The 52,728-nt window shown below is 71.0% G+C and carries 65 protein-coding genes (2 of these 65 cut by a window edge); 37 read left to right on the top strand and 28 right to left on the bottom strand.

The features are described from left to right. A protein-coding gene (locus KBA23_RS01060; protein ID WP_290735662.1) for a hypothetical protein crosses the window boundary here: on the bottom strand, positions 1-13 show its 5' end (the start). Its footprint begins 128 nt before the window's first position; 13 of the gene's 141 nt are visible here — the first part of the coding sequence; the start codon lies at positions 11-13; its stop codon lies off the left edge, out of view. Here KBA23_RS01060 and KBA23_RS01055 point away from each other — a divergent pair. The 4 genes in view from KBA23_RS01055 to dnaQ are tightly spaced (at most 3 nt apart) and all read left to right on the top strand, a layout consistent with a single transcriptional unit that may run on beyond the window. Then, positions 1-596: the 3' portion of a Maf family protein gene (locus KBA23_RS01055; protein ID WP_290735659.1), read on the top strand. Its footprint begins 4 nt before the window's first position; the window shows 596 of its 600 coding nt (coding positions 5-600); the start codon falls outside the window, past its left edge; it ends in the stop codon at positions 594-596. The genes KBA23_RS01060 and KBA23_RS01055 overlap by 17 nt on opposite strands. After that, complete coding sequence (locus tag KBA23_RS01050; RefSeq protein WP_290735656.1) at positions 593-1,426, top strand: shikimate dehydrogenase; 834 nt, start codon at positions 593-595, stop codon at positions 1,424-1,426. Before KBA23_RS01055 ends, KBA23_RS01050 begins: the two co-directional genes overlap by 4 nt. Then, entirely contained in the window at positions 1,423-2,031 is a 609-nt protein-coding gene (gene coaE / locus KBA23_RS01045; protein WP_290735653.1) for a dephospho-CoA kinase, read from the top strand. The genes KBA23_RS01050 and coaE overlap by 4 nt, the downstream gene beginning before the upstream one ends. 3 nt (positions 2,032-2,034) lie before the next feature. Further along, the gene (dnaQ, locus tag KBA23_RS01040; protein WP_290735650.1) at positions 2,035-2,721 is read left to right on the top strand and encodes a DNA polymerase III subunit epsilon; all 687 of its coding nucleotides are present in this window, start codon (positions 2,035-2,037) and stop codon (positions 2,719-2,721) included. A 79-nt stretch (positions 2,722-2,800) separates the two neighbouring features. On the opposite strand, the gene secB is transcribed toward dnaQ, so the two are convergent. Beyond that, a complete protein-coding gene (gene secB / locus KBA23_RS01035) occupies positions 2,801-3,289 on the bottom strand; it encodes a protein-export chaperone SecB (protein ID WP_290735648.1) in 489 nt (162 codons plus the stop codon). Positions 3,290-3,396: 107 nt separating this feature from the next. Next, the gene (locus KBA23_RS01030; RefSeq protein ID WP_290735646.1) at positions 3,397-3,882 is read right to left on the bottom strand and encodes an FxsA family protein; all 486 of its coding nucleotides are present in this window, start codon (positions 3,880-3,882) and stop codon (positions 3,397-3,399) included. Between the two features lie 126 nt (positions 3,883-4,008). On the opposite strand from KBA23_RS01030, the gene KBA23_RS01025 reads away from it, so the two are divergent. Further along, positions 4,009-4,671 carry a Tim44/TimA family putative adaptor protein gene (locus tag KBA23_RS01025; RefSeq protein ID WP_290735644.1) on the top strand — a complete coding sequence of 221 codons (663 nt, stop codon included), beginning with the start codon at positions 4,009-4,011 and terminating at the stop codon, positions 4,669-4,671. 51 nt (positions 4,672-4,722) lie between these two features. Further along, complete coding sequence (locus KBA23_RS01020; RefSeq protein WP_366935286.1) at positions 4,723-5,265, top strand: Smr/MutS family protein; 543 nt, start codon at positions 4,723-4,725, stop codon at positions 5,263-5,265. A gap of 195 nt (positions 5,266-5,460) precedes the next feature. Here the strand turns inward: KBA23_RS01020 and KBA23_RS01015 are convergent, their stop codons facing one another. Then, a complete protein-coding gene (locus KBA23_RS01015; RefSeq protein ID WP_290735639.1) occupies positions 5,461-7,092 on the bottom strand; it encodes a DNA polymerase Y family protein in 1,632 nt (543 codons plus the stop codon). Positions 7,093-7,240: 148 nt separating this feature from the next. Here KBA23_RS01015 and KBA23_RS01010 point away from each other — a divergent pair, with 148 nt between their 5' ends. Beyond that, the gene (locus tag KBA23_RS01010; protein WP_290735638.1) at positions 7,241-8,353 is read left to right on the top strand and encodes an MFS transporter; all 1,113 of its coding nucleotides are present in this window, start codon (positions 7,241-7,243) and stop codon (positions 8,351-8,353) included. A gap of 1 nt (position 8,354) precedes the next feature. Here KBA23_RS01010 and KBA23_RS01005 read toward each other — a convergent pair whose 3' ends face one another. Beyond that, on the bottom strand, positions 8,355-8,645 hold the full coding sequence (locus KBA23_RS01005) for an I78 family peptidase inhibitor (protein WP_290735635.1): 291 nt from the start codon (positions 8,643-8,645) through the stop codon (positions 8,355-8,357). Between the two features lie 291 nt (positions 8,646-8,936). Here KBA23_RS01005 and yajC point away from each other — a divergent pair, with 291 nt between their 5' ends. The 5 genes from yajC to KBA23_RS00980 are packed head-to-tail and all read left to right on the top strand — an operon-like array spanning position 8,937 to position 13,507. Further along, on the top strand, positions 8,937-9,260 hold the full coding sequence (gene yajC, locus KBA23_RS01000; RefSeq protein WP_290735632.1) for a preprotein translocase subunit YajC: 324 nt from the start codon (positions 8,937-8,939) through the stop codon (positions 9,258-9,260). A 46-nt stretch (positions 9,261-9,306) separates the two neighbouring features. Beyond that, the gene (secD, locus tag KBA23_RS00995) at positions 9,307-10,974 is read left to right on the top strand and encodes a protein translocase subunit SecD (RefSeq protein WP_290735629.1); all 1,668 of its coding nucleotides are present in this window, start codon (positions 9,307-9,309) and stop codon (positions 10,972-10,974) included. Between the two features lie 12 nt (positions 10,975-10,986). Continuing rightward, on the top strand, positions 10,987-11,949 hold the full coding sequence (secF, locus tag KBA23_RS00990; RefSeq protein WP_290735626.1) for a protein translocase subunit SecF: 963 nt from the start codon (positions 10,987-10,989) through the stop codon (positions 11,947-11,949). A gap of 5 nt (positions 11,950-11,954) precedes the next feature. Beyond that, positions 11,955-12,308 carry an Mth938-like domain-containing protein gene (locus KBA23_RS00985; RefSeq protein ID WP_290735623.1) on the top strand — a complete coding sequence of 118 codons (354 nt, stop codon included), beginning with the start codon at positions 11,955-11,957 and terminating at the stop codon, positions 12,306-12,308. Positions 12,309-12,310: 2 nt separating this feature from the next. Continuing rightward, a complete protein-coding gene (locus KBA23_RS00980) occupies positions 12,311-13,507 on the top strand; it encodes a hypothetical protein (protein WP_290735620.1) in 1,197 nt (398 codons plus the stop codon). Here the strand turns inward: KBA23_RS00980 and KBA23_RS00975 are convergent. Next, a complete protein-coding gene (locus KBA23_RS00975) occupies positions 13,504-13,869 on the bottom strand; it encodes a metalloregulator ArsR/SmtB family transcription factor (RefSeq protein ID WP_290735722.1) in 366 nt (121 codons plus the stop codon). The two genes, KBA23_RS00980 and KBA23_RS00975, sit on opposite strands and share 4 nt — an antisense overlap. A 238-nt stretch (positions 13,870-14,107) precedes the next feature. Between KBA23_RS00975 and KBA23_RS00970 the strand changes: the two genes are divergently transcribed. The 6 genes from KBA23_RS00970 (at position 14,108) to KBA23_RS00945 (ending at position 17,121) form a co-directional block, all read left to right on the top strand. Next, complete coding sequence (locus KBA23_RS00970; protein ID WP_290735616.1) at positions 14,108-14,503, top strand: AtpZ/AtpI family protein; 396 nt, start codon at positions 14,108-14,110, stop codon at positions 14,501-14,503. Continuing rightward, a complete protein-coding gene (locus KBA23_RS00965) occupies positions 14,496-15,254 on the top strand; it encodes a F0F1 ATP synthase subunit A (protein ID WP_290735612.1) in 759 nt (252 codons plus the stop codon). Before KBA23_RS00970 ends, KBA23_RS00965 begins: the two co-directional genes overlap by 8 nt. A gap of 55 nt (positions 15,255-15,309) precedes the next feature. After that, on the top strand, positions 15,310-15,546 hold the full coding sequence (locus KBA23_RS00960; protein WP_290735609.1) for a F0F1 ATP synthase subunit C: 237 nt from the start codon (positions 15,310-15,312) through the stop codon (positions 15,544-15,546). A 61-nt stretch (positions 15,547-15,607) separates the two neighbouring features. Next, complete coding sequence (locus KBA23_RS00955) at positions 15,608-16,216, top strand: F0F1 ATP synthase subunit B' (RefSeq protein ID WP_290735605.1); 609 nt, start codon at positions 15,608-15,610, stop codon at positions 16,214-16,216. 4 nt (positions 16,217-16,220) lie between these two features. Further along, on the top strand, positions 16,221-16,712 hold the full coding sequence (locus KBA23_RS00950) for an ATP F0F1 synthase subunit B (protein WP_290735602.1): 492 nt from the start codon (positions 16,221-16,223) through the stop codon (positions 16,710-16,712). A 91-nt stretch (positions 16,713-16,803) separates the two neighbouring features. Further along, positions 16,804-17,121, top strand: a complete 318-nt coding sequence (locus tag KBA23_RS00945) for a TraR/DksA C4-type zinc finger protein (RefSeq protein WP_290735599.1) — start codon at positions 16,804-16,806, stop codon at positions 17,119-17,121. A 48-nt stretch (positions 17,122-17,169) separates the two neighbouring features. Here KBA23_RS00945 and KBA23_RS00940 read toward each other — a convergent pair whose 3' ends face one another. Together KBA23_RS00940 and KBA23_RS00935 are read right to left on the bottom strand one after the other, a co-directional pair. Further along, on the bottom strand, positions 17,170-17,391 hold the full coding sequence (locus tag KBA23_RS00940) for a bacteriocin (RefSeq protein ID WP_290735597.1): 222 nt from the start codon (positions 17,389-17,391) through the stop codon (positions 17,170-17,172). Between the two features lie 78 nt (positions 17,392-17,469). Further along, positions 17,470-17,721 (bottom strand): glycine zipper domain-containing protein, encoded by a 252-nt coding sequence (locus KBA23_RS00935; protein WP_290735594.1) that lies wholly within the window; start codon positions 17,719-17,721, stop codon positions 17,470-17,472. A gap of 159 nt (positions 17,722-17,880) precedes the next feature. On the opposite strand from KBA23_RS00935, the gene nth reads away from it, so the two are divergent. Both nth and KBA23_RS00925 read left to right on the top strand, forming a co-directional pair. Next, positions 17,881-18,525: an endonuclease III gene (nth, locus tag KBA23_RS00930; RefSeq protein ID WP_290735592.1), complete on the top strand. Its 645-nt coding sequence runs from the start codon at positions 17,881-17,883 to the stop codon at positions 18,523-18,525. Further along, positions 18,522-19,517 carry an adenosine kinase gene (locus KBA23_RS00925; protein WP_290735590.1) on the top strand — a complete coding sequence of 332 codons (996 nt, stop codon included), beginning with the start codon at positions 18,522-18,524 and terminating at the stop codon, positions 19,515-19,517. Before nth ends, KBA23_RS00925 begins: the two co-directional genes overlap by 4 nt. Before the next feature lie 94 nt (positions 19,518-19,611). On the opposite strand, the gene KBA23_RS00920 is transcribed toward KBA23_RS00925, so the two are convergent. Next, positions 19,612-20,274, bottom strand: coding sequence for a J domain-containing protein (locus KBA23_RS00920; protein WP_290735587.1), 663 nt, complete (start codon positions 20,272-20,274; stop codon positions 19,612-19,614). A 97-nt stretch (positions 20,275-20,371) separates the two neighbouring features. Between KBA23_RS00920 and KBA23_RS00915 the strand changes: the two genes are divergently transcribed. Next, positions 20,372-20,653 carry a BolA family transcriptional regulator gene (locus KBA23_RS00915; protein ID WP_290735584.1) on the top strand — a complete coding sequence of 94 codons (282 nt, stop codon included), beginning with the start codon at positions 20,372-20,374 and terminating at the stop codon, positions 20,651-20,653. Positions 20,654-20,662: 9 nt separating this feature from the next. Here the strand turns inward: KBA23_RS00915 and KBA23_RS00910 are convergent, their stop codons facing one another. The 4 genes from KBA23_RS00910 to rsfS all read right to left on the bottom strand — a co-directional run bounded on the left by KBA23_RS00910 (position 20,663) and on the right by rsfS (position 23,572). Continuing rightward, the gene (locus KBA23_RS00910) at positions 20,663-21,097 is read right to left on the bottom strand and encodes a DUF4177 domain-containing protein (protein ID WP_290735581.1); all 435 of its coding nucleotides are present in this window, start codon (positions 21,095-21,097) and stop codon (positions 20,663-20,665) included. 17 nt (positions 21,098-21,114) lie between these two features. Then, entirely contained in the window at positions 21,115-22,599 is a 1,485-nt protein-coding gene (gene gatB, locus KBA23_RS00905; protein ID WP_290735577.1) for an Asp-tRNA(Asn)/Glu-tRNA(Gln) amidotransferase subunit GatB, read from the bottom strand. A gap of 66 nt (positions 22,600-22,665) precedes the next feature. Continuing rightward, positions 22,666-23,136 carry a 23S rRNA (pseudouridine(1915)-N(3))-methyltransferase RlmH gene (gene rlmH / locus KBA23_RS00900; protein WP_290735573.1) on the bottom strand — a complete coding sequence of 157 codons (471 nt, stop codon included), beginning with the start codon at positions 23,134-23,136 and terminating at the stop codon, positions 22,666-22,668. 22 nt (positions 23,137-23,158) lie between these two features. Next, positions 23,159-23,572: a ribosome silencing factor gene (gene rsfS, locus KBA23_RS00895; protein WP_290735570.1), complete on the bottom strand. Its 414-nt coding sequence runs from the start codon at positions 23,570-23,572 to the stop codon at positions 23,159-23,161. A gap of 271 nt (positions 23,573-23,843) precedes the next feature. Between rsfS and KBA23_RS00890 the strand changes: the two genes are divergently transcribed. From KBA23_RS00890 to KBA23_RS00870, 5 genes are all read left to right on the top strand, one after another. Then, the gene (locus KBA23_RS00890) at positions 23,844-25,055 is read left to right on the top strand and encodes an alpha/beta fold hydrolase (protein ID WP_290735567.1); all 1,212 of its coding nucleotides are present in this window, start codon (positions 23,844-23,846) and stop codon (positions 25,053-25,055) included. A 69-nt stretch (positions 25,056-25,124) separates the two neighbouring features. After that, positions 25,125-25,739, top strand: coding sequence for a 3-isopropylmalate dehydratase small subunit (gene leuD / locus KBA23_RS00885; protein WP_290735564.1), 615 nt, complete (start codon positions 25,125-25,127; stop codon positions 25,737-25,739). A 47-nt stretch (positions 25,740-25,786) separates the two neighbouring features. Further along, the gene (locus KBA23_RS00880) at positions 25,787-26,923 is read left to right on the top strand and encodes an endonuclease/exonuclease/phosphatase family protein (RefSeq protein ID WP_290735560.1); all 1,137 of its coding nucleotides are present in this window, start codon (positions 25,787-25,789) and stop codon (positions 26,921-26,923) included. Between the two features lie 96 nt (positions 26,924-27,019). Continuing rightward, entirely contained in the window at positions 27,020-28,132 is a 1,113-nt protein-coding gene (gene leuB / locus KBA23_RS00875; RefSeq protein ID WP_290735557.1) for a 3-isopropylmalate dehydrogenase, read from the top strand. Between the two features lie 10 nt (positions 28,133-28,142). Further along, positions 28,143-29,177: a DMT family transporter gene (locus tag KBA23_RS00870; protein ID WP_290735554.1), complete on the top strand. Its 1,035-nt coding sequence runs from the start codon at positions 28,143-28,145 to the stop codon at positions 29,175-29,177. 175 nt (positions 29,178-29,352) lie between these two features. On the opposite strand, the gene KBA23_RS00865 is transcribed toward KBA23_RS00870, so the two are convergent. The 3 genes from KBA23_RS00865 to KBA23_RS00855 all read right to left on the bottom strand — a co-directional run bounded on the left by KBA23_RS00865 (position 29,353) and on the right by KBA23_RS00855 (position 30,862). Further along, positions 29,353-29,835, bottom strand: coding sequence for a hypothetical protein (locus KBA23_RS00865; RefSeq protein ID WP_290735551.1), 483 nt, complete (start codon positions 29,833-29,835; stop codon positions 29,353-29,355). Continuing rightward, positions 29,835-30,065, bottom strand: coding sequence for a hypothetical protein (locus KBA23_RS00860; RefSeq protein WP_290735548.1), 231 nt, complete (start codon positions 30,063-30,065; stop codon positions 29,835-29,837). The genes KBA23_RS00865 and KBA23_RS00860 overlap by 1 nt, the downstream gene beginning before the upstream one ends. A 125-nt stretch (positions 30,066-30,190) precedes the next feature. After that, a complete protein-coding gene (locus tag KBA23_RS00855) occupies positions 30,191-30,862 on the bottom strand; it encodes a TMEM175 family protein (protein WP_290735544.1) in 672 nt (223 codons plus the stop codon). Between the two features lie 170 nt (positions 30,863-31,032). Here KBA23_RS00855 and gshB point away from each other — a divergent pair, with 170 nt between their 5' ends. Then, positions 31,033-31,977: a glutathione synthase gene (gshB, locus tag KBA23_RS00850; protein WP_290735539.1), complete on the top strand. Its 945-nt coding sequence runs from the start codon at positions 31,033-31,035 to the stop codon at positions 31,975-31,977. Further along, positions 31,974-32,867: an alpha/beta hydrolase fold domain-containing protein gene (locus KBA23_RS00845; RefSeq protein ID WP_290735535.1), complete on the top strand. Its 894-nt coding sequence runs from the start codon at positions 31,974-31,976 to the stop codon at positions 32,865-32,867. The genes gshB and KBA23_RS00845 overlap by 4 nt, the downstream gene beginning before the upstream one ends. A gap of 108 nt (positions 32,868-32,975) precedes the next feature. Here KBA23_RS00845 and KBA23_RS00840 read toward each other — a convergent pair whose 3' ends face one another. Next, positions 32,976-34,478, bottom strand: a complete 1,503-nt coding sequence (locus KBA23_RS00840) for a YifB family Mg chelatase-like AAA ATPase (protein WP_290735532.1) — start codon at positions 34,476-34,478, stop codon at positions 32,976-32,978. A 236-nt stretch (positions 34,479-34,714) separates the two neighbouring features. Here KBA23_RS00840 and KBA23_RS00835 point away from each other — a divergent pair, with 236 nt between their 5' ends. From KBA23_RS00835 to KBA23_RS00825, 3 genes are all read left to right on the top strand, one after another. Then, positions 34,715-35,596 (top strand): RNA polymerase factor sigma-32, encoded by an 882-nt coding sequence (locus KBA23_RS00835; RefSeq protein ID WP_290735529.1) that lies wholly within the window; start codon positions 34,715-34,717, stop codon positions 35,594-35,596. A gap of 81 nt (positions 35,597-35,677) precedes the next feature. Next, positions 35,678-36,544 (top strand): ChaN family lipoprotein, encoded by an 867-nt coding sequence (locus KBA23_RS00830; RefSeq protein ID WP_290735528.1) that lies wholly within the window; start codon positions 35,678-35,680, stop codon positions 36,542-36,544. Continuing rightward, complete coding sequence (locus KBA23_RS00825) at positions 36,541-37,737, top strand: TIGR03862 family flavoprotein (RefSeq protein ID WP_290735525.1); 1,197 nt, start codon at positions 36,541-36,543, stop codon at positions 37,735-37,737. The genes KBA23_RS00830 and KBA23_RS00825 overlap by 4 nt, the downstream gene beginning before the upstream one ends. Here KBA23_RS00825 and KBA23_RS00820 read toward each other — a convergent pair. Continuing rightward, positions 37,734-38,165, bottom strand: coding sequence for a PaaI family thioesterase (locus tag KBA23_RS00820; protein WP_290735523.1), 432 nt, complete (start codon positions 38,163-38,165; stop codon positions 37,734-37,736). The genes KBA23_RS00825 and KBA23_RS00820 overlap by 4 nt on opposite strands. A gap of 85 nt (positions 38,166-38,250) precedes the next feature. On the opposite strand from KBA23_RS00820, the gene KBA23_RS00815 reads away from it, so the two are divergent. Continuing rightward, a complete protein-coding gene (locus KBA23_RS00815; RefSeq protein WP_290735520.1) occupies positions 38,251-39,042 on the top strand; it encodes an enoyl-CoA hydratase in 792 nt (263 codons plus the stop codon). Between the two features lie 278 nt (positions 39,043-39,320). On the opposite strand, the gene rpmG is transcribed toward KBA23_RS00815, so the two are convergent. From rpmG to serS, 6 genes are all read right to left on the bottom strand, one after another. Next, positions 39,321-39,488, bottom strand: coding sequence for a 50S ribosomal protein L33 (rpmG, locus tag KBA23_RS00810; RefSeq protein ID WP_009572866.1), 168 nt, complete (start codon positions 39,486-39,488; stop codon positions 39,321-39,323). A gap of 125 nt (positions 39,489-39,613) precedes the next feature. Then, positions 39,614-40,072, bottom strand: a complete 459-nt coding sequence (locus KBA23_RS00805) for a universal stress protein (protein WP_290735501.1) — start codon at positions 40,070-40,072, stop codon at positions 39,614-39,616. Positions 40,073-40,292: 220 nt separating this feature from the next. Then, on the bottom strand, positions 40,293-40,751 hold the full coding sequence (locus tag KBA23_RS00800) for a DUF6644 family protein (protein ID WP_290735497.1): 459 nt from the start codon (positions 40,749-40,751) through the stop codon (positions 40,293-40,295). A 15-nt stretch (positions 40,752-40,766) separates the two neighbouring features. Then, positions 40,767-41,135 carry a DUF6152 family protein gene (locus KBA23_RS00795; RefSeq protein ID WP_290735494.1) on the bottom strand — a complete coding sequence of 123 codons (369 nt, stop codon included), beginning with the start codon at positions 41,133-41,135 and terminating at the stop codon, positions 40,767-40,769. 38 nt (positions 41,136-41,173) lie between these two features. Then, positions 41,174-41,914, bottom strand: coding sequence for a VIT1/CCC1 transporter family protein (locus tag KBA23_RS00790; RefSeq protein WP_290735491.1), 741 nt, complete (start codon positions 41,912-41,914; stop codon positions 41,174-41,176). A 33-nt stretch (positions 41,915-41,947) separates the two neighbouring features. After that, positions 41,948-43,240, bottom strand: coding sequence for a serine--tRNA ligase (gene serS / locus KBA23_RS00785; protein WP_290735488.1), 1,293 nt, complete (start codon positions 43,238-43,240; stop codon positions 41,948-41,950). A gap of 207 nt (positions 43,241-43,447) precedes the next feature. Between serS and KBA23_RS00780 the strand changes: the two genes are divergently transcribed. Beyond that, positions 43,448-45,004 carry a trimethylamine methyltransferase family protein gene (locus KBA23_RS00780; RefSeq protein WP_290735485.1) on the top strand — a complete coding sequence of 519 codons (1,557 nt, stop codon included), beginning with the start codon at positions 43,448-43,450 and terminating at the stop codon, positions 45,002-45,004. Between the two features lie 24 nt (positions 45,005-45,028). On the opposite strand, the gene KBA23_RS00775 is transcribed toward KBA23_RS00780, so the two are convergent. Continuing rightward, positions 45,029-45,304, bottom strand: a complete 276-nt coding sequence (locus KBA23_RS00775; protein ID WP_290735481.1) for a DUF6477 family protein — start codon at positions 45,302-45,304, stop codon at positions 45,029-45,031. Positions 45,305-45,574: 270 nt separating this feature from the next. Here KBA23_RS00775 and KBA23_RS00770 point away from each other — a divergent pair, with 270 nt between their 5' ends. From KBA23_RS00770 to KBA23_RS00755, 4 genes are all read left to right on the top strand, one after another. Next, entirely contained in the window at positions 45,575-46,708 is a 1,134-nt protein-coding gene (locus tag KBA23_RS00770; RefSeq protein WP_290735478.1) for a DUF6456 domain-containing protein, read from the top strand. Between the two features lie 125 nt (positions 46,709-46,833). Beyond that, the gene (ychF, locus tag KBA23_RS00765; RefSeq protein WP_290735475.1) at positions 46,834-47,931 is read left to right on the top strand and encodes a redox-regulated ATPase YchF; all 1,098 of its coding nucleotides are present in this window, start codon (positions 46,834-46,836) and stop codon (positions 47,929-47,931) included. 243 nt (positions 47,932-48,174) lie between these two features. Further along, the gene (locus KBA23_RS00760) at positions 48,175-48,807 is read left to right on the top strand and encodes an acyl-homoserine-lactone synthase (protein ID WP_290735472.1); all 633 of its coding nucleotides are present in this window, start codon (positions 48,175-48,177) and stop codon (positions 48,805-48,807) included. 67 nt (positions 48,808-48,874) lie between these two features. Beyond that, on the top strand, positions 48,875-50,386 hold the full coding sequence (locus tag KBA23_RS00755) for an AAA family ATPase (RefSeq protein WP_290735469.1): 1,512 nt from the start codon (positions 48,875-48,877) through the stop codon (positions 50,384-50,386). A gap of 102 nt (positions 50,387-50,488) precedes the next feature. Here the strand turns inward: KBA23_RS00755 and KBA23_RS00750 are convergent, their stop codons facing one another. From KBA23_RS00750 to KBA23_RS00740, 3 genes are all read right to left on the bottom strand, one after another. Beyond that, positions 50,489-51,430, bottom strand: a complete 942-nt coding sequence (locus KBA23_RS00750) for a glutaminase (RefSeq protein WP_290735466.1) — start codon at positions 51,428-51,430, stop codon at positions 50,489-50,491. Between the two features lie 81 nt (positions 51,431-51,511). Then, positions 51,512-52,276: a TIGR02186 family protein gene (locus tag KBA23_RS00745; RefSeq protein ID WP_290735463.1), complete on the bottom strand. Its 765-nt coding sequence runs from the start codon at positions 52,274-52,276 to the stop codon at positions 51,512-51,514. Further along, positions 52,273-52,728: sulfite exporter TauE/SafE family protein (locus KBA23_RS00740; protein ID WP_290735460.1), on the bottom strand; the 456-nt coding region annotated here is incomplete at its 5' end. The genes KBA23_RS00740 and KBA23_RS00745, both read right to left, overlap by 4 nt.

The raw sequence follows: 52,728 nt of genomic DNA, 5'->3' as shown, positions 1-52,728 counted from the left end.
CCGGCTGCCTCATCCTGGCCTCGCGTTCGGCGGCCCGTGCGGCAATGCTCGCCGGCGCTGGCGTGCCGTTCGAGGTCGTGCCGGCGGCCGTCGACGAGGCGGCGGTCAAGGCCACGCTCGTCGCCGAAGGCGCGCGCGGGCCAGACATCGCGGCCGCCTTGGCCGAACTGAAGGCGCGTCGCATCAGCGGACGGAACCCCGACCGCATCGTCCTCGGCGCCGACCAGGTCCTCGTGATCGGCGACCGGCTCCTCGACAAGCCTGTTGACCGTCGCGAAGCGGCGGCGCAGCTGCGCCTGCTGCGCGGCGCAACGCACCAGCTCTATTCCGCCGCCGTCGCCTTCGAAGGCGGCGCGCCCGTGTGGCGGCATGTCGGGCGGGCCCGTCTCGCCATGCGGCCCTTCACCGACGACTTCCTCGAAGCCTATCTCGACGCCCACGGCGAAACGCTGCACGAGACGGTGGGCGCCTACCGGCTCGAGGCCGAGGGGGCGCAGCTCTTCTCGCGGGTGGAAGGCGACTTCTTCACCGTCCTCGGCCTGCCCCTGCTGGAACTGCTGGGCTTCCTCAGAACCAGAAGGATCATGCCCGAATGACCGAGGCTCCGCCGCTCGCCGGCGTCATGGGCTGGCCGGTCGGCCACTCCCTCTCGCCGCGCCTGCACGGCCACTGGCTCGCCCGCTATGGAATCGCCGGATACTACGTGCCGCTTACCGTCCGCCCCGAGGATGTCGCGACCGCGCTGGCGACGCTGCCCCGGCTCGGCTTTCGCGGCGTCAACGTCACCATCCCGCACAAGGAGGCGGCGCTGGCACTGGCCGCCCGGGCCACCCCGACGGCGGAGTTGATCGGGGCTGCGAACACGCTGGTGTTCGACGACGAGGGCGGGTTCACCGCCGACAACACCGACGCCTCTGGCTTCATCCGCAACCTGCGCCAGTCCGCGCCCGACTGGCGGGCCGCCGACGGACCGGCGCTTGTCCTCGGCGCCGGCGGCGCCTCGCGGGCGGTGATCGCCGCGCTTCTCGGGGACGGCGCGCCGGAGATCCGGCTCGCCAACCGCACCCGCAGCCGCGCCGACAGCCTGCGCGATCATTTCGGCGAGCGGATCGTCGTGATTGACTGGCAGGAAGCCGGCGATGCCGCCGCCGGGACGGCGACGATCGCCAACACCTCCGCCCTCGGCATGGGCGAAGACAAAGGCTCGCCGATCCGTCTCGGCGCCGCGCCCGCCGCCGCCCTCGTCACTGACATCGTCTATACGCCGCTCCTGACGCCCTTCCTCGTCGAGGCGCGCGCCCGCGGGCTGCGAGTCGTCGACGGGCTCGGCATGCTGCTGCACCAGGCTGCGCCCGGCTTCGAACAATGGTTCGGCCGCGCCCCGGAGGTCGACGAGGCGCTGCGTCAGGCGGTGCTCGCGCCGTGACGACACGACCCTTTCTCCTCGGACTCACCGGCTCGATCGGCATGGGCAAGTCCACCACCGCCGCCGCCTTCGCGGAAGCCGGCGTGCCGGTCTGGGACGCCGATGCCGCCGTCCATCGCCTGTATGGCCCGGGCGGGGACGGCGGCGCGGCGCTGGCGGATCTCGTGCCGGACGCCGTCGGCGCCGACGGCGCCGTCGACCGCGACCGGCTCCGCGCCGCCGTCCTCGCCGATCCGGGTCTTCTCGGCGCCGTGGAGACCCGGATTCACCCGCTTGTCGCCGCCGATCGGGAGGCCTTCGTCGCGCGCCACGCCGACGCGGCCCTCGTCGTGCTCGACGTGCCGCTCCTCTACGAGACTGGCGCCGGCGATGCGTTCGACGCGGTTCTGGTGGTGAGCGCCCACCCCGAAATCCAGCGCGCCCGCGTGCTGCAACGACCCGGCATGACCGCAGAGGCCTTCGCGGCGATCCTCGCCCGGCAGGTTCCCGACGCCGAGAAGCGTCGACGCGCCGATTTCGTGATCGAGACCGACAAGGGGATTGATGCCGCCCGCGCCGAAGTCATAGATCTGGTGGAACGCCTGACAGGTTCACCCAAGGGATAGCGAATGCGCGAGATCGTCCTCGACACCGAGACCACCGGGCTCGATCCCGCCGCCGGCGACCGCATCGTCGAGATCGGCGCCGTCGAACTGGTCAACCACATGCCGACCGGCAGGATCTACCACGCCCACGTCAACCCGCAGCGCGCGGTGCCGGAGGAGGCGGTCGCGGTCCACGGGCTCACCACGGCGTTCCTCGCGGGCAAGCCGGTCTTCGCCGACGTCGCCGACGAGTTTCTCGACTTCCTCGGCGAGGGGCGGCTGGTGATCCACAACGCCGCCTTCGACATGAAGTTCCTGAACGCGGAATTCGGCTGGTGCGGTCGCCCGCTCCTCGCCCCGGGCCGCGCCCTCGACACGCTGGACCTCGCCAGGCGGCGCTTTCCGGGTGCTGCGAACACGCTCGATGCGCTCTGCCGTCGCTTCGGCATCGACAATTCCGGTCGGGTGAAGCACGGCGCGCTGCTCGATTCCGAGCTGCTCGCCGAGGTCTATCTCGAACTGATCGGCGGCCGGCAGCCGGACCTGACGCTGACCGTCACCGCCGGATCCAGCGGCGGAGCGGCGACGGTCGCCTGGGTCGCTCCGCCACGCCCGCGGCCCTTGCCGCCCCGCATTGCCGCAGCGGAGGCCGAAGCCCATGCCCGCCTTGTCGCCGAACTGGGCGAGGCCGCGCTCTGGGCGAGGCTCTAGAAAACGACCGCGACAGGCGCACGCCGTCCGCCGACGGGGCGATCCCGGCGACCATGCGCTGCCGGGATCGCGTCGCAGGTCAGGCGTTGGCGGTCTTCGGCGTCGCCTCGGCTTGCCGCTTGGCGACCTCCTGACGATAGAGCGTCATGAAATCGATCATCTCGAGGTTCAGCGGCGGATAGCCGCCGTCGCGGGTGATGTCCGACACCAGCCGGCGCAGGAACGGGAAGATCAGCCGCGGGCACTCGATCATCAGCAGCGGATGCATCTGCTCCTGCGGGACGCCCTGGATCACGAAGCGGCCGGCATAGTCGATCTCGAGAATGAACAGCGGAATGCCCTGGACGTGGCTGTCGACCTTCAGCTTCAGCGCCACGTCGTACTGGTCCGAACCGCGGTTGGCTGCGTCGAGGTTGATCGCCACCTTGACCTCGGGCTTGCCGTCCGGGACGCCGCCCTTCTGCACGCCGATGTTCTCGAAGGACAGGTCGCGGATGAACTGGGTGATGATCTGAAGCCGCGCCGGCGGCTGCTCGGGGGCGGACGCCCCGTTCTCGTGTTCGGCCATGGGGTCGCTTCCTCGCGGTTCAATCCTGTTTCGCTGGCGGCTCTAGCACGCGCCCGGCGCCGCGACAACGCGGGCGGCCCGACAAGGCTAACGCGCCCCGCACGCCGTCAGTTGGGCGAGCGGGTCCAGCCCGAAGCGCCGCGCTGCTCCGGCGGCACGTCGTCGAGCACCTCGTAATCCGCCTCGATCGCCTCTCCGTCCCGCGGCCGCCTCGATCCGGTCCCGGTCGTGAACACCACCGTCCGTCGCGAGACCTTGCCGGCGAACCGCCGTATCGCCGCCTGTCGGACCTGCGGCACGAGCAGGAGCAGCCCGAGCGCATCGGTGAAGAACCCCGGCACGATCAGCAGCAGCCCGGCCAGGACCAGCAGCGCGCTGTGCGCCATCGGCCCGCTCGGATCGCTGTCGGTCGCCGCCGCGACGCGCAGCCGCTCGAAGGCCTGTGCCCCCTGCGCGCGGATCACCGCGACGCCGGCCAGCCCGGCGAGGACGACCAGTCCCAGCGTCGGCCACAGGCCGATCCAGCCGCCGACCAGGATGAAAAGCGCGATCTCGACGATCGGTAGCGCCAGCAGGGCAAGCGTGATCCACATCGGTTCGGTCCGTCGTCCTCCCATTCGCGCCGCCCGCATGGACTTGCGGCGTCCTGGATCCTACATAAGTGGCGTCACCGGCTGGCGCCATCGTTTCGGCCGCGGAATATGGAGAAGAGGCGGGCGATGGGCTCACAGATGATCCAGATCATCATTCTGGCCGGGATCGCGCTGTTCCTGATTCTCCGGCTGCGCAACGTGCTCGGGACGCGCAGCGGCTACGAGAAGCCTCGCGGCGTTCCGGCGCCCGCGCAACCGTCGCGCGATCGTTCCTTCGAGGTGATCGAGGGCGGCGGGCCCGACCCCGACATCGCCGATTTCGTCGATGCCGCGGGCGAGGCCGGCAAGGCCTTTGCCGCGATGAAGCGGGCAGACCCGAGCTTCAGCGTCCACGAGTTCACCCACGGGGCGCGGCAGGCCTACGAGATGATCGTGATCGCCTTCGAGAACGGCGATCTCGACACGCTCCGCGAGTTCCTGTCGCCGGAGGTCTACCAGTCCTTCGCCGAGGCGATCGAGGCGCGCCGCGCCAAGGGCTACTCCGTCCAGGCCGATTTCGTCGGCATCCGCGAGGTGAGCGTCGTCGACGCGCATTTCGACGCGACCACCGGCGAGGGCGACGTCTCCGTGCGCTTCCTCGGCGAGTTGACCTCGGTCGTGCGCGACCCCTCCGGCGCAATCGTCGAGGGCGACCCCAAGGAGATCAAGCAGCAACGCGACGTGTGGACGTTCACGCGCACGATGACCTCCGACAACCCGAACTGGCTGCTGACCGGCACCGGCGCCTGAACCATGCGCCGGCGCCGGCTCTCCCCCGAGGAGTCGGAGCTTTGGCGGCGCGTGACCGAGACCGCGGTTCCGCTGCACCCCGCGCCGCCGGCCGAAGCCGCCATCCCCGCTCCACCGGAGCCGCCGCGGCCGCCTGTCTCGCCGCCGACGGCCAGGCCGCTTCTGCCGGCGCGTCGTCCGCGACCGCCCGCGCAGCCTTCGGTGCGGGTCGATCTCGCGCCGGATCCGCACGCGGCGCTTGCCTCGACGAGCCCGCAGATGGACCGGCGCCGGTTCGAGCGGCTGCGGCGGGGCCGCCTCGATCCGGAGGCGCGGCTGGACCTCCACGGCATGACGCTCGAGCGCGCGCACGGGGCGCTGACCGGGTTCGTGCTCGGCGCCCAGGCGAGCGGATTGCGGCTCGTTCTCGTCATCACCGGCAAGGGCAGGGAGGGCGACCCGCTGACGCCGCACCGCCGCGGAGCCCTGCGTCACGCCGTCCCGCACTGGCTCGCCGCTCCGCCCCTCGCGGGCCGGGTGCTCCAGGTGGCGCCCGCCCATTTCCGCCACGGCGGCGGCGGCGCCTACTATATCTATCTGCGCCGGAACCGCTGATACCGGCGGGCTCATGAAGCGACTCGCGGACCTTTTTTGACCTTTGACCTTTTTTATCGTGTGTATTCAGATAGTTATCCTAATATCACGCGTGTTAGCCCGTATTGCGCCGGGTGGCCCGGCAGACTCGCCGGCATGAGTTGCCTGCGGCCGGCGCCAGTTCAGGATTCCGGAACGGACGGCCCGGCCTCCGCTCTAGACGAAGATGCCTTGGGCGAACCAGCCGCCCTCGCCCTTTGTCTCGAAGAGCCAGAGCCGCTCGCCCTCCTCGGTCTCGATCCGCCAGTAGTCGCGCGGGCCGGAGCGCCAGGCCGGATCGTCAAGCCACCATTCCGGCGCGATCCGTTCCGGACCGAAGGCCGCGACACGCCGCCGCGGCTTTCGCCGCCATACGAACCGCTCGGGGGGCGTGGAGTCATCGACGGGACGGACCGGCTCGGGGCGCAGGATCACCGCCGGCCGCGGCGTCCGCCGGGCCGGCCAGGGGCCGGCGGGCGCCGCGAAGGCGGCGGCCATCACCGTCGCGCCCTTCTCCGGAATGTGGCTGTCGGCCGGATGAAGTCGCGTCAACCCTTCCAGGCCCAGCCGCGTGCCCAGCCGGCCGATCAGGTCGGCCAGCGCGTCGGGGTCGGGGGCTCCCGGCCCCGTCCCGCCAGCGGACCGCTGGCGCGCGACCATCGGTTCGGTCTCGAGCGCCTCGAGCCGCAGCGCCTCGATGCCGAAACCCGCGTCGAACCCACCGATCCTCAGCGCCAGAAGACTGCGGATCGTCGCGGGCGTGTCGGCGGCGCGGGCGAGCCCGACCTCGACGAACTGCGTTGCGCGGTCGATCCGCAGCAGCGTCAGCCGCACCCGCCGCGCACCCCGGCCGGCGGCGCGCAGCCGATCGCAGAGCGGCGGCGCCAGCCGGTCGAGCGCGGCGAGCACGTCCGCCTCGAGCCCGATCGGCTCGGGCAGGGTGAGCCGGACCGCGAGCGTCGGCTCGGGCCGGTTCGGCGAGATCGGCTCCGGGACGCGGCCGATCGCCTGGTCGAGCCGCAGCAACGCCTCCGGCCCGAAGCGGCGCGCGAGCTGGGCCCGGGGCAGGCCGGCGATGTCGCCGATGCGTCCGAGCCCGAGTTCGCGCAGCGTTTCGACCGCCTCCGGCGCGAGCCGCAGCGCCGCCACCGGCAGCCCCGCGACATGGGCGAAGGTCTCCCCCGGCGACGCGATCCGGGACGCGGCCGGTCCGGGCGGGATCCGCGCGGGCGGCGGCTGGCCGCCGCGCTCCCAGCGCCGCCGGGAGGCCCGCGACCGCGTGGCGCGGGCCTCTTGGTCGATCGCGTCGCCGGCATGGCGCTCGCCCGGCGTGGTTCCGGCGAAACGGGCGAGCGCCCAGGCCGCCCCCAGGGTATCGGAGACGCCGGCGCGCAGGCTCAGGCCGAGATCGCCGGCTGCTTCCTCCACGGCGGCGACGAGGCCCGCCTCGCCGCCGAAGAGATGGGCGCAGCCGGTGATGTCGAGCGCGAGCGAATCCGGCGGTTCGGTCGCCGTCCATGGCGAGAACCGCCCGGCCCAGCGTCCGAGGGCGGCGAGAAAGGCGCGCTGGCCCACCGGATCCTCCGGCCGGGTCACGAGGTCGGGTCGAATCGCCCGCGCGTCCCCGAGCGCCATGCCCCGCCGCAGTCCCGCCGCCTCGGCCGCAGCCGAGAGGCTGTCAAGGCGAAGCGCACCCTGCCGCTCGCCGACCACCGCCAGCGGGACCGGGGCGAGAAGCGGCGCGCCGCGCAGGACACGCTCGGCGGCGAGGCGGGGAAACCAGACAGACAGGATGCGACGTGGCGGCAAGATCGAACGACTCGCTGGATGTTCCCTAGATGTTCTTAAACACCCGACGAAGAGTCGAGTCCGGCCGGGCGCCGAGGTGCTGGACCCAGATCGGCGGGCAGGATACGCATCGTCGCCGATGCCTTCGCCTTCAACGCGACTCCTTGCCTTGCAGCTCGTCTTTGCGCTGAACGCCCTCGGGCTGTCGGTGTGGTTCCCGCGTATTCCGGACGTGAAGGCGGCGCTGGGGCTCGACGTCCTGACGCTCGCCTTCTGCCTGTTCGGGATGCCGGTCGGGACGATGCTCGGCTTCCTCGGCGTCGGCCGGATTGTCCGCCATTTCGGGCTCAAGGCGACGGCGACATGGGGAGGCGCGACGTTCCTCCTCAGCTTCATCGGCCCTGCGCTGGCGCCCAATGCGCTCGCGCTGGGGCTGACGCTCTTCGTCTGTGGCCTGACCATCGCCACGATCGAAGTGGCGATGAACGCCAAGGCCAGCCAGATGGAAGCCGCGCTGTCGCGCCGGCTGATGACGCGCTGTCACGCCTTCTGGAGCCTCGGCACCGTCACCGGCGCGCTGATCGGCGGCCTCTTCGCCGAGGCGGACATTTCCTTCCTGCGCCAGCAGCTGCTGCTGCAACCGCTGTTCGCGGCGGGCACGATCGCCTTCGGCTGGCTGCTGATCCCCGACGCTCCCCGCGCCGAGACGCCCGAGCGCGGCGTCGGCATGCCGTCGGCCGCGCTCGTGCTGCTCTGCCTCGTGCCGATCGGCGCGCTGCTGATCGAGGGCGCGATGATGGAATGGTCGGCGCTGCTGTTGCGCGAGCACGTGGGGGCGAGCCCGTTCGTGACGGCCGCGACCTTCGCGACCTTCGCGCTGGCGATGGCGATCGGACGCCTCGCCGGCGACACGCTGGCGGAGGCGCTTGGCGCCGGGCCGGTCATCGTCGTCTCGACGCTGGTGATGTCGGCGGCGATGCTCGGCTTCGCGCTCTCGCCTTCGGTCCGGGCGTCGATGCCGCTCGCGGCCCTGCTGGGCCTCGGTTGCGCCAACATCTATCCGTTGACGATGTCCATGGTCGCGCCGCTGCCGGGGCAACCGCCGGAGCGCAACGTCGCCACTCTGGCGCTGACGGCCTTCACCGCCTTCCTGATCGGCCCGCCCTTCGTCGGAATGATGGCGAGCCTCGTCGGCCTGCCCGCGGCGCTCGCGCTGCTCGCCCCCGTGGGGCTCGCCTCGCTGCTTGCACGCCAGGCCGCCCGACGGGCGACCCGACGCTAGCTCAGCCGCAGAACACCCGCGCGACCTTGTCGTCGGGGCCGATCTCGACGTTCAGCCGTTCGGCGCGGAAATCCATCGTCACGGGCTGTCCCGGGAAGATCACCCGGCGCGGCTCCGGCAACGACGCGGCGTCGAGCGCGCCCACCGAGGTTCCGACCAGGTTCTGATGGCCGGCCGCGCCGCAGGCGTCTTTCGAAACGTCGACGTCCGCCGCCTCCGTCGCCCCCTCCTGCGCACAGGCGGCGAGGGTGGCGAGAAGGGCTGCGGCCGCGAGGGCTTTCGGCATGGTCATGGCTCTCTCCCGAGTATGTGGCGCCTCGACCCAACCACGCCGGCGCGACGCGCGACAAGGGGGCCGAACGGATCGCGCGGCGACGGACAGCGGAAAGCCGCCTCGTCCCCTACGCGCGAGCGAACCGACGGTTCCGTCGCCGGAAGCCGGCTCGCGCAGCCGTGCCCGAGCCCGGGTCCGCGTCGCCTTGCAAAGCCCGGAGGCCGCGGATAGGTTCCGCGCCAGATTTCGGCCGGGGCCGGGCCGGGCCCGCTTCGCCACGACCCGCAACGCCCATGGGGAAGAATCGCAATGTTCGTGACGCCTGCCTACGCCCAGGCCGCCGCCGGCGGCGCCGCCGGCGGACTGATCGGCTTCGTGCCGATCATCCTGATCTTCGTGATCATGTACTTCCTGATGATCCGGCCGCAGCAGAAGAAGCTCAAGGACCATCGCGCCATGGTCGATGCGCTTCGCCGCGGCGACCAGGTCGTGACCGCGGGGGGGATGATCGGCAAGGTCGTCAAGGTGACCGACGCCGAGCTCGAGGTCGAGCTTGCTCCGAACGTCAAGGTCCGGGTGGTGAAGAACACCATCGCCCAGGTCCTGAGCAAGACCGAGCCCGCCGAGGCCTGACGCGCAGGCGTCCGGCCCGAGGACCAATGCCGGGGACCGACCCGAGATGCTGAACTTTCCCATCTGGAAGCGCGCCCTGATCATCGCGGTCTGCGTGATCGGCATCGCGATAGCACTTCCGAACGCGTTCTATTCCCGCGTGGAGAGCGCCAACGACGCCCGCGCCGAAGTGGCTGCCGGCGCCGCGGTCACGCCGGAGCTTCAGGCGGCGATGGACGGCTGGCCCGCCTTCCTGCCCTCGAAGCTCGTGCCCCTCGGCCTCGACCTGCGCGGCGGGGCGCACCTCCTCGTCGAGGTCCAGCTCGGGCAGGCCCAGGCGGAGCGGCTCGAAAACCTCTGGCCGGGTCTGCGCGACAAGCTTCGCGACGCGCGCGACCAGGTCGGCACGGTGCGGCGGCTGAACAGCCCGGCGACCGAGCTGCGCATCCGCATCGGCAACCCGGCGGGCCTGCAGACGGCGCTCGACGTCGTCGGCCAGGTGTCGCAGCCGGTCTTCTCGATCACCGGCGCCGGCACGCGCGACTTCGTCGCCACCGCCGACGGGCCCGACACGATCGTCGTCACCATGAGCCCCGCCGAGATCGCGGCGATGAACGAACGGGTGATGCATCAGTCGCTCGAGATCATCCGCCGCCGCGTCGACGAGACCGGCACCCGCGAGCCGACGATCCAGCGCCAGGGGTCGGACCGCATCCTCGTGCAGGTGCCGGGCATCGGCTCCGCCGAGGAATTGCTCGCCATCATCGGCCAGACCGCGCGTCTCGCCTTCCACCCGGTGGTCAGCCGCACGGCCGACGCGAACGTCCAGCCCGGGCTCGACGACATCGTGCTGCCCAGCATGGACGAGCCCGGCATCTTCTATGTGCTCGACCGACATCCGGTCGTGACCGGGGAACAGCTCGTCGACAGCCAGCCCACCTACGACCAGAACCGCCGCCCGGCGGTCAACTTCCGCTTCAACCCGCAGGGCGGCGCCGCGTTCGGCGCCTATACCGCCGAGCATATCGGTTCGCCCTTCGCGATCGTCCTCGACGACCAGGTGATCTCGGCCCCGGTCATCCAGGGCCACATCCCCGGCGGCACCGGCATCATCACCGGCAACTTCACCCCCGAGGAATCGAGCCGGCTCGCCATCCTTCTTCGGGCCGGCGCCCTGCCGGCCGAGATCAAGGTGCTCGAGCAGCGCACCGTCGGCCCCGAGCTCGGCTCGGACTCGATCCGCGCCGGCGAGGCGGCGGCGATCGCGGCCTTCGTCGGCATCATCGCCTTCATGACGGCGACCTACGGCCTCTTCGGGATCATCGCGTCCTTCGGCATGATCATGAACATCGTGCTCCTGATGGCGCTGATGACGCTGCTCGGCGCGACGATGACCATGCCGGGCATCGCCGGCCTCGTGCTCTCGATCGGCATGGCCGTCGACGCCAACGTCCTGATCTACGAGCGCATCCGCGAGGAGGCGCGAACCTCCCGCGGCCCGGCCCGGGCCATCGAGCTCGGCTTCGACCGGGCGCAGTCGCCGATCCTCGACGGCAACCTGACGGCGCTGATCGTCGCCGGAATCCTCTACGCGATGGGCGCGGGTCCGGTGCGCGGCTTCGGCATCACGCTGGCGCTCGGCCTCCTGTGCTCGATGTTCACGGCGATCTCGCTGTCGCGGCTGATCGTCTCCTGGTGGTACGACAAGCGGCGTCCCAAGACGCTGACGATCTGACGGGGCGAACCCATGAAGCTCCTGCGCCTGGTTCCGGACCACACCAACTTCGACTTCTTCAAGCCGATGCGCTTCTGGCTTGCCGTGTCGATCCTCGGTGTGGTCGCGACCTGCATCCTGCTGCCGATCCGCGGGCTCAACTTCGGCGTCGACTTCCTCGGCGGCACGCTGATCCTCGCCGAGTTCCCCGAGCATCGCGACATCTCCGAGTATCGCGAGCTGCTGACCGGGCTCGAGGTCGGCGACGTGGCGGTGACCGAGGCCTCGGGCGGGTCGGGCGGTCAGGTCGTGCTGATGCGCGTCGGCACGCTCGGCGACGACGTGGCGCAGGACGCCAACCCGGTCGCCAGGTTGCAGGCGGCCATCGACGCGGCCTTTCCCGGCGCGACCTATCTCCAGGTCGACACGGTGGGCGGCAAGGTCTCGGGCGAGCTGGTCTGGACCGGCGTCTTCGCCGTCGGCCTCGCGCTCGCAGCGGTCATGGTCTATGTCTGGCTGCGCTTCGAATGGCAGTTCGCGCTCGGCGCCGTCATCTCGCTCCTGCACGACGTGGTCGTGACGGTCGGGGTCTTCTCGCTGCTCCAGCTCGAGTTCGACCTGACGATCGTCGCGGGCCTTCTCACCATCATCGGCTTCTCGATCAACGACACCGTGGTCGTGTTCGACCGCGTCCGCGAAAACCTGCGCAAGTACAAGAAGACGCCGTTGCAGGAGGTGATGAACCTCGCGTTGAACGAGACGCTCTCACGCACGGTCATGACCGTGGTCACGACGCTGATCGCACTTTTCGCGCTTCTCTTCTTCGGCGGCCCGGTGGTCTTCGGCTTCTCGTTCGCCGCGATCTTTGGCATCGTCGTCGGCACCTACTCGTCGATCTGGGTGGCCAGCGCCATCGTGCTCTGGCTCGGAGTGAAGCGCGACTGGACGGCCAAGGACGAGGCCGCGGCGGCCAAGCCGGGCAGGGCCGGGGCCTGAGGACCATGCGGGTCACCGAAGTCCGCTACGAAGGTGCGCCGCCGGTCGAGGGCTACGGACCGGGCTTCTTCCGCATCGCCGCGCAGATCCATCGGGGTCCGCTGGCGCTCATGCCCTCCGGCGTCGTCCCCTGGACGGGCCTGCCGGACATTGCCCCCTTCCTCGCCGAGGCCGGGCGGTTTGACGTGCTCTTCCTCGGCATGGGCGCCGAGATCCGGCCGCTCGACCCTGCGATCCGCGCCGCGCTCGAAGCCGCGGGCGTCGGCGTCGAGATCATGGCGACCCCGCCGGCCTGCCGCACCTACAACGTGCTCCTGTCCGAAGGCCGCCGCATCGCCGCCGGCCTGATCCCGGTGTGACCATGGGCCGTTTCTTCCAGCATCCCGGCTTCGACTTCGAGACGCGCATCGCGCTCGGAGCCTGCGCCTGTCGCTGCGCCGAGCCCGGCGAGGTGCTGGCGACCGCGGCCACGGTGAAGGACGGCGATTTCGATTCCTGGCACGACGCCTGGACCGCGCTTGCCGACCGCCTCGCGGCGGCCGCCGGCGCGGCCGAGGCCGCCGGCCGGTCGCAGAGCGCGCGCGAGCTCTGGTTGCGCGCCTCCAAGTACCGGGGCATGGCGTTCTTCTTCGTCCTCGGCACCCATGACCCGTCGCGCGGGCCGGCGCTCTGGCGCGCGCACCGCGCTGCGCTCGACCGCGCCATAACGTTCTGGCCCGCGCCGGCGAGCCCGGTCGAGATCCCTTACGAGGGTCGGACGCTCAAGGGCTACTGGCTCGACCCCGACGCCGACCTGCGCCCCCGTCCGCTCGCGATCCTCAACAACGGCAGCGACGGCACTGCGACCGACATGCTCGTCGGCGGCGGTTTCGCCGCGCTCGAGCGGGGCTGGCGCGTCCTGATCTTCGACGGGCCGGGGCAGGGCGCGGCGCTCTACGAGGACGGGCTCCACTTCCGCCACGACTGGGAGGCGGTGATCGCCCCCGTCCTCGACTTCGCTCTCGCCCGCCCCGGCGTCGATCCGGCCCGCGTCGCGCTTCTCGGTGTGAGCCAGGCCGGGTACTGGGTTCCCCGCGCCGCCGCCTTCGAGCCCCGGCTTTCCGCCATCGTCGCCGATCCCGGCGTGACCCGCGTCTGGTCGAGTTGGTTCGACAATCTGCCCCCCGAGCTGGCCGAATTGTTCGCCCGCGGCGACCGGGCGACCTTTGGGGCCTGGATGGCCGCGGGCATGAAGGAGGCGCCCCCCGCCCTCGCCTTCGAGATGGCCAAGCGCGCCGAGCCCTACGGCATCGCGGACTTCTGGGATCTGCTGACGGAGATCCGCCGCTACGACCTCACCGACGTCGCACCGACGATCCGCTGCCCGACGCTGATCTGCGACCCGGAAGAGGAGCAGTTCTGGCCCGGCCAGAGCGCCGAGCTTTTCGGGCTGCTCGCCTGCCCGAAGGCGCTCCTGCCGTTCACCGCTGCCGAGGGCGCCGCCAGCCATTGCGAGCCGATGGCGCAGACCCTGCGCAACCAGCGCGTCTTCGACTGGCTCGAAGCGACGCTCGCCTAGGGTTCCTCGTTACTGGCCGCTTCCACGGCGGCATCGCCGAGCGCGGCGTCGAGCAGCGCCTCGAGCGCGTCGTAGTCTTCGGGCGCGAAGCCGCCGATCCCCTGCATCCACAGCCCGGCTGCGCGCAGCCCGTCCGCCTCCAGCCGGCAGACGGTGATCCGGCCGCTGCGGATCTGTGTCGCCAGCCCCGCCCGGGCGAGCACGGCGAGATGCTTCGAGATCGCCGCAAGCGACATCGCGTGCGGCGCCCCGAGTTCGCCCACCGTGCGCTCGCCATCGAGGAGCGCGGTCAGGATCGCCCGCCGCGTCGGGTCTGCAAGCGCGGCAAAGACGAGGTCGAGATCGGGCTCCGGAGCGGCCATGTCGACGGGTTGCGGTCCCCGCACGGGAATGTCAACCGCGTGGTTGAAGATTCCCGCGGTTGACAATCCCTCCCCGGCCACGACGCCCCATTGCTCCAGCAGTCCGGAAAAACAAGCGCCGTCAGCGCCTTACTGACGCCGCAACCGCGCTTGACACCAATGTGATCTCTCTTTACCACCGCACGCGACATCAGTGCCGTGGCGGAGGCTCGCACGGTCCACGAGGGGGTACGGGGCCATGTCGGAGGACCCGTTTTCCGAGCGCATGAAGCGCCTCGAGGACCGGCTCGCAGCCGCCAGGGCCGTGCGGCAGCCGCCATCCCGACCGGGGGCCGCGGCCAAGTACACGCAGAGCTCGATCGCCTGGCGCATGGTGACCGAGCTCGTCGCGGGGATGCTGCTCGGTCTGGGCATCGGCTGGGGGCTCGACAGCCTCTTCGGGACACGGCCTGTGTTCCTGGTGCTGTTCGCCCTCCTCGGCTTCGGCGCCGGGGTCCGCACCATGCTGCGGACGGCGACGGACGTGCAGAAGGGCCGCTCCGAGGCCGCGCTGATGCGCGACCCGGCGGCGGAGGACAAAACGCCGCCCGAAGGGCGGAACGCGACGGACGAGGGGCGAGGCACAGATGGCTGATCCGGCACACGGCGGAAGCGGGCTGAACATCCATCCGATGGACCAGTTCATGGTCAAGCCGCTGTTCGGCGGGACCGAGGTCCACTGGTACACCCCCACCAACGCCACGCTGTGGATGGCGCTCACCGTCGCCGCCATCACGCTGCTCATGGTCGCCGGCGCCCGCGGCCGCGCGCTGGTGCCCTCCCGCGCCCAGTCGATGGCCGAGGTGACCTACGGCTTCGCGCGCAAGATGGTCGAGGACGTGGCCGGCCGCGAGGGGCTGAAATACTTCCCCTACATCTTCACCGTCTTCCTCTTCATCCTCTTCGCCAACCTCCTCGCGCTGATCCCCACCTCGTTCTCGCCGACCTCGCACATCGCGGTCACGGCGGTCCTCGCGCTGGCGGTGTTCATCTCGGTGACGGCCATCGGCTTCTACAAGCACGGGCTGCACTTCCTGAAGCTGTTCTGGGTCTCCTCGGCGCCGACGCTGGCGCTGCGGATCATCCTCGCCGTGATCGAGCTGATCTCCTACTTCGTCCGCCCGCTCAGCCACTCGCTGCGACTTATGGGCAACCTCATGGCCGGCCACGCGGTGCTCAAGGTGTTCGCGGGCTTCGCCGGCGCCCTCGGCGTCGGGGCCTTCATCCCGATCTTCGCCATCACCGCGATCTACGGGCTCGAGCTGCTCGTCGCGGTGATCCAGGCCTACGTGTTCGCGATCCTCACGGTCGTGTACCTCAACGACGCGCTTCACCCGGGCCACTGACGGTCAGGCGAAACGCACCTCCCCAGAACGCCATCCAGAACAAGGAGCCAGACCAATGGAAGGCAACATCTCCGAAATGGGCCAGTTCATCGGCGCGGGCCTCGCCTGCATGGGCATGGGCGGCGCCGGCATCGGCGTGGGCCACGTCGCCGGGAACTTCCTCGCCGGCGCGCTTCGCAACCCCGCCGCCGCGGGCGAGCAGACCGCCACGCTCTTCATCGGCATCGCCTTCGCCGAGGCGCTCGGCATCTTCTCGTTCCTCGTCGCGCTCCTCCTGATGTTCGCGGTCTGATCCGCGAGATCGAGGCACGGGGGCCGGCGCTGACGCCGCGCCCCGGATGACGGAGACGGACATGGCAGACACGACCGAGAACGCGGCGGCCCACGCCGCCGACGCGGCCCAGCAACTGGATCACGCCGCGGCCGCCGGTCACGGCGACACCGGAGCCGAAGTGCTGCACGTCGCCGAAGTGGCGATGCCGCAGCTCGACACGGCGATCTTCCCGAACCTGATCTTCTGGCTCGTCGTCGCTCTGGTCGCGCTCTACCTCATCCTCACCAGGGTGGCGCTGCCGCGCATCGGCACGATCCTCGCCGAGCGCAACGACGCCATCTCGAACGACCTCGAAATGGCGGCGCTCTACAAGCGCCGCGCCGAGGAGGCCGAGACGGCCTACAACGCCGCGCTCGCCAAGGCGCGCGACGAGGCTCAGAAGATCGCCGCCGAAACCAAGGCCGAGGTCGGCCGCGAGCTTGGCGCGGTCATGGCCAAGGCCGACGCGGAGATCGCCGCCAAGGCCGCCGAATCCGAGAGCCGGATCCGCGAGATCGAAGCCAGCGCGACGCAGAGCGTCGGCGAGGTGGCCCGCGCCGCCGCTGCCGACATCGTCGCCGCGATCGGGCCACGCCCGGCCAAGGACGCCGCGATCGCCAAGGCGGTCGAAGCCGCGATGAAGGGCTGACGATATGAGCTTCCTCAACAACACCAACATCGTCGTCGGCATTGGCTTCCTGATCTTCGTCGGGATCCTGCTCTACTACAAGGTCCTGGCTCTGATCTCCGCCAAGCTCGACGAGCGGGCGACCCGCATCCGCCAGGAGCTCGACGAGGCCCGGGCGCTGCGCGAGGAGGCGCAGAGCCTGCTAGCGAGCTTCGAGCGCAAGCAGAGAGAGGTCAAGGCTCAGGCCGACGACATCGTCGCCGCGGCAAAGGCGGAGGCCGCGCGCGCCGCGGAGGTCGCCAAGGACGACATCCGCCGCACCATGGCGCGCCGGCTCCAGACCGCCACCGACCAGATCGCCGCGGCCGAGAAGGCGGCGATCCGCCAGGTCAAGGATCGGGCGGTTTCCGTCGCCGTGGCAGCCGCCGCCGAGGTGATCGGAAAGGATCTCAAGGTCGCGGACCGCACCGCGCTCATAGATCAGGCCATCGCCGAGGTCGGCGCCAAACTGCACTGACCGCCGGAGGCTGCTGACGACCGGCCCGTCGTGGGGCGGGCTTGTGTCGTCCCGCGGTTCCGGCGCACACTCGCCACCGGGGAGGGCCGTGATGATCCCGCTGGAAGAACGCAAGGAACAGCTGCTGACGAGGCTTGCGGAGCTGCGCTCGCGGCTGGTAAAGATCGACAGCGAACTCGATCAGCCGCACAGCACGATGTTCGCCGAGGCGGCCATTGAGCGCGAGGCGGACGAGATGCTCGAGGATCTCGGCGCCGCCGGATTGCAGGAGATCCGCATGATCGAGGCGGCGCTCGGCCGAATGGACCGTGGCGAGTACGGCATCTGCGTGACCTGCGGCGATCCGATCTCCGAGGAGCGGCTCAACGTCGTCCCGGCCACTCCAAAATGCCGGAACTGCGCTTCCTGAGGGCGACAGGCACGAGGGCGCGCCCCAACCGACGCGCCCGCCGATTTCCTACGGATTGACGGCCGCGCCGACGGCGATGCCGGCCGCGGTGCCTGCGGCCGCGCCGGCGAGCGTCGAGCGCGAATTGCCGCCGACGACGTTGCCCGCGACGCCGCCGATCACGGCTCCCGTGGCGGCGCTGGTGGCGACGGGGTTGTTGCCGGTTGCATTCGACGAGCAGGCCGCAAGGCCAAGCGCCGCGATGGCGGCGAGGGAGAGCATTCGAAACATGGAACTGTCTTCCTTGGCGGAATCATCACGAGCCCCGGCCGGGGCCGGGGCGGCTTCGTAACGGTTGCGATCAATTGATCAGCAGACCGCGTTCGGATCTTGACGGCAGTCCTGCTGCCGGCCGAGCAGCGCACCGCCCGCGGCGCCGACGCCCGCGCCGATCAGCGTCGAGCGGCTGTCGCCGCCGATCAGGTTGCCGGCGGCGGCGCCGCCGAGGGCTCCGACCGTGGCGCCCGTCATCTGGTTGTTGCGGGTGCCGTCCGCGTTGGTGCAGGCCGCAAGGCCGAGCATCGCGATGGCGATGGCGACAGGGGTCAAGGCGCGGATCATTGCCTGTATCCTTTTGTTGGCTCGTGATGGCGTTCTACCCAGAACTCCGCCGCGCAGCAACGCCGTTCCATCAATCGTTGCGCGCAGCGGCTGCGCGTCGCCGGTCAATTCGTCAAACGCACTTGCGGCGCAACCGTTCCCCGGCCATAGCGGACCGCCATGGCCGCCGCTCTCGACTACGCCACCGTCTCGGAGATATTCCGCCGCTTCGAGGCCGCCGAGCCCGAGCCGAAGGGTGAACTCCGGCATGTGAACGCCTATACCCTCCTCGTCGCGGTCGCGCTGTCCGCCCAAGCGACCGACAAGGGGGTGAACCGCGCCACCGAGGCGCTGTTCCAGGTCGCCGACACTCCGGCGCGGATGATCGAGCTCGGCGAGGAGCGACTGATCGAGCACATCCGCACCATCGGGCTCTTCCGCAACAAGGCGAAGAACGTGATGGCGCTGTCGCGCATCCTGATCGACGAGTTCGGCGGCGAGGTTCCGTCCTCGCGCGCGGCGCTGCAACACCTGCCCGGGGTGGGCCGCAAGACCGCGAACGTCGTGCTCAACACCTGGTGGAAGCTGCCGGCGATGGCGGTCGACACCCATGTCTTCCGCATCGCGAACCGCACCGGGATCGCGCCGGGCGCCGACGTTCTTACGGTGGAGCGTGCGCTCGAGGATCGGGTGCCCGCGCGCTTTCAACTCCATGCCCATCACTGGCTGATCCTGCATGGCCGCTATATCTGTGTCGCGCGCAAGCCTGCCTGCGGCCGCTGCCTTATCGCGGATCTCTGCCCCTACGAGGAGAAGACCCTGTGACGAAGCCGCTTCAGGTCGTGGGCGTCGGCAACGCGCTTGTCGACGTGATCGCCTCCATCGAGGAGGAGTTTCTGGAACGCATGGGCGTCGAGCGCGGCATCATGCAGCTGATCGGCACGGCGCGCGCGATCGAGCTTTACGGCGCGATGGGGGCGGCGCGCGAGGTCTCGGGCGGTTCGGCGGCGAATACCGTGGCAGGCCTCGCCGTCCTGGGGTCGCGGACCGCCTATGTCGGCAAGGTCAAGGACGACCAGCTCGGCGCGATCTTCGCCCACGACCTGCGCTCGCTCGGGGCGGGTTACGACACGCCGCTGGCGCCGAAGGGCCATCCCGAGGAGACGGGCCGCTGTCTGGTGCTGGTCTCGCCTGACGGCGAGCGGTCGATGAACACCTATCTCGGCGTTTCCGAGCATCTCGCGCCCGAAGACATCGACGAGGCGCAGATGGCCGCGACCGAGTGGATCTTCCTCGAAGGCTACCGCTTCGACGGGCCGGAGAGTCATGCCGCCTTCGCCCGGGCGATCCGCGCCGCGAGGGCCGCGGGCGGAAGGGTGGCGATCACGCTGTCCGATCCGTTCTGCGTCGAGCGTCACCGCGACGCCTTCCTCGCGATGATCCGGGCCGATGTCGACCTCCTCGTCGCCAACGAGCACGAACTGAAGTCGCTCTACCAGACCGACGATCTCGAAACCGCGATAGGCCGCGCGCGCGCCGACGTCCCCGTCACCGCCTGCACCGTGGGCGCGAAGGGCGCGCACGTGATCGCCGGCGACCTGCGCGTCCACGCCGAAGCCGCGCCGGTGCGGGTGGTGGACGCCACCGGCGCGGGCGATCTCTTCGCCGCGGGCCTGCTCCACGGCGTGACGACCGGCCGGAGCTGGCTCGACAGCGCCCGCATGGGCTGCGTCGCCGCCGGCGAGGTGATCTCGCACTACGGCGCGCGGCCCGAAGCCGACCTGCGCGCGCTTTTCGCCGCCGCCGGGCTGGCCTGAGCGCCCGCGACTCCGGCGTCGACGGTCATGCACACGACCATGCATATGGGTTGTGCATGGTTTGTGCATGCATTGCGCATCCGCCGATGCCGCCTCAGTCCGGAAAGCTGCGGCTCGCCTTGATCTGCTCCCAGGCCCATACGACCTCGGTCAGACGCGCCTCGTCGTCGCGCTTGCCCCCGTTCATGTCGGGGTGCAGATCCTTGACCAACGCCTTGTAAATCTGCCGGATCTCGGATTTCGACTGGGTGTCCTGCGCGTCGAGGATCTCGAGCGCCTTGCGCTCCGTCGGCGGCAGCCGCCTTTGCGGCCGCACGGCCGGCCCGGCATCTCCGCCCGGGTTCAGCGTCCCCTTGTCCCCGAGCGCCTCCATCGGATCGTGAAACCCGAACCGAGCCCAAGCCCGCCCCTCGGCATGCGGCGTCGCGCCACGGCCCGCCACCGTCTCGCTGAACGGCCGGGTCGGCCGGTCCCAGACCCGGTCGGCCGCGAACTGTCGTTCCAGCTCGGCCTCCGACTGGTCCTGAAAGAAATTCCACTTCAGATTGTATTCGCGCACGTGATCGAGACAGAACCAGAAGAAGTCGTCGAGCTGGTCGGGAGACTTCGGCGCCCGGAACCGGCCGGGTTTGTCGCAGCCCGGCTTGTCGCACTTCCGCCCCGTCTCTACGCCGGATGCCCCGCGCGTCCGCGCCCGCCGCTTCTTGTCCGCGCTGGCGGAGATGTCGAAGTTGAAGGGGGAAGAGGGTCGGCGCATCGGACGTAGGCCTTTCGACTCGTCTGTTCGACTCGGGGCGTATCAGTCTAGTCTTTTGCGCGGGCGGGCCAAGACCCGCGCGAGGCAGGGGAGAGCGATGCAAGCGCCGCCATACTCGACGAGATCGGTCTACGAGAAGCTGTCGGAGGAGTTCGCTCCCGTGTCCCTGGACGTGATCGACGAGAGCGAACAGCACCGCGGTCACGGCGGCTGGCGCGAAGGCGGCCACACGCACTACCGAGTCGTCATGCGGTGCGCCGCCTTCGACGGCAAGACCCGGATCGAGCGATCCCGGGCCGTCCACGCCGCCCTTCGGGACGAACTGGCCTCCGGCCTTCACGCGCTGGCTCTCGAGCTTTCGGGGGAGAGGGACGCCTAGGGTGTGCTCCTAATCTGCCGGTCCGATCCGGGGCGTCTGCCGCAGCGGCGGCGTCGGGGCCGATGGCGACGGTTCCGCGATCCGCGGCTCGCGGCGCAGCGGCGAGGCCGCGGCGGCGGGAACCGGCCGGTCGACCGTGCCGAGGCGCGGACCCGGGGGCGTCTCGACCATCCCCGCCTCCACCCGCGCCGCGGCGAGCCTCGGCTCGGCGCTGGTCCGGGCGCGCCGGAAGATCAGCACCGTCTCGACCGTCTCCGAACCGCGGCGGAACCAGCCGCCGCCCTCGATCGCCGGCAGCGACTCGGCGCGGACGTACTCCCAGCCCTCGCGCGCGGCGACGTTGATGGCCTCCGCGAGCGTTGCGGCGAATGCCTCGGCGGACTTCATGCCCTTCATCTTCTTCGGCCGGCGTGGGGCCGGAGCGACCTTGTATTCGTATGTCATTCGACCCCTCTCCGCTTTCAGTCGAGGCCGAGTCGCGCCTTGACCAGATCATTGACGGCCTGCGGATTCGCCTTGCCGCCGGTCGCCTTCATCACTTGTCCGACGAACCACCCCGCCATCGAGGGCTTGGCCTTCGCCGCAGCCACCTTGTCCGGGTTCGCCGCGATCACCTCGTCCACCGCGGCCGAGATCGCGCCGGTGTCCGTCACCTGCTTCAGGCCGCGTGCGGCCACGATCTCCGCCGGGTCGCCGCCTTCTGTCCACAGGATCTCGAAGACATCCTTGCCAATCTTGCCGGAGATCTCGCCCGTTCCGATCAGATCGAGCAACCCGCCGAGCTGAGCCGGCGAGATCGGACTCGTCTCGATGGTCCGGCCTTCCTTGTTCAGGCGGCCGAAGAGCTCGTTGATGACCCAGTTCGCCGCCTGCTTGCCGTCGCGGCCCTTCGCGACCGCCTCGAAGAAATCGGCGGACGTTACCTCGGCCGTCAGCACGCCCGCGTCGTACTCCGTCATGCCGTAGTCCATGACGAACCGGGCCTTCTTCGCGTCCGGCAGCTCCGGCAACCCGGCGGCGATCGCGTCGACCCAGGCCCGATCGAGTTCCAGCGGCAGGAGGTCCGGGTCGGGGAAATAGCGGTAGTCGTGCGCCTCCTCCTTGGAGCGCATCGACCGGGTCTCACCCCGGTTCGGATCGTAGAGCCGGGTTTCCTGCTCCACCGTCCCGCCGTCCTCGAGGATGGCGATCTGCCGGCGGGCCTCGTACTCGATCGCCTGCTGGATGAACCGCATCGAGTTCATGTTCTTGATCTCGCAGCGCGTGCCAAGCTCGGTCGAGCCCTTGGGCCGGACCGAAAGGTTGACGTCGGCCCGGAGCGAGCCTTCCTGCATGTTGCCGTCGCAGGTGCCGAGATAGCGCAGGATCTGGCGCAGCTTGCGGACGTATTCCGCCGCCTCCTCTGGGCCGCGGATGTCGGGGCGCGAGACGATCTCCATCAGCGCGACGCCGGTCCGGTTGAGATCCACGAGCGTCGCCTCCGGATCGAGGTCGTGGATCGACTTGCCGGCGTCCTGCTCCAGGTGGATGCGCTCCACCCGCACTTTGCGGGCGACGCCCGGCGCCATGTCCACCAGCACCTCGCCCTCGCCGACGATCGGATGATAGAGCTGGCTGATCTGGTAGCCCTGCGGCAGGTCGGGGTAGAAGTAGTTCTTGCGGTCGAAGCGCGAAAAGAGGTTGACCTTCGCCTTGAGGCCGAGGCCGGTGCGAACGGCCTGCTCGATGCAGAAGGCGTTGAGGACCGGCAGCATCCCGGGCATCGCCGCGTCGACCAGCGACACGTTCGTGTTCGGCTCGGAGCCAAAGGCGGTCGAGGCGCCGGAGAACAGCTTGGCCCGCGACGTCACCTGGGCGTGGACCTCGAGCCCGATCACCAGCTCCCAGTCGCCCCTCGCGCCGGCGACGATCTTTGGCTCCGGCTCCTTGTAGGCGAGTTCGGCCATGCTTGTCCCGCAGCGGAATCCTGAAAACCCCGGAGACTTATCCGTCGGAGGCCACCGCGGCAAGGATCAGGCGCGATGATAGGGCGAGCCGGCCAGGATCGTGGCGGCCCGGTAGAGCTGCTCGGCGAGCATCACGCGGGCGAGGAGGTGCGGCCAGACCATGCGTCCAAAGGAGATCGACACGCCGGCGCAGCTGCGCAGACCGGGGTCGAGGCCATCGGCTCCGCCGATGGCGAAAGCAACGGACGGCGTTCCGTCGTCGGCCCAGCGGCGCAGCATCCGCGCGAACTCCACCGAGGTCGGGTTGGCGCCGCGTTCGTCGAGCGCGACGAGCAGCGCGCCCTTCGGGATGGCGGCAGCGATCAGCGCCGCCTCGGCCTCGATCCCGCCGCCGCGACGATCGTCGACCTCGAGAACGCTGGCGGGCCCCATGCCCAGTGGCCGACCGGTCCGGTCGAAGCGGGCGAGGTAGTCGGCGACGAGCGCGGCTTCCGGCCCGGCGCGCAGGCGCCCGACCGCGACGATCGCCACCTTCACCCCTGCCGACCCGGCGCGGTGGTCAGGACGTTCCGGCAGGCCGCGGCCGCGGTGCGGTCTCGGGCGCCCACATCTTCTCGAGCTGGTAGAAGTCGCGCACCTCGGGCCGGAACACGTGCACGATGACGTCGCCCGCGTCGATGAGCACCCAGTCTCCGAGATCCTTGCCCTCCATGCGCACAAGCGTGCCATGGTCGGACTTGAGACGGTCGGCGAGCTTTTCGGAGATCGCCGAAACCTGGCGGGAAGAGCGGCCGGTCGCGATGACCATGTGATCGGCCATCTCGGATTTGCCGGCCAGCGGGATGACAATGACATCCTCGGCCTTGTCGCCATCGAGCGAGGCGAGGATTGCGGACAGGAGCGTACTCCCGTCGATCAGCCCCGCGCGCCGCGAAATTGCCTCCGCCGGGGCGGCGGCCGGAGCCGCCGGCATGTGTTGGGTCAGGTGTCGTCTCCTCCATTGGCGCGCGCCGTCGGCCCGGCGCCGGCTCTTCGAATGTAGGCGAGGCGCTCCTTCGTCTCAAGCGCGGGTATGGTGAACGCGACCGTTTCACAAAGGTTTCACAAGTTTCACCGCAAAGGTCGGCCCGCCCTGCTTCCCCCGACCGGCGCGCCGTGGCTCGGGAGAGGCCGATTGTCGGCCGCCGCCCCGCCGGCCTAGACTGACCCGCGCCGGCATCGCCGGCGCCGAGCCGGAGACGACGATGGGCCTCTTGTTCCGAAACGACCTTCATGACGAGTTCGGTCTCATGCCTCTTGCCTACGCGCCCTGGGGCGGGGCTGAGTTCGGCGAGGTCCGCGCGGTCGCTGCGGCCGTCGGCGACGGCGACGATGCGGCCTTCTGCGACGCCTGGGTCGCCGCCGGCGACCGGGCCGCCGCCGAGGGCGAGTCGGCGCTCGCCGCTGGTCACGTCGCCAGCGCCCGCGCGGCGATCCTGCGCGCCGCCTGCTTCTACGCCTCGTCCTACCGCCCGCTCTTCGGGTTCCCGGTCGATCCGCGGCTCCTCGCCGCCTACCGCCGCCAGATCGCCGCCTTCGACCGCGGTCTTGGGCTAGGCGACCACCCGGTCGCCTCGACGCCGATCCCGTTCGGGGGCGCCGCGATGCCCGCCTACCTCATCCCCGCCGAGGGCCGCGAGACCGAGGTCCGGCCGCTCCTGATCCTGACCAACGGCTATGACGCCACCGTCACCGACATGTATTTCGCCTCCGCCGTCGCGGCCGCGCGACGCGGCTATCACGTCCTCGCGTTCGACGGGCCCGGCCAGGGCGGCATGCTCTACGAGCAGGGCATGCCGATGCGCACGGACTGGGAGACCGTCGTCGCCGCCGCCGTCGACTTCGCCCTCGCGCAGCCGATCGTCGATCCCGACCGCATCGCACTGTCCGGCTGGAGCCTCGGCGGCCACCTCGCGCTGCGCGCCGCCGCCGGCGAGCCTCGCCTCGCCGCGGTGATCGCCGACCCCGGCCTCTGGGGCATCGCCGGGCCGCTTCGCGCGATGGCCACGCATATGGGCATGTCGGCGCAGGACGTGGACGCCATCCTCGGCGGCGACGCCGTCCTCGCGCCGCGCATCGGCGAAGCCCTCGTCGGCCGGTCGCGCCGGATGCGCTGGAGCATCGTGCAGCGCGCCTTCTGGGTCCACGGCGTCAGCGATTTCCCCTCCTACTTCCGGGCGATCTCGGCCTTCACCCTCGACGGCCGCGCCGATGCGATCCGCTGCCCCGCACTGATATGCGCCGCCGAGAGCGATCCGCTGAGCGGCTCCGCGCAGCAGGTCATCGACGCGCTGACCTGCCCGAAGACGTTGCTGCGCTTCACCGCCGCCGAGGGCGCCGGCGACCATTGCGAGATGGGCGCGCGGTCGCTCCTGAACCGCCGCATCCTCGACTGGCTCGATCAGACCCTCGCGTGAGAGCGGGCAGGCGGGATGGACTCGTTGCGCGCGCCGGCGCATAAGGCCGCGGTCGAAACGGAGGCTCCGATGGACAAGTTCAACAAGCTCGAGGGCGTGGCCGCGCCGCTGCCGCTGATCAACGTCGACACCGACATGATCATCCCCAAGCAGTTCCTGAAGACCATCGCGCGCACCGGTCTCGGCAAGAGCCTGTTCTTCGAGATGCGCTACGACGACCAGGGCGCCGAGATCCCCGATTTCGTGCTGAACCGCCCGGCATACCGGAACGCAAAGATCCTTGTCGCCGGCGACAACTTCGGCTGCGGCTCGTCGCGCGAGCATGCGCCCTGGGCGCTGCTCGACTTCGGCATCCGCTGCGTGATCTCGACGAGCTTCGCCGACATCTTCTACAACAACTGCTTCAAGAACGGCATCCTGCCCATCGTCGTCTCGCCCGAGATCCTCGAGAAGCTGATGGACGACGCCGAGCGCGGCGCCAACGCCACCCTCAGCATCGACCTCGAGAGCCAGACCATCAAGGGCCCGGACGGCGGCACGGCTTCCTTCGACGTCGACCCCTTCCGCAAGCACTGCCTGCTGAACGGCCTCGACGACATCGGCCTGACCATGGAAAAGGCGGCCGACATCGACGCCTACGAGGCCCGGCAGCGCGCCGCGACCCCCTGGCTCGCCGCGAGCTGACCCCGGGCTTAACCGCGGCTTAACGACCGGGCGGCCAGAGTCGCCCGGTGCGCCGCCTCATCCTTCTTCTCGCCCTTTTCCTAGCAGCGCCCGCCGGCGCGGAGACGCTGCGTGTGGCGACCTACAACGTCGATCTCTCACGCGACGGACCGGGGCTTCTCCTCCAGGAGCTGCTCGCGGAGCCGGGGCCGAAGGCCCGAGCCGCCATCGCCGCGATCCGGGCGGCACGGCCGGATGTCCTCGTCCTCCAGCAGTTCGACCACGACCTTCGCGGCTTCGCGCTCGATGCTTTTGTCGCCTGCCTCGCGGACGGGCCGCAGGGCGTCGACTATCCCCACCGCTTCGCGCCGCCGGTCAACGCCGGCGTCCCCTCGGGCCGGGATCTCGACGGCGACGGCAAGGCGACGGGCTGGGGCGACGGCCACGGTTGGGGCAAGTTCCCCGGCCACGGCGGCATCGCCATCCTGTCGCGGCTGCCAATCGAGGCGGCCCGCACCTTTCGCGCTTTCCCGTGGCAAGCCCTCCCCGACGCGCGTCTCCCCGCCCGCGCCGACGCGAAGCCGTTCCTGCCGCCGGAGGCCCGTCTGTCGTCGCGCGCGCACTGGGACGTGCCGGTGATGCTCCCCGACGGCAGCCGCTTCCACGTTCTCACCGCGCATCCGACGCCGCCGCTCTTCGACGGGCCGGAAGGCCGCAACCGCCTGCGCAACGCCGACGAGATCCGCTTCTGGTCGCTCTATCTCGATGGCGTGGCGTTTGCCGATGACGCCGGCCGGGTGGCGCCCGCGACGGCGGAGCCCGTCGTGCTCCTCGCTGACCTGAACCTCGACCCCTTCGACGGCGCCGGCGAGCATGCGGCGATCCGCGCTCTCCTTGCCCACCCCCGCCTGCAGGATCCCGAACCCTCCAGCGATCGCGCGTCGAAGGCCGCGGTTGAACAAGGGGGCGCCAACGCCGGCCAGTCCGGCCCGCCGGCGCTCGACACGGCCGACTGGCGCGACGCCCCCGGACCGGGCAACCTCCGGGTCGACTACGTCCTGCCCGACGCCTCGCTCCGCGTCCTGGCCGCCGGCGTCGACTGGCCGGAGATCCCGCCCGGCGCGCCGCCCGAGGACACCCCGGCGCATGGTCTCGTCTGGGCCGACATCCAGATCGGCCCGCTACCCCACGCTGCCCTGCGCTAGAGCCCGCGGCGCGCCCCGCTGGAGCGGCCTTTTCGCGCGGCTTGACCCGCGTCGCGCCCGGGGCTAGGCCCCGGACAAAACCGCGAGGATCCTCCCTTGACCCACCGCAGCCTCCTCATCCTGCCCGGCGACGGGATCGGCCCCGAAGTCATGCGCGAGGTGCGCCGCATCGTCGACTGGATGGGCGAGAAGCGCGGCCTCGTCTTCGACGTCGAGGAGGATCTCGTCGGCGGCTGCGCCTACGACGCCCACGGCGCCGCCATCTCCGACGCCACCATGGCGCGCGCGCTCGAGGTCGACGCCGTCATGCTCGGCGCCGTCGGCGGACCGAAATGGGACGGGGTGCCCTACGACGTCCGGCCCGAGGCGGGCCTCCTGCGCCTGCGCAAGGACATGGAGCTCTTCGCGAACCTGCGCCCGGCCAAGTGCTTCGACGCGCTCGCCGATTTCTCCTCGCTCAAGCGGGAGCTGGTCGAGGGGCTCGACATCCTCATCGTCCGCGAGCTGACCGGGGGCGTGTACTTCGGCGAACCGAAGACGATCACCGACCTCGGCGACGGCCAGAAGCGTGCCATCGACACGCAGGTCTACGACACGTTCGAGATCGAACGCATCGCCGCCGTCGCCTTCGAACTCGCCCGCGTCCGCGCCAACCGCGTCTGCTCGATGGAGAAGCGCAACGTGATGAAGTCGGGCGTCCTCTGGAACGAGGTCGTCACCGCCACCCACAAGGCCCGCTTCGCGGACGTCGAGCTCAGCCACATGCTCGCCGACGCCGGCGGGATGCAGCTCGTCCGGGCGCCCAAGCAGTTCGACGTCATCGTCACCGACAACCTCTTCGGCGACATGCTCTCCGACGTCGCCGCCATGCTGACCGGCTCGCTCGGGATGCTGCCCTCCGCCTCACTGGGCGCGCCCGACCCGAAGACCGGCCGACGCCGCGCCATGTACGAGCCCGTCCACGGCTCGGCGCCTGACATCGCCGGAAAGACGCTGGCGAACCCGATCGCCTGCATCCTCAGCTTCGCCATGGCGCTGCGCTACTCCTTCGAGGCGGGCGCGGAGGCTGACCGGCTCGAGGCAGCGGTCGAGCGGGTGCTGACGGACGGCGTGCGCACCCCCGACATCATGGGCGATTCCGGCGGTACGCCGGCCGACACGCGCCAGATGGGCGACGCGATCCTCGCCGCCCTCGACGCCAGCATGTGACGCCGACGCGATGAGGGCCCCGGCGGCCCCCCGCAGCGTCAACGCCAGGGGCGCGCTCTATGCGCTCGCCTCCTTCGCGATCTACTCGACCCACGACGTCGTGGTGAAGTTCCTCGGCGGCGCGTATTCGCCGTTCCAGATCGTGTTCTTCTCCACGCTCTTCGGCTTCCCGATCGTCGCGGTCATGCTGATGCGCGACCGCGAGGAGGCGAACCTGCGCCCGCGCCGGCCCCTCTGGACAGGCCTGCGCACCGCCTCGGCGATGGTGACCACCACCTGCGCCTTCTATGCCTTCTCGGTGCTGCCCATGGCGCAGACCTATGCGATCATCTTCGCGGCGCCGCTGCTCATCACCATCCTCGCCATCCCGGTGCTCGGCGAGACCGTGGGCTGGCGGCGCGGCCTCGCCGTGCTCGCCGGCCTCGCCGGCGTCATCGTCGTCCTCCAGCCGGGGGACACGGCCTTCACGGCCGGCCACCTCGCGGCGCTGGCGGCGGCGGTCTTCTCGGCCTTCGCCGCCGTGATCATCCGCAAGATCGGCGGCGAGGAGCGCAGCGCCGTCCTGCTCCTCTATCCGATGATGGCGAACTTCCTCGTCATGGCCTGCGCCCTGCCCTTCGTCTATCGGCCGATGCCGGCGCTGCATCTCGGCGGCATGGCGATGATCGCCGCGCTCGGCTTCTGCGGCGCCATGTGCCTCATCGCCGCCTATCGCCGAGGACGCGCCGTCGTCGTCGCGCCGATGCAATACTCCCAGATCCTCTGGGCCGCGCTTTACGGCGCGGTTTTCTTCCACGAGACGCCGGACCGCAACACCGCCATCGGCGCCGCGATCATCATCGCCTCGGGCCTCTTCGTCGTGCTGCGGGAGGAGCGGCCCAACGTCTCGCGAAACCGGCCGGTGTTGCAGACGATGACCCGTTACGTCGCCGGAACCTACCCGCGCATCGGAACGCTCCTGCGGCTTTCCGGAACCGAGCGCCCGCAGGATCCAGAGCCGACGCGAAGTGACGGCGGATCTCATACCAACGGCCCGGGTTCCTGACTCCCTGACTCAGCATCGAAGCCTTCTCGAATCCCTAAAAAGTGGCAAGGCTGATTCCAGCCGGCTTCCAGCCGCATTCCAGCCAGATAAAACCACGCATTTTCAGCCCCTTGCCTCGCTCCGCCCGGGCCCGCGGCGCTTTGCGCATCTCACCGGGAATCGCAGGCCGTGGCTCTCAGCGGCGGCGCGGCCGGCGCGTCGTCGCGTCGTCGTCGGCATGGCCCCGGCGGTCGTCCCGACGACGACGCCGCCGAAACAGCGTGACGGCGGTCAGGAGCCCGGCCGCCGCAGCCAGGAGGCCCCCGCCCCCCCGGATCGCGGTCGGCGCGGCGCTGAGGAGCGCCGCCTGCACCATCCGCTGGTCGCGTTCCTGCTGCCGCGCCAGCAACTCGGCGTGACGACGCGCTTCCGCACGCATCAGAAGCAACACGATCACCGTCCCCAACGCCGAGAGACCGGCCATGACGCCCAGCGCCTCGAGCGTGCCGATGCGTCGCGCCAGCGCCACCGTCACGAGGACGAGCAGAAAGACGAGCGTCGACAGCCCGAACGCCGCGAGCAGCGCGATATGGCTGGCGCGGGCGCGCGCATGGTCGCCGTAAAGGTGCAGGCGCCGGCTCGCCGCCGCCTGCAGAAGGCGCAGCGCCTGCCAGAGCATCAGCGCCGCAGGATCAGGCCGAGCACGAACCCGGCGAGTGCGGCGATGCCGAGACTCCGCCAAGGGTTGGCGCGGGCCTCGGCGGCGATGTCCTCCTCGTACCGCTTCAGTTCGGCGCCAAGGTCGCCAGCGAGGGACTTCGCCCGCTCCACCGCGGCGACCTCGGTCGATTTCAGCCGGTCGCCCAGCGCACGCACCTCGGCCTTCAGGGCCGTGAGTTCCTCGGACAACGCGTCTCCTCCACTCGTTTCGGTTCCGGCCGGGGTCTCGGCATCTTCGCTCTTGGTTCGTGTCGCCATGTCCTGCTTCTCCGTCCGTATCGCTTGCCCATGAGCTAGCAGTCCGGACGAGGACGTCAATTCACCTCGTCCGAGCCGGGATGGCGAAATTCGTCCGGCACCCGGCGGTGCATCAGCGCGCCGAGCGGGATCAGCACCAGCCAGGAGAGGAGCGCGAGCGTCGTGCCGATGGCCGCGAGCGGCACCGAGAGCAGCATGATCAGCACCGGAACGCCGGCGGCGAGATAGCCGAAGCGAACCGCCTCGGGCGACAGCTCCCGGCGCATGTGACCACGCCGGACCGCGATGGCGTACATGATCACTTCGAGCCCGCTGATGATCGCCATGCAGATCGCGAAGATTGCGAAGGCTATGGGGTTGCTCTCGTGCTCGCTTATCATCGCGACCGCATAGGGCATGAAGGCGACGAATGCGAGGTAGACGAGGTTGATGGAGATGAGCGTGCGGTCGACGCTGCGCAGGGTAGCGAAAAAATCGTGGTGCGCGAGCCAGTACCGCCCGAGAAGCAGGAACCCGAGGAAGAAGCCGAAGATGTGCGTCCAGGTCTCGAGGATCGCGTCGATCAGGATCAGCGGATCGGAGGTCACGATATCGGGGGGCGTGAGCTCGACGACGAGCAGCGTCATCGCGATCGCATAGACCGCGTCGGAGAAGAACGACACGCGATCGAACTCGAGGCCCGGGCCTTCGCGGCGGTAGCTGCCGCGCGGCGGGGGCGGCCGATTCATCCCGCGAGCCGCGCCTCCGGGTTCGGGGGTCAAGGGTCTCTCCGACGTCGCAACGCGACCGAGCCTGTCACGGAATCTCCGTCGCGTCACCTCGTGCGTTGCGCGGACGCGCTTGCGCCTGCGGGGCGGGTCGGCCATGACTGCCGCCGCCAGAACCGCGGAGCGCGCCCATGGGCCTGAACGTCGCCGTCCAGATGGACCCGATCGCCACGATCAACATCGCCGCCGACTCGACCTTCCGCCTGATGGAGGAGGCTCAGGCGCGTGGGCACCGCCTCTTCTATTACACCCCCGACCGGCTCGCTCTCGACGAGGGGCGCGTGACCGCGCGGGGCTGGCCGGTCGAAGTGCGCCGGGTCAGGGGCGATCACTATACGCTCGGCGAGGAAACCGTGGTCGATCTCGCCGGCTTCGACGTGGTCTGGCTGCGCCAGGATCCGCCCTTCGACATGGGCTACATCACCACGACGCATCTGCTCGACATGCTCGCGCCGGGGACGCTGGTGGTCAACGACCCGTTCTGGGTGCGGAACTACCCCGAGAAGCTTCTGGTGCTGGGTTTCCCCGACCTGACGCCGCCCACCATGATCGCCCGCGATCTCGCCACCCTCAAGGCGTTCAAGGCGCGTCACGGCGACATCATCCTGAAGCCGCTCTATGGCAACGGCGGCGCGGGCGTGTTCCGCCTCGACTCGAACGACCGCAACTTCACCGCGCTCTGGGAGGTTTTCGCCGGGATCAACCGCGAGCCGCTGATCGCGCAGAAGTTCCTCCCCGCCGTCTCCGCCGGCGACAAGCGCGTGATCCTTGTCGACGGCGAGCCGGTCGGCGCCATCAACCGCATGCCCGCCGACGGGGAAACCCGTTCCAACATGCACGCGGGCGGCACGCCGATGCAGGTCGGCCTGACCGAGCGCGACCGCGAGATCTGCGCCCGCATCGGCCCGCTCCTGCGCGAGAAGGGCCAGATCTTCGTCGGCATCGACGTGATCGGCGACTGGCTGACCGAGATCAACGTAACCTCGCCCACCGGCATCCAGGAACTCGAGCGCTTCGACGGGACAAACGTCGCGGCGCTGATCTGGGAGGCGATCGAGCGCCGCCGCCGGGGATGAGCCTGCGGCTTCTCGCCGTCGACCTGATCCTCCGCCTGCGCGAGAAGCGCTACCTTGCCCGCGAGACCGACTTTCCTCGCGCCCGCGCGCGCATGGAGCGCGAGGCCGCGATCTTTCCCCTCCCCGCCGGGGCCTTGCCCCGCGAAGCGTCGCTCGGCCGGACGCCTGCTCTGCGGGTGGACGCGATCGCGGGCGAACGCGTGCTGTTCTGGCTGCACGGCGGCGCCTATTGCCTCGGCTCGCCTCGCACTCATGTCGCAATGGTCGCGACGCTTGCGCGCGGCGCCGGCGCGGCCGCGGCGCTTCCAGACTACCGCCTCGCGCCGGAGCACCCGTTTCCCGCCGCGCTCGAGGACGCCGCAGCGGCCTGGGCGGCGCTCCTCGCATCCGGCGCGGCGCCGAACCGGATCGCGCTCGGCGGCGACAGCGCCGGCGGCGGTCTCGCCTTCGCGCTCCTCCATCGCCTGCTCTCCGAAGGCGGTCCGCTACCGGCCGCGGTCGTCGCCTTCAGCCCGTGGGTGGATCTGACCCAGACCGCGCCGTCCCTGCGCGCCCTGGCGCGGCGGGACGCGCTGATCCCGGTGCGCCGCTTCGCCGAGATCCGCGATCAGTATCTCGGCGCGGCCGATCCGCGCGACCCGCGCGCCTCGCCGGTCTTTGGCAGCTTCGCCGGCGGCCCGCCGGCGTTTATCCAGTCGAGCCGCGCCGAGGTCCTGCGCGACGACGCGCGGGCGCTCGCGGCCCGCCTCGCGGTCGACGGCGTCGCGGTCACCCACGACGAATGGGCCCGCACGCCGCATGTCTGGCAGATGTACCACGGCTTCCTGCCCGAGGCCGACAAGGCGCTCGGGCGCGCCGCCGCCTTCCTCACCTCGGCCTTCACCCGCTGAGCCAAGGACGGGGAGACGGCGCCGCTGGCGCGACGGTGCAGCGCGCCGCGGGCGAGACGGCGCCGCTCTTGCTCCCTCGACGCGGCGCCTCGGCCCGCCCGGCGGAGGTCAGAACGCGAGCCGGTAGCCCACCGCCTCGGCGACGTGGCGGCGTTCGACCGGGGCGGAATCCTCGAGGTCAGCGATGGTGCGCGCCACCCGGATCACCCGGTGGTAGCCGCGCGCCGACAGTCCGAACTTGCGCGCAACGTCGGAGAGCAACCTCCGGGCGTCCTCCGTGGTCTCCGCCACGGCGTCCAGAAGGTCACCCTCGGCGTCGGCATTGACGGAGACGCCCGGAATGTCGGCATAGCGCGTGCGCTGGGTCTCGCGGGCGCGGGCCACCCGGGCGGCGACGGCCGCGCTCGGCTCGCCGGGGGCGGCCTCGGCGAGGTCCTCGACCGCGACCTGCGGGGCCTCGACCCGCAGGTCGAAGCGGTCCATCAGCGGCCCGGAGATGCGCCCGAGATAGTCCGCCCCGCAATCGGGCGACCGCGCGCAGGCCCGCGCGGCGTCGGCGAGGTGCCCGCAGCGGCAGGGGTTGGCCGCCGCCAGCAGCATGAAGCGGCAGGGGTAGCGCACATGGGCGTTGGCGCGGGCCACCACCACGTCGCCGGTCTCGATCGGCTGGCGCAGCGTCTCCAGCACGGCCCGCGGGAACTCGGGCAACTCGTCGAGGAACAGCACCCCGTGGTGGGCGAGGCTGATCTCCCCCGGCTTCGCGCCCTTGCCCCCGCCGACGATCGCCGCCATCGAGGCGGTGTGGTGCGGTGTCCGGAACGGGCGCTCGCGCGATATGCCGCCTTCGGCCAGCAGTCCGGCGAGCGAATGGATCATCGAGGTTTCCAGCGCCTCCGCCGGTTCCAGCGGCGGCAGGATCCCCGGCATCCGTGCCGCCAGCATCGACTTGCCCGACCCGGGCGGCCCGACCATCAGCAGGTGGTGCCGCCCCGCCGCGGCGATCTCCAGAGCGCGCTTGGCCTTTTCCTGTCCCTTGACGTCGGCGAGATCGCGTGGCGCGACGCCGGGCGGGGCGAGGCCGGGCTGCGCCGGGGCGAGCGCCGCGCGCCCGGTGAAGTGGTTGACGAGCGCGAGGAGCGATTTCGGCGCAATCACCTGCACCGCGCCGACCCAGGCCGCTTCCGGCCCGCAAGGCGCGGGGCAGATCAGCCCGCAATCGGCCTCCGCCGCCGCAACGGCCGCGGGCAGCGCCCCGATCACCGGGACCAGCGAGCCGTCGAGCGACAACTCCCCCAGCGCCACGTTCCGCTCGATCGCGTCCCGCGGCGCCACTTCCATCGCCGCAAGCACGGCAAGCGCGATGGGCAGGTCGAAATGCGAGCCTTCCTTCGGCAGGTCGGCGGGCGAGAGGTTCACGGTGATGCGCTTGGCCGGCAGCGCCAGCCCCATGGCCGTCATCGCGGCGCGGACGCGCTCCTTGGCTTCCGTAACCGCCTTGTCCGGCAGGCCGACGAGGTTGAAGGCGGGCAGCCCGGCGGAAATGGCGCACTGCACCTCGACGAGCCGGGCCTCGACGCCCTGAAATGCCACCGTGTAGGCGCGCGCGACCATTCGCCCCTCGCTCGAGTTGCCGGAGGCTTGGCCCGTCGCCGTTAGCGCCCGGTTAACGCCGTCGGCGCCGGGCGGAAATCTCTCCCCACCGCGCCGCGGCGGTCACTGCGGGCGCATCGGAACGAAGCGACGGGATCGGCGTTACCTTCCTGCGTCGATCTGGGGCCCGGATCGCCAGGCTTCGGGCTCCGCAGTTGCCGGGGCCCTCCCGGGCCTCGTTCAGAGGAGGGCGCCGAATGGCTTTCGACGACGCCGGTTTCCGAAATCTGAGGCGGCGCGCGCTGGGCGCGGAGATGCTCGACGCCGAGACGGAGCTGAACCTGGCCCGCGCATGGCGCGAGCATGGCGACGAGCATGCGCTCCATCGCTTGGCGAACGCCTACATGCGCCTGGCCATTTCGATGGCGGCCCGCTATCGCCGCTACGGCGCGCCGATGCCCGACCTCGTGCAGGAAGCGGGCGTGGGATTGATGAAGGCGGCTGACAAGTTCGACCCCGACCGCGGGGTGCGGTTCTCGACCTACGCGGTGTGGTGGATCAAGGCCTCGATCCAGGACTATGTCATGCGCAACTGGTCGCTGGTGCGCACCGGCTCGACATCATCACAGAAGGCGCTGTTCTTCAACCTCGGCCGCGTGCGCGCCCAAATCGAGCGCGAGGCGTCGGCCAATGGCGAGAAGCTGGATGGCTGGCGCCTGCGGGAGATGATCGCCGAGGAGATCGGTGTTCCGCTCCGGGACGTCGAGATGATGGACGCGCGGCTCGCCGGCGCCGACTTCTCCCTCAACGCGCTGCAGTCCGGCGAGGAGGGGCGGGAGTGGCTCGATGCGCTTGAAGACGATGCCCCGCAGGCCGCCGAAACCGTCACGCGCCGGGCGGATATCCTCCGGGCGCGTGCATGGCTCGCCGAGGCGATGGGCGCGCTCAACGCCCGCGAGCGGATGATCATCGTCGAGCGCAAGCTCCGCGATGGGCCCCGGACTCTGGAGAGTCTCGGCCAGGAGCTCGGCCTTTCCAAGGAGCGCATCCGCCAGCTGGAAGCACAGGCCCTGCTGAAGCTGCGCCGACGTCTCGAATGCACCACCGGATCCGCCGCCGAAGCCCTCGCGAGTGCGTGACGGCGCCGGGCGGCGCCTGTGGCGTGACCCGGTCGCGTCTCCGTGCGATAGTTCATCCCTTCCGTCGCCCGAGGAGCAGGGATGGCATTCTCCGCGTTGCAGATCGCCTTCGCGCTGCTCGCGGCGTCGTGGGGCGCCGCGGCGGCCGGCGCCGACGACGCGGCGCTCGCCGATTTCGTGGAGCGGGCGCGGGGCGCCGACATCGTCTTCCTCGGCGAGAGGTACGACAATCCCGAGCATCACCGTCGACAGGCCGAGATCGTGCGCGCCCTCGCGCCGGCCGCGATCGTGTTCGCGATGATCCCGCAGGACCGCGAGGCGGAACTGAACGCCGTGCGCGAGGCGGGCGGCGACCACGCGGCGCTGAGGGTTGCGGCAGGATGGCCCGCGAGCGGCGGGCCGGAGTCCGAGGCCTGGGCAAGCATCGTGGACGCCGCTCCGCATGCGCGAATCTTCGGCGCGGCGCCGTCGCGCGAGGCGTTGCGCGAGGCCGCAGAACAGGGCGCCGCCGAAGCCTTCGGACCGGACGCCGCGATCTACGGCCTCGACGTTCCCCTCGATCCGGTGGAGCAGGCGGCGCGCGAGGCCACGATGCGCGCCGCCCGTTGCGAAGCCGTCGCGGAGGACGCGTTGCCCGGAATGGTGGAGGCGCAGCGTTTTCGCGACGCCGTCATCGCCGACGCGACCCTCTGGGCGCGGATCATCACCGGCGACGCCCGGGTGGTGGTGATCGCCGGGACCGCCCACGCCGACCGTCTCCGCGGCGCGCCGGCGATGATCGCGCTCGCCGAGCCGGGGGCGAGCGTCGTCACCCTCGGCCAGTTCGACGACGACGCGCCGGCGCCGGGCGAGGGCGCCTTCGATGCGGTGTTTCTCACGCCGGCGCCGGCCGGCCGGATCGATCCTTGCGCCGGCCTGCTCGCGCCGGATGACCGGAGCGGCGATTGACGCCCGAGGCTTGCGACGCGCTGGTGATCGGAGCCGGCCCCGCCGGGCTGATGGCGGCCGAGACGCTGGCTACGGCCGGCCGGCGGGTGGTCGTCGCCGAGACGAAGCCCTCGATCGGCCGCAAGCTGCTGATGGCCGGCAAGTCCGGCCTGAACCTCTCCAAGGACGAGCCGCCTGCGGCCTTTGCCGCCGCCTATCCGGAGGGAGGCGAGCTCCTCGCGCCGATCCTCGCAGAGTTCGGTCCCGACGACGTGGTCGCCTGGGCGAACGGCCTCGGCGTCCCGACCTTCACCGGCAGTTCCGGCCGGATCTTCCCCGTGGCGATGAAGGCCTCGCCCCTGCTACGCGCCTGGGCCGCCCGCCTTGCCGCGCTGAACGTCACGATCCGCACCCGCTGGCGCTGGACGGGGTGGCGGGACGGGGCCGCCACGTTCGATACCCCCGATGGCGAGACCGGTCTCCATCCCCGCGCGACCGTCCTTGCTCTCGGCGGCGGCTCCTGGGCCCGGCTGGGCTCCGATGGCGGCTGGCAGGCGATCCTCGCCGCCGAGGGCGCGCCGCTCGCGCCGTTTCGTCCCTCCAATGTCGGCTTCCGCCGCGCCTGGTCGGCGCCGATGGCGCGGCACTTCGGCGCGGCGGTCAAGCCGGTCCGCCTCGCCGCCGGCGGCCGGAGCGCGCGCGGCGAGTTCGTCGTCTCCGCCGGCGGGGTCGAGGGCGGCGGCATCTACGCGATGGGGCCGGAGTTGCGGGCCGGCGCCGCGCTCGTGCTCGACCTCGCGCCGGACCTCGACGCGACGGCGGTCGCTGCGCGCCTCGCTCGCCCGCGCGGCCGCGTCAGCCTCGCCAACCACTTGCGCCGCACGCTCGGCCTGTCGCCCGTCAAGATCGCCCTCCTGCGCGAGCTCGCGGGCCCGGCGCTTGCCGATCCGGCTGCCACGGCCGCCGCGGTCAAGGCTTTGCCCCTGCCGCTCGACGGGCCGCGGCCGATCGACGAGGCGATCTCGACTGCCGGCGGTCTGTCGTTCGCCGGGCTCGACGCCGGCCTGATGCTCCGCGTCAGGCCGGGCGTCTTCGCCGCGGGCGAGATGCTCGACTGGGACGCCCCGACCGGCGGTTACCTCCTGACCGCCTGCCTCGCCACCGGCCGCCATGCCGGCCGGGCGGCCGCCGGATGGCGCCCCGGCCGGACCTAGACCGCGGTCCCGCGCCCGGGTGGGATCGCGTAGGTGAGGCCGGCCCGCGCCACCGGTTCGGCGACGCCCTCGGAGAAGATCAGGACGTCGCCGACCGACAGGCTGCGCCCGAGCTTCAGCAGCCTGGCCTCGGCGACGAGCGCGCCCGGCGCGGGCTTGCGCAGGAAGTCGATCGAGCAGTTCGTCGTCACCGTCAGCGGCTCGGGACCGATCATGGCGAGCGTGACGATATAAAACGCGACGTCGGCGAGCCCGAACATCGCCGGCCCCGACACCGTGCCGCCCGGCCGCAGATCGGTCTCGCCCGCGGTCATCCGCACCCGGGCGCGGAACGGCTCCAGCCCGACGATCTCGAACCGGCCGGCCATCTGCGGAAACACCTCCGCGAGGAAGGCGTGCAGTTCGGGAATGGACATCTTCGTCCGCATCTGGCCTATCCGGTCCGGGCGCGCGGCGCCAATCTGGGGCGGAGCCTGTCGCGGGACGCGGCGGATCGCAAGAGGAGGACCAGACATGGCCGATACCCTGGTGCTGCGTGAGGATGAGGATGCGGTCGCGACCCTGACCCTCAACGATCCCGCCCGCCTCAACGCATTGTCGACGGGGATGCTGACGGCGTTGCAGGCCGAACTCGACCGGCTCGCCGAAGACCGGAGCATCCGCGTGGTGATCCTGCGTGGCGCCGGCCGCGCTTTCTGCGCCGGGCACGACCTGCGCGAGATGACGGCGGCGCGCCAGTCCGAGGACGGCGGCCGCGCCTTCTTCGAGGCGCTCTTCGCCCAGTGCGCCGCGATGATGATGACGCTGCCGCGGCTCCCCCAGCCGGTGATCGCCGAAACCCACGGCATAGCCGTGGCCGCCGGCTGCCAGCTCGTCGCCGCCTGCGATCTCGCGGTCGCGGCGCACGGGACGCGCTTCGGGGTAAATGGCGTCAACATCGGCCTGTTCTGCTCGACGCCGATGGTGGCGCTGACCCGCAACCTCGGTCGCAAGGCCGCCTTCGAGCTGCTGACCACCGGCGAACTGGTCGAAGCGGAGGAGGCCCGCCGACTCGGCCTCGTCAACCGCACGGCCGCGCCCGAGGCCCTCGCCGAGACGACCCGCGCCCTCGCCGGCGCTGTCGCCGGCAAGCTCGGCCCGGTGGTCGCGATCGGCAAGCGCGCTTTCTACGAGCAGGCCGAACTGGGGCTCGGCGACGCCTACGCCTATGCCGGGGCGGTGATGACGCGGAACATGCTGCGCGAGGACACCGCCGAGGGCATCGACGCCTTCCTCGCCAAGCGCCCGCCCAACTGGAACCAGTGATACCGGCGAGACTACCAGGCCACCCGGCGCAACACGGGCTAACACGCGTGATAGATAGGGTAACCACCTGAGTACGCACGATAAACGGGCCAAAGGTCAAAAAGGTCCGCGAGTCGTTTCATGAGCCCGCCGGTATGATCCGCTCGGGGACCGGTCGGCGCGTGGCGCCGATTCGGCCCGAAGCATCCGGTCGCGAACGCCGACGGCCCGGCGCTGCGAAGCGCCGGGCCGTCACGGGCGTCGGGTGATCGCGGCCGGCCTCGCGGGCCGGCGGGCGGTCACTTGATCTTGCCTTCCTTGTATTCGACGTGCTTGCGCGCGACGGGGTCGTACTTCTTGACGACCATCTTCTCGGTCATCGTCCGCGCGTTCTTCTTCGTCACGTAGAAGTGCCCGGTGTCGGCCGTCGAGTTCAGCCGGATCTTGATCGTGGTGGGCTTCGCCATCGTCTTGTCCTTCTCGGCGCGGCGCTCGCCGCGCGCATCGACCGGCCCCGCGGGCGGAACCAGAAAACCAGATCGCTCTTCTACCCGCTCCGCGCCGCCTGTCAAGGCGGAGGGTCGGGCCGCGTTCAGGTCGTGGCGGCGATCTGCTCCTTGGTCATCGAGCCCGGCACGATGGTGATCGGCACCCCGAGCTCGGCCATCCGCCTCCCGGTCAGGGCGCTGACGACGGGCCCCGGGCCGGCCTTGTCCACTCCCGCGCCGAGGACGAGCACCCCGATCTCGGGGTCGGACTTCACATGCTGGATGATCACGTCCACCCGGTCGCCCTCGCGCACCGCGAGGGTCGGGGTAACGCCCTCGCGCTTCTCCATCCGGTCCTTGAAGATCTGGAAATGCGCCTCGATCTTCTCGCGCGCCTCGGCCCGCATGACGTCGGCGACGCCGAGGAAGTGCTGGAACTCCTCGGGGTCGACGATGGCGAGCATCTCCACCCCGCCGCCGGTCTTGGAGGCCCGGATCGCGGCGTAGCGCATGGCGTTCAGCATCTCGGGCGTGTCGTCGAGGATGATCAGGAATTTCCTCAAGGGCGCCTCCCGGGGTCAGGGCGGCGATCTTCGGCGAAGGGGGAGGCGGGAGCAACGGGGTTTCGTCCGCCGGGCGGGAAGGGGAGATTCTGCAAGCGTCGGCAAGGATTTGGGCGATGCACAACCCATGCACGACCCATGCACGACGCATATGCATAGAAAAACGGTCGGGAATGATGGGTCGGTTTCGGCCAGTTGAAGCGCCGGGGGCGGCGCGGGCTCAGTCGAGGTATCCGAGCCAGCGCCCGGCGACGATCACGGCGAGCCAGGTCAGGAGCGAGGCCGCGCCCGCCAGCCGGAGCAGCCCGGGACGCACCGCGTGGATGCGCGGCCCGGTCAGCAGGAGCGCGTTCGCCGCCCCGAAGGCCACCAGCGCGAGCTTGGCGCGAAAGAGCGGCATCGCCGCGTATTCGGTCGCCCGCACGCTGAAGAGCGCGAGGCCGCTCGCGACCGCCAGCGCCAGCCCGCTCGCGGCGACCGGCCGCAGCGTCTGCGTCAGCCCGGCGAGCGGAACCGACCGGAACAGCCCGAGCATCCGCAGGTCGAGCGGCAGGATCGAACCGAACAGCGCCGCCAGCCCGACGACGTGGAGGGCGTTGACGAAGGGATAGGTCCAGCGCGACCAGCGCAGGCTCTCGGCGAAGGCCGAGCCCTCGATCGCGGCGAGGAGATGCTCCACCGCGCGATCCCCGCCTCAGCTGCGGTCGGGATAGAGATCGTAGGTCACGCCCGCGAGGATCACCCGCTCCGCCTTCATGCGCAGCTCGTCCGGGTCGGCCGAGCGGTGGCCCTCGAGCGTGATCGCGACGCCGGGCATCAGCTCGGCCTCCGGCAGCCCGGCCTCGGCGTGGCGCCAGGGCTGGCCGAGCTCGACCACCCACATCGCCTTGTCCGCCGCCTCGACGGTCAGGATTCCATGCGGGTTGCCGAGCCGCACCTCGCGGATCACGCCTTCGAGCGTGAACTCCGCCCCTTCGGTCCAGCGCCAGCCGTGATGGGCCCGCGCGATCCGCGGCGCCGCCGCTGACGCGACCAGCGCCGCGACGAAGCTCCGTCGCCGCATCGGATCCTCCCCCTGTCGCCCCAGACCATAGTGCGTGCTCACCGGAACGCCAGCCCGACCAGATAGGCGACCACCGCGCAGACCCCGCCGACCAGAACGGTCTCGCCCACGCAACGCGCGAGCCCCTGCGTGGTGGCCCGCCAGCGCAGGAGGCCGAGCGCGACCAGGGCCGCGAAGGTCATGCCGAGCGACAGGCGGAAGGCGGCCTGCTGCGGCGGCAACACGAAATATGGCCAGAGCGGCATGGAGCCGAAGGTCAGGAACGAGACAAAGGTCGCGAGCCCCCGCGCCGCCGGCTCGTCTCCGGTCGGGTCGGGCAATTCCAGCTCGTACTGCATCATGAAGTCGGCCATGAACTCGGGATTGCGCGCCATCACCTCGGCGATGGTCCGCGCATCGCCGGGGTTGAGCCCGCGGCGCCCGAGCAGCTCCACCACCTCCGCCCGCTCGAATTCCGGGTTGGTCCGGATCTCGGCCAGCTCCCGCGCCCGGACCGAGACGTAGACGTCACGCTCCGACCGGCTCGACAGGAACTCCCCGAGCCCCATCGACGTGCCGTCGGCGAGGAGGTTGGCGAGCCCGAACAGCAGCACCGCCATGCCGCCGACCGTCGCCGCGCCCTCCGCGCCGGCGCCGGCGAAGCCCGCCACCACCGAGAATGTCGTCACGATCCCGTCGTTGCCGCCGTAGACGATCTGCTTGAGGAACTCCTGAAGCCGCCCGATCCTGTGCTCTTCGCGCCGGTGTCGCGCGAACGCCGTCGCAAACCCCTCCGCCATGCCCGCTCTCCCCCGACACCCGGCCGGGAGAGCCTAGACGAGCCGCCCCTCCGGGTCGATGCGGGTGGCGCCGCGCAGGTAGGGATGGAGCGCCGCGGGCAGCGTCACCGAGCCGTCCGCCTGCTGGCCGTTCTCCAAGACCGCGATCAGCGTGCGTCCGACCGCGAGCCCCGAGCCGTTGAGGGTATGGACGAATTCCGGCTTCTCGCCCTCGGCCCGGCGGAACCGCGCGTTCATCCGCCGCGCCTGGAAGTCGCCGCAGTCCGAGCAGGAACTGATCTCGCGATAGGTGTCCTGCCCCGGAAGCCAGACTTCGAGGTCGTGGGTCCGCCGCGCGCCGAAGCCCATGTCGCCGGTGCAGAGGACGACGACGCGATAGGGAAGCTCCAGCGCCTGGAGCACGGCCTCGGCGCAGGCGGTCATCCGTTCGTGCTCGGCCCGGCTGTCCTCCGGCCGGGTGATCGACACCATCTCGACCTTCTCGAACTGGTGCTGGCGCAGCATCCCGGACGTGTCCTTGCCCGCCGATCCCGCCTCCGAGCGGAAGCACTGGGAATGCGCGGTCATCCGGAGCGGCAGCCTCGCGTCCTCGACGATCTCGCCGGCGACGAGGTTGGTCAGCGTCACTTCCGACGTCGGGATCAGCCACCAGCCGTTGGTGGTCTGGTAGCTTTCCTCGGCGAACTTCGGCAACTGGTTGGTGCCGTACATCGCCTCGTCGCGCACGAGGACCGGCGTCCAGACCTCGGCCAGCCCGTGCTTCTCGACATGCAGGTCGAGCATCAGCTGCGCCAGCGCCCGGTGGACCCGGATCGCCGCGCCCCTCAGCACGACGAAGCGGCTGCCGGAGAGCTTCGCCGCCGCGGCGAAGTCCATCCCCGCCGCCGCGCCCGGGATCTCGAAGTGCTCGCGCGGCCTGAAGTCGAAGCGCCGCGGCGCGCCCCAGCGGCGCAGCTCGACGTTCGCCGTCTCGTCCGCGCCGTCCGGCACGTCGTCGCAGGGGGCGTTCGGCAGCCCCATGAGCAGGTCGCGGAGCGCGCCGTCCGCCTGCGCGGCCTCGGCCTCGGCCTCGGCGATCTCGTCCTTCTTCGCGGCGACGAGCCCGCGCAGCCGCGCGAACTCCGCCTCGTCGCCCCGGGACTTGGCCGCGCCCACCGCCTTGCTCGCGGCGTTGCGCTCGGCGAGCGCGGTCTCGGCGGCGTGGATCAGTTCCCGCCGCCGCGCGTCGAGCGCGAGGATCTCGCCCGACATGGGCGCGAGCCCCCGCCGGCGCAGCGCGGCGTCGAACGCCTCGGGCGTCTCGCGGATCAGGCGGATGTCGTGCATGGGCTTCCCCGGTCTGGCGGCGGCGTGGGCGTAGGACGGATGGCGGCGCCGTGCAAGTGTCCGCGCGGCGGCGCGGTGCGCCGTTCTCCGGCGGGCGCTTCGCGCCGGGCCGGAAATGTCGCGGGCGGCGCTTCCGGCGGCGGAAAGGAGCAGGCGGCGGGCGCGGGCTCGGCTAGATGGAGGCAGGCGCGGCCGGAGGAGAACGCCATGAACGATGTCAGCGAAGCCGTTGCGGGCGGAAGGCGCCAGCGGGGCGGCGGCGGCGCGGCGCGCCGGGCCGAGCGCACCGCGCACCGCATCGAGGCGGCGCACTTCATCCGGCGGCGGATCCCGAACTTCGAGATCCTCGACGAGGAGGGGCTGGCGCTGATCGAGGCCAACGCCGATCTGGTGCTGGAGGAGATCGGCGTCCGTTTCTCCGACAATCCCGAGGCGCTGGAACGCTGGAAGGCGGCCGGGGCCGACGTGCGCGGCGACCGCGTGCACCTGCCGAAGGGCCTCGCGCGCAGCCTGTGCCGGACCGCGCCGTCGTCCTTCGTCCAGGCGGCGCGCAATCCCGAGCGCAACGTCGAGATCGGCGGCAGGAACCTCGTTCTCGCGCCGGTCTACGGGCCGCCCTTCGTGCGCGACATGGAGAACGGCCGCCGCTATGCCACGATCGCGGACTTCCGCGACCTGGTGAAACTCGGCTACATGTCGAAATGGGTGCACCATTCGGGCGGCACGCTGTGCGAGCCGACCGACGTGGCGGTGAACAAGCGGCATCTCGACATGCTGCTGGCGCACATGACGCTCAGCGACAAGCCGTTCATGGGGTCGGTGACGGCGCCCGAGCGGGCGGCCGATTCCGTCGAGATGTGCCGAATCCTGTTCGGGGCGGACCGGGTCGGGCCGGAATGCTTCATGACGAGCCTGATCAACGTCAACTCGCCGCTGGTGTTCGACGCCACCATGATGGGCGCGCTCGAGGTCTATGCCCGCGCCGGGCAGGCGACGATCGTCTCGCCGTTCATCGTCGGCGGCGCCATGGCCCCGGTCTCGGTCGCGGGCACGCTGACCCAGGTTCTCGCCGAGGCGATGGTGGGCGTCGCCTATTCGCAGCTGATCAATCCCGGCTGCCCGGTGATCTTCGGGGCCTTCGTCACCTCGATCGACATGAATTCGGGGGCGCCGACCTTCGGGACGCCCGAGGCGTCGAAGATCCTCTGGGGCGCGGGCCAACTCGCCCGCCGCCTGAACCTGCCCTTCCGCTCCGGCGGCGGCCTCTGCGGCTCGAAGCTGCCCGACGCGCAGGCGGCCTACGAGAGCGCCAACACGCTCCAGGCCGCGCTGCTCGGCGGCGTCAACTTCATGCTCCACGCCTGCGGCTGGCTGGAAGGGGGGCTGGTGACGAGCCTGGAGAAGTTCGTGATGGACGCCGACCAGCTCGGCGTCCTGCATTCGCTCGCCGAGGGGGTCGATCTTTCCGGGAACGGCCAGGCGCTCGATGCGATCCGCGAGGTCGGGCCGGGCGGGCACTATCTCGGCTGCGCCCATACCCAGGCCAACTTCAAGACGGCGTTCTGGCGCACGGAGGTGCTGGACTACCGCCCGTTCGAGACGTGGTCCGAGGCGGGCGGTCCCGATAGCGTGACGCTGGCCAATCGCCGGATGCGCAGGCTGCTGTCGGAGTACGAGGCGCCGGCGCTCGACAGCGGCGCGGCCGAGGCGCTGGCCGACTTCGTCGCGCGGCGCAAGGCCAGCGAGCCCGACGCCTTCGCCTGACGCCCGCGCCGCCGCCGGGGTGCCTCAGCAGGCGGGGGTGAGGCGGGCCTCGGCGAGGATCGCGGTCAGCACGGCGACATGGCGCTGGATGTTGTAGGTCGCGCCGCCGGCGGTGCGCGTGGTTTCGAGCCGGCGCTCTTCGGCCAGCAGCGGCTGCATGGCGTCGCGCGAGGCGCTGGCGTGACGCACGAGCCGCTTCAGGTCGCGCTCCCGGCAATACTCCGAGATCCCGGCGCGCGCGGCGCGGATCAGGATCTTCGGGCGGCGGAGTTCGGCGAGAGCGGAAGCGGCTGCGGTCATTCTGTCCATCCCTGTGAAGCGTGTTCTTGACGCTCCGGGTGTGGCACGGGTCCGTGGGGTGTTGCACAACCATAAGATGTATCGCGCGCCGGGCGGTTTCCACTAACAAATTGAAATATAACAATATTAGGAATCGTTAAGACCCTTTTTACGAATCAACCATAGGACGAGTTTTGCGAAAAAACTGGTCAATCTGAGGACTTCGTCTTGTCTCATGCGACCGCCGCGCCCACAGCGTCCGCGCCCTCTTCGCGCCGTTCGCAGGAACCCATGCCGACCTGGCTTCCGGAGGTCGCGGCCACCTATCTCGCCCACACGTCCGCAGGGATCCCGATCAGGGCGCTGGCGCGGGCGAAAGGCTGTCATGCGTCCACGATCCTGCGCCAGGTGCGCCGGGTCGAGGCCTGGCGGGACGACCCGCTCGTCGACGAGGCCCTCGAGCGCCTCGGGCGAAGCCACGTCCTTCCCGCCGATCCGTCAACGAACGAGGAGTTGTCGCCCATGTCCCCACAGGCCCTTCGCTCCGGCCTCCAGCAGGAAGATCAGGCCGCGGCGCGGATCGAGCGGGAGGCGCGACGAATCCTGCGCCGGCTCTGCGAGAAGGGGGCCTTTCTCGCCGTCGCCCCGACGATGGAGAAGGCGGTGGTGCTGCGCGAGGTCGTGCCGGGCAAGCAGAACCGCATCGCCGTCGTCGATCGCGACGTCGCCCATGCCTTCGCGCTCCAGGAATGGATCGCCTGCGAGAAGGCCGGCAAGATCGCCTGCTACGGCATCACCGCGGTCGGTCGCGCCGCGCTGAAGCGGCTCCTGACCGAGGAGCGCATGGAGCGGGGGCCGCAGGCGGCGGCCGGGTTCGCCGAGGGACCGACGCCGTTCCAGTCGCCCTTTCAGGAGCAGCACCGCTTCTTCGCCGAGCGCGAGGTCATGGCCGAGGACGGTTCCGGCGAGCGGCGGCTGCGCTTCAACCTCGCCGAGAGCCCGCTCAGCGTCCTCGGCCGCAAGCGGGACAAGGACGGCGTTCCCTACCTGAAGGCCGACCTGATCGAGGCCGGCGAGCGGCTGCGCGAGGATTTCGAGCTCGCGCAGCTGGGGCCGCGGGTCGCCCAGAACTGGGACCGCTTCCTGACCGCGGGCGGCCGCGGGCAGCTGCAGGCCGGGCGTGGCCAGGCGGAGGGGCCGCAGGACGCCCGCGTTCGCGTCGCCAAGGCCATGGAGGCGCTCGGCCCCGGCCTCTCCGACGTCGTGTTCCGGGTCTGCTGCTTCCTCGAGGGGCTGGAGACGGCCGAGAAGCGTCTCGGCTGGTCGGCCCGGTCGGGCAAGGTCGTCCTGAAGATCGCGCTGGAGCGGCTGGCCCAGCACTACGGCGTCGCCCGCGTCGGCGCGGACCGACGCGCCATGCAGTAGCCCTCCGGGGCCTCCCCTCACCCTCCGATGCGTGGCCGGACGCCGACCGGGGCCGCCCCGCGCTTGCGCGCGGCGGCCCGGTTGCGTAGACGCCCCCCTGCACATCCGCCGGAGCGGGAGGGGTCATGGGCTTTCGGACCGGGATCGTCGGGCTGCCGAACGTCGGCAAGTCGACGCTGTTCAACGCGCTGACGCGAACGGCGGCGGCGCAGGCGGCGAACTTTCCCTTCTGCACCATCGAGCCGAACGTCGGCGAGGTGAACGTGCCCGACCCGCGCCTCGACCGGCTGGCCGGGATCGCGAAGTCCAAGGCCATCATTCCGACCCGGATGACCTTCGTCGACATCGCCGGGCTGGTGCGGGGGGCGTCGAAGGGCGAGGGGCTCGGCAACCAGTTCCTCGCCAACATCCGCGAATGCGACGCCATCGCCCATGTGCTGCGCTGCTTCGAGGATGACGACGTGACCCATGTCGAGGGTCGCGTCGATCCGGTGGCGGACGCCGAGACCGTCGAGACCGAGCTGATGCTCGCCGACCTCGAAAGCGTCGAGAAGCGGCTCGCCGGGCTCGCGCGCAAGCTCAAGGGCGGCGACAGGGAGGCGGCCGACCAGGCGCGGCTGCTCGAGGCGGCGCGGGCGGCGCTGGCGGACGGCAGGCCGGCGCGAACGGTCGAGGTGGCGGCCGAGGACGCGCGGACGTGGCGGCTGCTGCAACTGCTGACCTCCAAGCCGGTGCTCTATGTCTGCAACGTCGAGGAGGCGGCCGCGGCGACGGGGAACCGGCATTCCGCGGCGGTGGAGGCGAAGGCCAGGGCCGAGGGCGCCGGGTGTGTGGTGATCTCGGCGGCGATCGAGGAGGAGATCGCCCAGCTCGACGACGCCGGGCGGGCGGAGTTCCTCGAAGCGATGGGGCTGGAGGAGGCGGGGCTCGACCGGCTGATCCACGAGGGCTACCGGCTGCTCGGGCTCTCGACCTATTTCACTGTCGGCCCCAAGGAGGCGCGGGCCTGGACGATCCCGGCCGGCACCCCGGCGCCGCAGGCGGCGGGGGTCATCCACGGGGATTTCGAGAAGGGCTTCATCCGGGCCGAGACCATCGCCTACGACGACTTCGTCACGCTCGGGGGCGAGCAGGGGGCGAAGGAGGCGGGCCGGATGCGCTCGGAGGGCAAGACCTACCGGGTCGCCGACGGGGACGTGCTGCACTTCCTGTTCAACACCTGACGCCAACCCCGCTGGATCGATCCGGTCGATGCAGCGCGGATCTCGCAGGTATCCCCGCCAATTTCGACCGTTGGCGAAATCGGCACGCGAAGCCGCTGCCCGTCGCGCGGCAGGACATGCCGTTGCGCGGCCGTGCGCTGCACAGTACGCGCATGTTGCGATTTGGTGAATCGCGGCGCACGCTCGGAAATTGTTAGGGTTGGTTCGTGTATTCGGTGCAAACGAATTCTAAAGGACCCGAACATGATCCGCTTTCTCTACGGTGACCAGCTCGAAAACTTCCCCTATCTGAAGAAGACGATGCTTCAGGACCGTGCCGTGCAGTTCAAGGAGCGGCTCAACTGGGACGTCACCGTGAATGAAGCCGGCGAGGAGACCGACGAGTACGACGCGCTCAATCCGCTCTATGTCATCTGGGAAGGCCCGGACGGCCGGCACGGTGGGTCGATGCGCTGCCTGCCGACGCTGGGGCGGACCATGACGGCGGAGCATTTCCTGCACCTGACCGACGGCGTGCGCATCGAGAGCCCGTTGATCTGGGAGGTGACGCGCTTCTGTCTCGCGCCGCATTCCGGGCCGGGCGTCGCGGCGGCGCTGATGCTCGCGGGCTGCGAGTTCGGGATGCGCTTCGGCCTCGAGCAGTGCCTCGGCGTCTTCGACGCGCGGATGCCGCGCATCTATGGCCGCATCGGCTTCTCGCCGGACGTGATCGGCACCGACGGCGAGGGTCGCGACGGGATTTCGGTCGGGATCTGGACCTTCACCGATGAGGCGCGCCGGACGATCTCGCAGCGCTCGGGCATTCCGGCCGCGCTCGCCGAACGCTGGTTCGACGCCTCGTTTTCCGCCCCGGCGCTCGCCGCCGAGGCCGCCTGAGGCTGGCCCCGGCCGCCGGCGCCCGGTAGAACCGGGGTGACGGCGGCGGCGCGGGGCACGGCTCTCCTTGGAATTCTCCGACGACCAGGCGGCGGCCTTCGCGCGGATCGCGGCCACCCTGCGCGGCGCTGGGGTCGACATCGAGGCCGGCGCGATCCTGCCGGAGGGCGAGCCGCAGAAGGCGCTGGCGGTGCTTGGCCGCGCCGGGTCGGGCAAGACCATGCTGCTCGCCGAAGTGGTGACGCGGCTGATCGGGGCGGGGCTCGAGACCGTCTCGGGCGACTACGAGAGCCGGCGCGGCCGGTCGAGGCGCAGCGTCGCGGTGCTCGCCCCCACCAACAAGGCCGCGAGCGTGCTGCGCCACCGCGGCGTGCCGGCGACGACGCTGCACCGGGTGCTCTACACGCCCCTTTATCATCCCGACTACGAGGCGATCGCCGAGTGGCTGACCGGCAAGGGCCTGCGGCCGAAGGTCGAGGGCCTGACCGACGCGGCGCTCGACCGCGCCGAGGCGTCCTATCGCACCCATCTCTCGATCCCGGGCGCGCTGGCGGCGGCGGGGCTGCGCGGCTCGGACTTCATCAAGGGCTGGAAGCGGCGCGAGGAGCCGCTCGACATCGGGCTTGTCGACGAGGCCTCGATGCTCGACGCGCGGCAGTTCGAGGATCTGGAGGGTCTGTGCCGGACGCTGGTCCTGTTCGGCGATCCGGCCCAGCTCGCCCCCGTGGGCGGGGGCGGGGCGATGGTGTTCGACACCCTGCCCGAGGAGCGGCGGCTGACGCTGGCGCGGGTGCATCGCCAGGCCGCGGGCAACCCGATCATCGACCTCGCCAATGCGCTCGGCGATCCGGCGGTCGATTTCGCGCGGTTCGAGCGCATGGTGCGCGAGACCGCGGCGCGGGACGCGCGGGTGGTGATCGCGCCGCGGGTGGACGCGACGGCGATGGCGCGGGCGCCGGCGCTGGTGTGGCGCAACGCGACGCGGGTTCGGCTGATCGAGGCGTTCCGGCGGGCGCACGGGGCGCCGGTGGACGCGCTCCTGCCCGGCGAGCCGCTGGTCTGCGACGGGATCGAGCTGCCGCTGAAGCATCGCCGCAAGCGCATCGACCTCGAGGCGCGCGGGCTGATCAAGGGGACGCAGGCGATCTATCTCGGGCCCGGCCGCCGGCACGGCTTCGCGCGGCTGTGGCTGCCGGGGGCGGAGGAGCCGCAGATCGGGGTCGCGAGCATCATCCAGATCGAGAGCCCGGGGGCGGAGGAGCCGTTCATCCCGACGGCGGCGAACATGGGGGCGGTGTTCCTGCACGGCGCGGCGGTGACGATCCACAAGGCGCAGGGCTCGCAGTGGCGGCAGGTGCAGGTCTTCGCCCCCGACCTCTGGGCGGCGGCGCAGTCTGGGCGCGAGGAGGCGGGGGCGCCACTCTGGAAGCGGCTCGCCTATGTGGCGATCACCCGGGCGGAGGAGCGGCTTGCCTGGGTGACGCGCTATGCGCTGGCTCGGCCGACGGAGCCGCTCGGGGTCGAGGATCTGCGGCGGCCGGGCGGGCAGGGGCGGCTGGAGCTGGCGGACGGCGGGTGATTCTCGAAGGCGGGGTCGGCGCGCCGGGGGCAGCGCCGGCCTCGGGGGGCTGAAGCCCCCGCTCGGCCGGCGCTCGGGCCAGCGGCCCGTAAGGCGGCCCGCTCAGCCGCCGAAGATCGACCAGCCGGCGCGGGCGGCGAGGAGTTCGAGGGCCTCGGAGCCGAGGAGCGAGTTGCCGACGGCGTTGAGGCCGGGAGACCAGACGGCGATCGCGGCGCGGCCGGGCGCGACGGCGAGGATGCCGCCGCCGACGCCGCTCTTGCCGGGCAGGCCGACCTTGAAGGCGAACTCGCCTGAGCCGTCGTAGTGGCCGCAGGTCAGCATCAGCGCGTTGAGACGTCGGGCGCGGGCCGGGGCGACGACGCGGGCGCCGGTCAGCGGGTCGCGGCCGCCGGCGGCGAGGAACAGGCCGGCGCGGGCGAGCTGGCGGGCGGTCATGGCGATGGCGCAGTGGTGGAAATAGACGCCGAGGACGTGCGCGACCGGGTTCGTGAGACGGCCGAAGCCGTGCATGAAGTGGGCCAGCGCGAAGTTGCGGTCGCCGGTCTCGTGCTCGGCCCGGGCGACGGCCTGGTCGATCGCGATGTCCTCGTCGTCGGCGAGGAAGCGGACGAAGCGGAGGATCTCGCCGATCGCCTCGCGGGGGGTGTGGCCGGCGAGGACCATGTCGGCGACGGTGATGGCGCCGGCGTTGATGAACGGGTTCCGCGGCCGGCCCTGCTCGTGCTCGAGCTGGACGATGGAGTTGAACGGGTCGCCCGAGGGCTCGCGGCCGACGCGGTCCCAGACCCGGTCGCCGAGCCGGCCGAGGGCGAGGGTGAGCGTGAAGACCTTGGAGACGGACTGGATCGAGAAGGGCTCGTCGGCGTCGCCGGCGGCGAAGGTCTCGCCCTCGGGGGTGACGACGGCGATGGCGAACTTGCGCGGGTCGACGTGCGCGAGCGGCGGGATGTAGTCGGCGACCTTGCCGGCGCCGAAGCGGGGCGCGAGTTCGTCGTGGATCCGGGCCACGAGGGCCTGGAGGTCCGGCTCGGCAGGGGGCACGGGAAACCTCGCGGGCAGGTGCGGCGGCAGGTTACGCCGACGCGTCGCCCGGGTCCACGGCGGGGGCGGCCGGTCGTCCGGTCAACGGCGGGCAAGGCGGAAGGCGGCGGCGGCGAGCCAGCCGGCGGCCAGTGCGACGGCGACGGACAGCAGGCCGTAGGCGAGCGGGCGGTTCTGCGCGAGGTTGTAGAGCCAGCGTTCCACCCCGGCCTTCTCGACGGTGATCGCGGTCGCGCCGTTCGAGATGATCTCCCTGTCGCGCACGAGGAAATACTCCGTCGCATACTCCCCCTCGACGAGGTTGGTCGGCAGGTGGAAGCGGGCCTGGAACAGCGTCTCCTCGGCCAGCTTCACGCCGCCCTCCGCGTCGACGAAGAGACCGTCGGCGAGCCTGAGCCGCACCGCGGCCTCGGTGAACTCCGTCGTGTCGGCCAGCGTCGGGTGGGCCGCGACGCGGCGCGTGGCCTGGTCGAGGCCGATCTGCCAGCGCAGGCGCTCCGTCTCGGTGAGGATCTCGTCGATCGGGCGGGTCGTCGCCACGGCGTAGTAGGAGGGGACGCGGCGGACCCGGACTTCCTCGGCGTTGAGCCAGATGCCGAAGCGGCGCTCCTTGCGCCGCACGACGATGCTGAGCGGCGGGCCCTGGAGCGTGATGACGATGTCGATCGGATCCTCGCCGACCGGGATCGGCGCGTCGCGGCGGATGGCGCCGAACACCAGCACGTCGGAGCCGGTGAAATCGGCGGTGAGCGCGATGTTCTCGGTGGAGATGCCGGTGACGACCGTCTGCGCCGCGACGGGGGCGGCGAGGGCGCAGGCGATCGCGAGGGCGGCGGCGCGGATCACCGCCGCACGCTGATCGAAAAGAGCTCGTCGGGCCGCAGCACGAGGTCGAGCAGGAGCCGGAAGCCGACGAGGATGACGAGGACGGCGAGCAGGATGCGGAGTTGCTCGGCGCGCAGCCGGCTGGAGAGGCTCGCCCCGACCTGCGCCCCGACGACGCCGCCGACGAGGAGGAGGACGGTCAGCACCACGTCGACGCTGTGGTTCTGCACCGCTTGCAGGATGGTGGTGAAGGCGGTGACGAAGAGGAACTGGAAGAGCGAGGTGCCGATGACGACCTTGGTCGGCATCCCGATCAGGTAGATCATGGCGGGCACCATGATGAAGCCGCCGCCGACGCCCATCATCGCGGCGAGCACCCCGACCGCGGCGCCGATCACGAAGGGCGGGATGGCGCTGACGTAGAGCTGCGAGGTGCGGAAGCGCATCTTCACCGGCAGGCCGTGGGCCCAGGT

The organism is Amaricoccus sp. (assembly GCF_017995835.1).
Taxonomy (GTDB): domain Bacteria; phylum Pseudomonadota; class Alphaproteobacteria; order Rhodobacterales; family Rhodobacteraceae; genus Amaricoccus.
This window is presented reverse-complemented; position numbering and strand designations above follow the sequence as displayed.

What these genes read in the sequence shown, in the direction of transcription:
- KBA23_RS01050 (WP_290735656.1), top strand. Translation starts at nt 593, where the DNA reads ATGACCGAGGCTCCGCCGCTCGCCGGCGTCATGGGCTGGCCGGTCGGC.
- dnaQ (WP_290735650.1), top strand. Translation starts at nt 2,035, where the DNA reads ATGCGCGAGATCGTCCTCGACACCGAGACCACCGGGCTCGATCCCGCC.
- secB (WP_290735648.1), bottom strand. Translation starts at nt 3,289, where the DNA reads ATGGCCGAACACGAGAACGGGGCGTCCGCCCCCGAGCAGCCGCCGGCG.
- KBA23_RS01030 (WP_290735646.1), bottom strand. Translation starts at nt 3,882, where the DNA reads ATGTGGATCACGCTTGCCCTGCTGGCGCTACCGATCGTCGAGATCGCG.
- KBA23_RS01025 (WP_290735644.1), top strand. Translation starts at nt 4,009, where the DNA reads ATGGGCTCACAGATGATCCAGATCATCATTCTGGCCGGGATCGCGCTG.
- KBA23_RS01005 (WP_290735635.1), bottom strand. Translation starts at nt 8,645, where the DNA reads ATGACCATGCCGAAAGCCCTCGCGGCCGCAGCCCTTCTCGCCACCCTC.
- yajC (WP_290735632.1), top strand. Translation starts at nt 8,937, where the DNA reads ATGTTCGTGACGCCTGCCTACGCCCAGGCCGCCGCCGGCGGCGCCGCC.
- secD (WP_290735629.1), top strand. Translation starts at nt 9,307, where the DNA reads ATGCTGAACTTTCCCATCTGGAAGCGCGCCCTGATCATCGCGGTCTGC.
- secF (WP_290735626.1), top strand. Translation starts at nt 10,987, where the DNA reads ATGAAGCTCCTGCGCCTGGTTCCGGACCACACCAACTTCGACTTCTTC.
- KBA23_RS00985 (WP_290735623.1), top strand. Translation starts at nt 11,955, where the DNA reads ATGCGGGTCACCGAAGTCCGCTACGAAGGTGCGCCGCCGGTCGAGGGC.
- KBA23_RS00980 (WP_290735620.1), top strand. Translation starts at nt 12,311, where the DNA reads ATGGGCCGTTTCTTCCAGCATCCCGGCTTCGACTTCGAGACGCGCATC.
- KBA23_RS00975 (WP_290735722.1), bottom strand. Translation starts at nt 13,869, where the DNA reads ATGGCCGCTCCGGAGCCCGATCTCGACCTCGTCTTTGCCGCGCTTGCA.
- KBA23_RS00970 (WP_290735616.1), top strand. Translation starts at nt 14,108, where the DNA reads ATGTCGGAGGACCCGTTTTCCGAGCGCATGAAGCGCCTCGAGGACCGG.
- KBA23_RS00965 (WP_290735612.1), top strand. Translation starts at nt 14,496, where the DNA reads ATGGCTGATCCGGCACACGGCGGAAGCGGGCTGAACATCCATCCGATG.
- KBA23_RS00960 (WP_290735609.1), top strand. Translation starts at nt 15,310, where the DNA reads ATGGAAGGCAACATCTCCGAAATGGGCCAGTTCATCGGCGCGGGCCTC.
- KBA23_RS00955 (WP_290735605.1), top strand. Translation starts at nt 15,608, where the DNA reads ATGGCAGACACGACCGAGAACGCGGCGGCCCACGCCGCCGACGCGGCC.
- KBA23_RS00950 (WP_290735602.1), top strand. Translation starts at nt 16,221, where the DNA reads ATGAGCTTCCTCAACAACACCAACATCGTCGTCGGCATTGGCTTCCTG.
- KBA23_RS00945 (WP_290735599.1), top strand. Translation starts at nt 16,804, where the DNA reads ATGATCCCGCTGGAAGAACGCAAGGAACAGCTGCTGACGAGGCTTGCG.
- KBA23_RS00940 (WP_290735597.1), bottom strand. Translation starts at nt 17,391, where the DNA reads ATGTTTCGAATGCTCTCCCTCGCCGCCATCGCGGCGCTTGGCCTTGCG.
- KBA23_RS00935 (WP_290735594.1), bottom strand. Translation starts at nt 17,721, where the DNA reads ATGATCCGCGCCTTGACCCCTGTCGCCATCGCCATCGCGATGCTCGGC.
- nth (WP_290735592.1), top strand. Translation starts at nt 17,881, where the DNA reads ATGGCCGCCGCTCTCGACTACGCCACCGTCTCGGAGATATTCCGCCGC.
- KBA23_RS00920 (WP_290735587.1), bottom strand. Translation starts at nt 20,274, where the DNA reads ATGCGCCGACCCTCTTCCCCCTTCAACTTCGACATCTCCGCCAGCGCG.
- KBA23_RS00915 (WP_290735584.1), top strand. Translation starts at nt 20,372, where the DNA reads ATGCAAGCGCCGCCATACTCGACGAGATCGGTCTACGAGAAGCTGTCG.
- KBA23_RS00910 (WP_290735581.1), bottom strand. Translation starts at nt 21,097, where the DNA reads ATGACATACGAATACAAGGTCGCTCCGGCCCCACGCCGGCCGAAGAAG.
- gatB (WP_290735577.1), bottom strand. Translation starts at nt 22,599, where the DNA reads ATGGCCGAACTCGCCTACAAGGAGCCGGAGCCAAAGATCGTCGCCGGC.
- rsfS (WP_290735570.1), bottom strand. Translation starts at nt 23,572, where the DNA reads ATGCCGGCGGCTCCGGCCGCCGCCCCGGCGGAGGCAATTTCGCGGCGC.
- KBA23_RS00890 (WP_290735567.1), top strand. Translation starts at nt 23,844, where the DNA reads ATGGGCCTCTTGTTCCGAAACGACCTTCATGACGAGTTCGGTCTCATG.
- leuD (WP_290735564.1), top strand. Translation starts at nt 25,125, where the DNA reads ATGGACAAGTTCAACAAGCTCGAGGGCGTGGCCGCGCCGCTGCCGCTG.
- KBA23_RS00870 (WP_290735554.1), top strand. Translation starts at nt 28,143, where the DNA reads ATGAGGGCCCCGGCGGCCCCCCGCAGCGTCAACGCCAGGGGCGCGCTC.
- KBA23_RS00865 (WP_290735551.1), bottom strand. Translation starts at nt 29,835, where the DNA reads ATGCTCTGGCAGGCGCTGCGCCTTCTGCAGGCGGCGGCGAGCCGGCGC.
- KBA23_RS00855 (WP_290735544.1), bottom strand. Translation starts at nt 30,862, where the DNA reads ATGAATCGGCCGCCCCCGCCGCGCGGCAGCTACCGCCGCGAAGGCCCG.
- gshB (WP_290735539.1), top strand. Translation starts at nt 31,033, where the DNA reads ATGGGCCTGAACGTCGCCGTCCAGATGGACCCGATCGCCACGATCAAC.
- KBA23_RS00845 (WP_290735535.1), top strand. Translation starts at nt 31,974, where the DNA reads ATGAGCCTGCGGCTTCTCGCCGTCGACCTGATCCTCCGCCTGCGCGAG.
- KBA23_RS00840 (WP_290735532.1), bottom strand. Translation starts at nt 34,478, where the DNA reads ATGGTCGCGCGCGCCTACACGGTGGCATTTCAGGGCGTCGAGGCCCGG.
- KBA23_RS00835 (WP_290735529.1), top strand. Translation starts at nt 34,715, where the DNA reads ATGGCTTTCGACGACGCCGGTTTCCGAAATCTGAGGCGGCGCGCGCTG.
- KBA23_RS00830 (WP_290735528.1), top strand. Translation starts at nt 35,678, where the DNA reads ATGGCATTCTCCGCGTTGCAGATCGCCTTCGCGCTGCTCGCGGCGTCG.
- KBA23_RS00820 (WP_290735523.1), bottom strand. Translation starts at nt 38,165, where the DNA reads ATGCGGACGAAGATGTCCATTCCCGAACTGCACGCCTTCCTCGCGGAG.
- KBA23_RS00815 (WP_290735520.1), top strand. Translation starts at nt 38,251, where the DNA reads ATGGCCGATACCCTGGTGCTGCGTGAGGATGAGGATGCGGTCGCGACC.
- rpmG (WP_009572866.1), bottom strand. Translation starts at nt 39,488, where the DNA reads ATGGCGAAGCCCACCACGATCAAGATCCGGCTGAACTCGACGGCCGAC.
- KBA23_RS00795 (WP_290735494.1), bottom strand. Translation starts at nt 41,135, where the DNA reads ATGCGGCGACGGAGCTTCGTCGCGGCGCTGGTCGCGTCAGCGGCGGCG.
- KBA23_RS00790 (WP_290735491.1), bottom strand. Translation starts at nt 41,914, where the DNA reads ATGGCGGAGGGGTTTGCGACGGCGTTCGCGCGACACCGGCGCGAAGAG.
- serS (WP_290735488.1), bottom strand. Translation starts at nt 43,240, where the DNA reads ATGCACGACATCCGCCTGATCCGCGAGACGCCCGAGGCGTTCGACGCC.
- KBA23_RS00780 (WP_290735485.1), top strand. Translation starts at nt 43,448, where the DNA reads ATGAACGATGTCAGCGAAGCCGTTGCGGGCGGAAGGCGCCAGCGGGGC.
- KBA23_RS00775 (WP_290735481.1), bottom strand. Translation starts at nt 45,304, where the DNA reads ATGACCGCAGCCGCTTCCGCTCTCGCCGAACTCCGCCGCCCGAAGATC.
- KBA23_RS00770 (WP_290735478.1), top strand. Translation starts at nt 45,575, where the DNA reads ATGCCGACCTGGCTTCCGGAGGTCGCGGCCACCTATCTCGCCCACACG.
- ychF (WP_290735475.1), top strand. Translation starts at nt 46,834, where the DNA reads ATGGGCTTTCGGACCGGGATCGTCGGGCTGCCGAACGTCGGCAAGTCG.
- KBA23_RS00760 (WP_290735472.1), top strand. Translation starts at nt 48,175, where the DNA reads ATGATCCGCTTTCTCTACGGTGACCAGCTCGAAAACTTCCCCTATCTG.